Source organism: Amycolatopsis deserti, assembly GCF_014653945.1.
Classification (GTDB): Bacteria; Actinomycetota; Actinomycetes; order Mycobacteriales; family Pseudonocardiaceae; genus Amycolatopsis_E; species Amycolatopsis_E deserti.
In genome coordinates this window covers 281,444-336,767 of the sequence record NZ_BNAU01000005.1, presented here as the reverse complement: position 1 = coordinate 336,767, position 55,324 = coordinate 281,444, and the positions used below count along the sequence as shown (strand labels likewise).

The window sequence follows — 55,324 nt, the reverse complement described above, 5'->3', positions numbered from 1 at the left end:
CGCGGAGGCGACGTTCGGGTTCTGCAGCACCCACGCCACCGCCAGCTGCGCGAGCGTCAGCCCGGCTTGTGCGGCCAGCGGCTCCAGCCGGGCCACCCGCTCGAGCACGTCGTCCTGCAGGAACCGCCGCACGAACTGCGAGCCCCGCTCGTCGGTGGCGCGCGACCCGGCGGGCGGCGGCTGGCCCGGCTTGTACTTGCCGGTCAGCACCCCCTGCGCGATCGGCGACCAGACGATCTGGCTCAGCCCCTCGCGCTCGCTCGCGGGCACGACCTGCGCCTCGATGACGCGCCAGAGCATGTTGTATTGCGGCTGGTTCGACACGAACGGGATCCGCAGCTCGCGGGCCAGTGCCGCGCCGCGCGTGATCTCCTCGGCGGTCCACTCCGACACCCCGATGTAGAGCACCTTGCCCTGGCGGACCAGATCGGCGAAGGCCGACATGGTCTCCTCCAGCGGCACGGTCGGGTCGAACCGGTGCGCCTGGTAGAGGTCGATGTGGTCGGTCTGCAGCCGCTTCAGCGACGCGTGGCAGGACTCGATGATGTGCTTGCGGCCGAGGCCGCGATCGTTCGGGCCGCCGGGGCCGGTCGGGAAGAACACCTTGGTGCAGATCTCCAGGCTCTCCCGGCGCTGACCGGCCAGGCCCCGCCCGAGGACCGACTCCGCCACGGTGTTGGCGTAGACGTCGGCGGTGTCGAAGGTCGTGATGCCCGCGTCCAGTGCGGCCTTGATGCAGGCCTGGGCCTGGTCCTCCTCGATCTGGGAGCCGTGGGTGAGCCAGTTCCCGTAGGCGATCTCACTGACGGACAGGCCACTGCGGCCGAGACGGCGAAACTCCATGTCCGGCAGGGTACCGGAAATAGTTCGCGTGGCTAACGACCTGGAGCGGCTCCAGGAGACCTCGGTCGGTCATGGTTGACGCGCGGCTTCGGCAACCGGAGCTTGCGATTGGTAACGCGGTGCTCTCAGGAGATGACGATGAGCTGAATCTCAGCGCATGGTGGACGCCGCGCGGGCTCGTGCAGGCAATTGACGAGGCGGTGTCGCGGTACGACGCACGGACGAGGCTGCGACCCAATATCTTGGGAAGTTCACGAACTGAGGAAGCACTGTGCACACCAGTGTTCGCGGTGGCCGAACGGCCTCGCGTGGATCCGGTTCAGGGGCTGGCCGAATTCCGGCACACTGACCCAGGCGCGAGCGAGATGAGTATCAACGGCCGGAAAGCTCAGTTCGCCTGGCTAACGGCCTGGAGCGGCTCCCACCGGGGTCAGGAGACCTTCTCGCCCACCTTGACGCGCGGCTTGGGCATCCGGAGCTTGCGGATCTGGCTCGCCCGCACGAACGCGTACCACCCCAGCGACCGGCCGCTGATGTTCTCCTTCGGGAACTTCTCCCGCGCCAGCCGGGCGATGCGGCGGCCGTTGAAGTAGCCCTCGACGGCCATCACCAGGATCGCGGCCATGCACAGCAGCGTCACGTACTGCTGGATCGCCGGGTACGGCACCAGCAGCACGACGAACACGACGATCGCCAGCGGCATGAACGCGCCCAGGAAGTGGCGGCGCGAGTCGACGAGATCACGCACGTACGCCTTGACCGGGCCCTTGTCGCGCGGCAGCAGGTACCGGTCGTCACCTGCGGCCATCCGCTCCTGGCGCTCCTTGGCCAGGCGGCGGCGCTCTTCCTTGCTCACCGGGTTCGACTTGCGCAGCTCGCGGTTGCGCTTCATCGCCTCGCGCATGGTCCGCGGCGGCGGCGCGACCGGGCCGCGGCGCTTGCCCTCGGCCTCCTTGCGCTTGGGCGTCGGCCTGCCCTTGGCCGGGGTGTAGCCCCGGGTGTGAGATTCGACGCTTTCGGCCACCTCGGCGGCCTCGGTTTCGGGGCTGTCTGCGGTGGTCGTGCTGTTACGACGGAGAAACCTCACTCAACCAGCTTATTCCAGACACCGGCGCACGTGTTCAACCCCCTCGCGGATGTGTAACCATGGTTCAAAGCGCCAAGGCGGGAACCAGCCCGGAACAGATCGGGTGGCCCAGGTGTTCCACCAAGGAGGAGCACCCCCAACCCGGTGCACGGCAAGACCCCGAGGGAGAGCTATGACTGCCGCTGAGCAGACCAGCACGCAGGCTGAAGCCGAGGCCACCCACGGCGTGACCTTGAGCGACGCCGCGGCGAGCAAGGCCAAGGCACTGCTCGAGCAGGAAGGCCGCGACGACATGCACCTGCGCATCGCGGTCCAGCCCGGTGGTTGCGCGGGCCTGCGCTACCAGCTGTTCTTCGACGAGCGCACGCTCGACGGCGACCTGTTCCGCGAGTTCGACGGCCTGCGCGTCGCGGTCGACCGCATGAGCGCGCCGTACGTCGAGGGTGCGGTGATCGACTTCGTCGACTCGATCGAGAAGCAGGGCTTCACCATCGAGAACCCGAACGCCACGGGCTCCTGCGCCTGCGGCGACTCGTTCCACTGAGCCAGCACTGAAAAGGGCGCCGGTCGATGCTTCGACCGGCGCCCTTTTCGCGTCCGCGTAACTAATAGTCCTCCAGCCCGACTACCTGTGCGTGGCAGGCGTCGTCGACGGCCCAGTCCCGCGGCGCGGGCGGGCGGGGCGTCGAGGCGTGCGCGGCGCGCAGTTCGGCGGGGATGTCGGCGCAGTCGTCGATCAGCTCGGCGATGGTCTCCGGTTCCGTCACGGTGCTCACGCAGCCGACGCTAGGGCGACCAGCGCGCGCCGGACAGGTCTACCAGCTAGTAGTGTCGGTCAGCGGGTCAGATTTAGCTCCGACGGGGTATTTCCCATCGGTAACTTCAGTTCGAGCCAGCCAGAGGGAGCAGAGCACCGGTGGCCATCAACGCCCGCATAGCCGTTTCCGGCAGCATCGCAACCGACCATCTCATGCACTTCCCCGGCCGGTTCGCCGAGCAGCTCGTCGCCGACCAGCTGCACCGCGTCTCGCTGAGCTTCCTGGCCGACGACCTGGTCGTCCGCCGCGGCGGCATCGGCGCCAACATCGCCTTCGGCCTGGGGGTGCTCGGCGCGAGCCCGGTGCTGGTCGGCGCGGCCGGCGCGGACTTCGCCGACTACCGGTCCTGGCTCGAGCGGCACGGGGTGGACACGGCCGGGGTGCTGATCTCCGAGCTGGCCCACACCGCCCGGTTCGTGTGCACCACCGACGACGACCTCAACCAGATCGCCACCTTCTACGCCGGCGCCATGGCCGAGGCCCGCAACATCGAGCTCGGCCCGATCGCCGACCGCGTGGGCGGGTTCGGGCTGATGCTGATCGGCCCGGACGACCCGGACGGCATGCTCCGGCACGCCGACGAGTGCCGCCAGCGCGGGTTCGACTTCGCGGTCGACCCCTCCCAGCAGCTGGCCCGCATGACCGGCGAGCAGGCGCGGCGGTTCGTCGCCGGCGCGAAGTACCTGTTCACCAACGACTACGAGTGGGAGCTGCTGCTCCAGAAGACGGCCTGGTCCGAGGCCGACGTGCTCGACCACGTGGGCATCCGCATCACCACCCTCGGCGAGAAGGGCGTGGAGATCGTCGGCAAGGACGGCCTGGCGCTGGAGGTCGGCGCGGTGCCCGAGCTGACCAAGGCCGACCCCACCGGCGTCGGCGACGGCTTCCGGGCCGGGTTCCTGGCCGGCCTGAACGCGGACCTGAGCCTGGAGCGCTCCGCCCAGCTCGGCTCGATGATCGCCGTGCTGGTGCTGGAGACCGTCGGCACGCAGGAGTGGACCCTCGACCGCGAGTCGGCGCTGTCCCGGATCGGTGCGGCGTTCGGCCCGGACGCGGCGGCGGAGATCGCTCCCGCGCTGCCCGCCTGACGGGGTCAGGCTCCCGCGAACCGCTCGGCGGCGGGGGCGCAGACCTTCCAGCCGCCGTTCTCCCGCAGCAGGTAGAGCGTCGTCGGCGGCTGACCCGGCCGGGTCAGCCGGGCGGCGGCGACGTCACCGTCGATCCGGACCCCGGCGATCTCCCGTTCGCGCGGGGAGCCCGAGGTGTGCCCGTTGTAGGCCGGGTCGAAGTCGTCGTCGCCGGTGAGGCTCGCGGCCTCCGCCCCGCACAGCGCGTCGAGAATCCCCGCCTGGTCCTCGGTGTCGACGGCGGTCACGAACCGGTCCACGGCCTCGGCCACCCGGTCCTCCTCGGTGGTGCGCAGCAGGACGAACAACAGCGCGCCGATCGCGAGGACCAGTACGACGCCGGTGGACGCGACGACGATCTTCGTCCGGCGGGGTGCGCTCACGAGTCGAACCGCCCGGCCATCAGCTCGTCGAGCGCCGGGGCGAAGTCCGCGATCTCGACGTCGCCCTCGTAGACCAGGGCGACCTTCCCGGCTTCGAGGTCCGGGGACGTGCAGTGGTGCAGCAGGCCGCCGTCCTTCGCGACGAAGAACAGCCGGTCCGAGGCGATCCGGCCGTCGCTGCCGTCCCAGCCGGGGATGGGGCCGTCGAACCCCGCCCACTCGGCGAACGACATCATGCTCGCCGGCTGCACGGGCCCGAACGACTGCCAGTCGGTGGCGGTGAACCCGGCGTGGACCTCGCGCAGGAACCGGCGCAGCGGAGCGGGAAGCGCCGCCCAGTTCGGCGGTGTCGCGCCGAAGGTGTCCGGGTGCCAGCCGACCCACACGGTGTAGGGCGGGCGGGCCGGGCGCACGAGGTAGAGCAGCACCGGGTCACCCCGCAGGACGGCCAGCCGGACGTCGGCGAGGTTCTCCCGCAGGGCGCGGGCGAACCGCGGGACCAGCTCGAGGAAGTCGGGGTTCCACAGCGCCAGCGCGGCGGCCCGGCGAGCCGCGGGATCGTCGGAGGCGGCGATGGCCCGCCAGCCCGGCGGCACCCGGTCCGCCTCGGGTGTTCCCGGCTCGACGAGCTGAACCGGGTGCTCGTCGTCGAGTTGTGCGGCGATTTCGTCGAGGTCGAACTCGTCCACGTGATCAGCCTATCCACCGTTGGCCAGCAACCGGTCGATGATGTCCTGCAGCCGCGCCAGCGTGCTCCGTTCCAGCGCGGTCTGGCTCTGCGCCCACGCCGGATCCGCCTTCGCCACGGCGCCCATGCTCTTCGAACTCTTGGCGCTGTTCGCGAGCCGGGACATCCACTGCAGGTTGAGCGGCGAGTTCGCGATCGCCAGCATGTTCTCCGGGCTGAGCCGGGTGAACCCGCGCAGGTACACCATCTGCGCGATCGGGATGATGTGGTCGGGCGAGACGTTGGGCCCGCCACGCGGCCCCGGTGCCCGGCCGATCGCGCCGCCCGGGCTGTACCCCGACGGGTCCGGGTCGCCGATCCGCGGCCGCGGCGCCCCCTGCAACCGGACGTTCGGGAACGGCCACTGCGGCGTCGTCCGGCGGACGGCGTCGTACAGCTCGCGCAGGGGCGTGTTCTCCGGCACGTTCCACTGCCCGTCGGGCCCGGGCCGGGCGGGGCTGGGCGGGCGCCAGCCGCTGCCGGCGAGGTTGTCGCGCGCCTCGCGCACCCGCCGCAGCTGCTGGGCGTCCGGCGGCGCCGGGGTGTAGTCGCTGTTCGCGCGGTCCAGCAGGTCGTCCAGCGCCCGCTGCCGGGCCTGGGCCATCGCCTGGACGCGCTGCTCGCACGCCTGCAGGTTCTGGATCGCGGTGGCCTGGGCGGCGTTGAGCTGCGCGGCTTCGGCGTCGTAGGCCGCGAGTTCCCCCGCCTGCCTGGGCAGGGTGAACACGTGCGGCTTGGCGTTGTGGGCGGTGATCTGGCTCTGGACCGACGCCAGAGCCGCCTGCTCCGCCGCACAGCCCGCCGGAGCGGGCGCCGTCGTCTGCGCGAGCGCGACCGGGGTGCCGGTGATCGCCAGCACGGCGGCCAGGAGGACCAGCAGCAGCCGCGCGAACCTGCCCGGTCGCGTCATGGGACCCCCTCGCCGGCACGTGTCTCCGCGAGGAGTTGTAGCGCGTCACCCGTGTGGGTGGGGGCGGAATCGGGCCGCTTCACCGGAACGGCCCAGAAACCACCTCAGATCCGCACGGGGTACACCGGCTCCGGGATCTCCGGCTTGATGCGGTGCTCGATGAAGATGCCGTGCCAGATCATGAACACCAGCAGCGCCCAGATGCGCCGGCTGTGGTCCAGCGTGCCGGCCCGGTGCTCGTCCAGCAGGCGCTGCACGGCCTGCTTGTCCAGCAGCTCGTCGGTCTGCGAGTCGGCGATGATGCCGCGCGCCCAGTCGTACATCTCGTCGCGCAGCCACAGCCGGATCGGCACCGGGAAGCCCAGCTTGCGCCGGTTCAGCACGTGCGCCGGGACGATGCCCTCGAGCGCGCGGCGCAGCGCGTACTTGGTGGTCTCCTTGGTGATCTTCTGGTCCAGCGGGATGCCGGCCGCGACCTTGAACACCTCGGCGTCCAGGAACGGCACCCGCAGCTCCAGCGAGTTCGCCATGGTCATCTTGTCGGCCTTGACCAGGATGTCGCCGCGCAGCCAGGTGAACAGGTCCACGTGCTGCATCCGGGCGACCGGGTCCCAGTTCGCCGACGTGCGGTAGTGCTCGGCGGTGACGTCCTGGTGCCCGACGCCTTCCTGGAACGTCTTCAGCACCCCGCGCAGCTGGTCGTCGCGGAAGATGCGGGCGTTGCCGTAGTAGCGCTCCTCCAGCGGCAGCGCGCCGCGGCGCAGCAGGTCCTTGCCGCGCGTGCCCTCCGGGATCCGCTCGGACACCTTGCCGATCACCTTGCGCAGGCCACCGGGCACCTTCTCGAACGGCGCCAGCGACAGCGGCTCGTTGTAGATCGTGTAGCCGCCGAACAGCTCGTCGGAGCCTTCGCCGGACAGCACCGCCTTGACGTGCTTGCGCGCTTCCCGCGCGATGAACCACAGCGGCACCAGCGCCGGGTCGGCCACCGGGTCGTCCAGGTACCAGACGATGAGCGGCAGCGCCTCCATCATCTCGTCCGCTGACACCGTCCGGATGACGTGCTTCACCCCGATCGCCGCCGCCGACTCGGCCGCCACGTCGACCTCGGAGTAGCCCTCGCGCTCGAACCCGGTGGTGAACGCGATCAGGTTCGGGTTGTGCTCCTTGGCCAGCGCCGCGATCGCGGTCGAGTCGATGCCGCCGGACAGGAAGGTGCCGACGGTGATGTCCGGGTCGGCGATCATGTGCTTGCCGACCGAGTCGCGCATCACGTCGCGGATGCGCTCGTGCAGGATCTTCGCCTCGGCGGCGCCGCGCACCGGCTTGGCGGTGAACTCGGGGAAGAAGTAGCGCTCGATCTTCGGCGCGCCGCCGGGGGAGACGGTGAAGGACGTGCCCGACTCGATGCGGCGGATGCGCGTGTGCAGCGTCTCCGGCTCCGGCACGTACTGCAGGGTCAGGTAGTGCTGCAGGGCGGTCCGGTCGAGCTGCTTGGTGATCCCCAGCACGCCGGAGAGCTCCAGCAGCGACTTCTTCTCGCTGGAGAACGCCGTGCCGCCCGGCCCGTGCGTGTAGAACAGCGGCTTGATGCCGAACGGGTCGCGTGCGCCGAAGATCACCTTTTCCTCGGCGTCCCAGATCAGGAAGGCGAACATCCCCCGCAGCTTCGCCACCGCGGAGCGGCCCCAGTAGTGGTAGGCCGCGACGATCGCTTCGCCGTCGCCCTCTGTGGCGAACTTCGCACCGTGCTCCGCGGTCAGCTGTTCCCGCAGCTCACGGTAGTTGTAGATCTCGCCGTTGAAGTTGAGGGTGTAGCGGTTCGGCGACTCCGGCGGACCCCAGGTCAGGGGCTGGTGGGCGTGCTCGACGTCGATGAACGCGAGCCGGTTGAAGCCGTAGACGACCTCGGCGTCGGTCCAGGTGTCGCGCTCGTCGGGGCCGCGATGGCGCTGGCAGCGCATGGCTTCGCCGACCGCCTCACGCGCGTTGACCGCGTCGTTCTCAGTGGCACACAGCAGTCCAAGCAGGCCGCACACGGATATTCACACCTCGAGGTCGTGGCCGGATGTCGAGCGCCCAGTATGCCCGCAGCCCCCGCCACGAACGGTCACCCCTTGGGCTGCGGATCGCGGTAGCTCGGCTAGGCTCCCGCTGGTAAGCCAGAAATCGTCAAGGAGGCCTGGGTTGAAAGGGCGCTGCGCAGTGGGCAGGGATGAGCGCACTCCGGCATCACGTTCGGCGAAAGTCGGTAAGGTCGCCGCACTGGCCGGGCTCGTCGCGCTCCTGGCGACCGGGTGCTCCGGTGACGAGGTGCTGCGGTTCGGGTGGCCCGTCGGCGTGACCAAGGAGTCCGAGGACATGCGTGTCCTGTGGACCTGGTCCGTCATCGCCGCGCTCGCCGTCGGTGTCATCGTGTGGGGCCTGATCTTCTGGTCGGTCGCCTTCCACCGGAAGAAGAAGACCGACGGGCCGGGCGACCTGCCGCGGCAGTTCCAGTACAACGTGCCGCTCGAGCTGTTCTGCGTCGTGCTGCCGCTCGTGATGGTCTGCGTGCTGTTCTTCTTCACCGCGACCACCGAGAGCAAGGTGCTGGCCGAGGAGCCGGACCCGGACGTCACGGTCGACGTGATCGCGTTCCAGTGGAACTGGGAGTTCGACTACCCGAGCGCGCCGAAGGACGCCAACGGCCAGGTCATCAAGACCGTCGGCAGCTCGAGCGAGATCCCGATCCTGGTGCTGCCCGCCGGCAAGCGGATCCAGTACAACCTGCGGTCGGCCGACGTCATCCACTCCTTCTGGGTGCCGGAGTTCCACTTCAAGCGCGACGTGTTCCCGGACCCGGAGAAGAACAACCAGGACCCGTCGTTCCAGAACACGATCGACCGGACCGGGGCGTTCGTCGGCCGCTGCGCCGAGCTGTGCGGCACCTACCACTCGGGCATGAACTTCGAGGTCCGGGCGCTGCCGGCCGACCAGTTCGACCGGTACATCCAGCTGCGCACGCAGATCAACCCGGCCACCGGGCAGCCGAACACCACGGCCGAGGCGCTGGCCGCGCTGAACTGCGGCGAGCTGTGCGCGCCGCAGGCGACCACGACGAAGCCGTTCAACACCGACCGCACGCTGCGGACGCAGTCCGGCTGAGCCGGTTGGTTCACGTGGGTGTTGGAAGCATGAGCACAGTGAGGACAGCGTCATGAAGGTCGAAGCCCGGATTTTCGACTTGGTCACCGCTTTCGCGTTCTTCATCGCGATCGTGTACGGCGTGTGGACCGGCCTGGCCAGTGGCTACGGTGTCGAGCCGGTCGGCCTGGTCGCCCTGATCCTGACCGGCGGGCTGTCCCTCCTGGCGGGCAGCTACATGCGGTTCGTGGGCCGGCGGATCGAACCGCGCCCCGAGGACCGCGACGACGCCGAAATCAGCGACGGTGCCGGTGAGATGGGCTTCTTCAGCCCGGGCAGCTACTGGCCGATCGGGCTGGCGGCGTCGGCGGCGTTCGTGGGTCTCGGGCTGGCGTTCTTCCACATCTGGATGCTGGTCGTCGGGGGGATCCTGATCCTGCTCACGGTGGGCGGCCTGGTGTTCGAGTACCACACGGGGCCGAACCACGAGTGATCTTGGGGTTTTGAGGAGGGCCCGTCCGGTGGATTCGCCGGGCGGGCCCTTTCGTGTGTCCGGCGTGGGTGGCCCGGGCGAGCCCCTTTTCGTGTGTCCGGTGGGGTGGCCCGGGCGCTTGGCTGAGGAGCTAGGGTGCGACACCGCTCGCCGAGCGGCGGCCCTGTCACAACTGCACGAACTGTCCCCTTCGTGCGATCACGATTGGACCGGTCGTGCGGCCGCCACTGGTTCAGCGGCGCTACTGCCAGTCGCTCCCACGCGACTGGCGTTCTCGTGTGGCTGTGGTTGGCCCTCGTGCGCTCGCTGCTGGTCCAGCGGTGCGGTTGCCAGTCGCGCCTGCGCGAGTGGTCATCTCGTGCGGCCGCCGCTGGTCCAGTCGCGCGGCTGCGAGTCGCACTCGCGCGGCTGGCTCCCTCGCGCCCGTGCGAGTGGCCCTGTCGTGCGCCCGCCACTGCTCCAGCGGTGCGGTTGCCAGTGGCGCCTGCGCGAGTGGTCATCTCGTGCGGCCGCCGCTGGTCCAGTCGCGCGGCTGCGAGTCGCACTCGCGCGGCTGGCTCCCTCGCGCCCGTGCGAGTGGCCCTGTCGTGCGCCCGCCGTTGGTCCAGTCGCGCGGTTACCAGTGGCGCCCACGTGACTGGTCGTCTCGTGCGGCTTGGGACTCTCGTGTGCTCGCTGCTGGTCCAGTCGCGCGGTTGCCAGTGGCGCCCACGTGACTGGTCGTCTCGTGCGGCTGCGGTTGGTCCTCGCGCACGCCCGGCACTGGTCCAGCCATGCGGTTGCCACTCGCGCCCGCGCGAGCCGTCCTCTCGCACCCGCGCGAGCCGCCCCCTCGCACCCGCGCGACTGGCCCTCTCGCACGCCCACCACCAGCCCAGCCGCAAACCCCCGCAACCGAGAAACGTCAGCGGAAAGCCGCCCACCGGGCCAGCAGCTCGGCAGCCGCACCGGAATCCACGGCCTCCGCGGCCCTCCGCAGCCCCGCCGCCAGATCCTCCTCCAGCGACTCGGTGAACCCGGCATGCGCGGCCAGCGCACCAGCGGCATTCAGCAACACCGCATCCCGCACCGGCCCGGGCTTGCCCGCCACCAGCTCGCGCACGACCTCCGCGTTCACCGCCGGGTCACCGCCCCGCAGGTCCTCCGCCGTCGCGCGCGGGATGCCCAAGGACGCCGGATCGAGCGACGTCGCGCGCACCGAACCCGCCGACACCACCCACACCGAACTGGTCGTCGTCGTGGTGAGTTCGTCCAGGCCGTCGTCCCCGCGGACCACCAGCGTCGACGTGCCCCGGCGCGCGAACACCCGCGCCAGCACCTCCGTCTTGTCCGGGAACGCGCACCCGATCAACCCCGCCGTCGGCTGGGCCGGGTTCGTCAACGGCCCCAGCAGGTTGAACGCCGTGGGCACCCCCAGCTCCCGGCGCGGCGCCCCGGCATGCCGGAACCCGGGGTGGAACACCGGCGCGAAGCAGAACCCGATCCCCAGCTCCTCCACACACCGCCGCACCCCCTCCGGCGGCAGGTCGATCGCCACCCCGAGGGCCTCCAGCACGTCCGCGGTCCCGGCCTTGGACGACGCCGCCCGGTTGCCGTGCTTGACCACCGGCACCCCGGCCGCCGCCGTCACCAGCGAGGCCATCGTCGAGATGTTCACCGACCCGGACCGGTCCCCGCCGGTGCCGACGATGTCCACCGCGTCCCGCGAGATCCGCACCCGCCGGGCGTGCGCCAGCATCGCGTCGGCCAGCCCGGTGATCTCGGCCGGCGTCTCGCCCTTCGCGCGCAGCGCGACCAGGAAGCCGCCGACCTGGGCGGGGGTGGCCTCCCCGGACATCACCTGGTCCATCGCCCACGCGGTGTCCTCGGCGGACAGATCCGCGCCGGCGATCAGCTGGTTGAGCAGCGTGGGCCAAGTCTGCGTGCCCATGGTCACCTTTCCTCCAGGCCGGCGAACCGGCCTGAGTTCGTCGCGGCGCCTCAGCCCCGGACGACCGGGACCCGGCGGGCCCGCAGCACGTCCGCGACCGTCTCCGCCGCGGTCAGCGGGTCGAGCGGATGGACCAGGACGGCGTCGGCCTGGGACCAGGTCGCCAGCCAGCGGTCGTCCTTGCGCCGGACGGCGATCACGATCGGGGGGCAGTCGTCGATCTCGTTCTTCAACTGCCGGCACAGCCCGATGCCGCCGGTCGGCTGGGCCTCGCCGTCCAGGATCGCCAGATCGACCGCGCCCTCGTCCATCTCGGCCAGCACGTCGGCCACTCCGGAGGCCTCGACGTAGTCGACCCGGCCCAGGTCGGTGGCGGGCCTGCGGCCGACCGCCGTGATGATCGACTCCCGCACTTCTGGTCGGTGGCTGAACACCAGGATCCGCGTGGACTGTTCGGACAAGTCGACCCTCCGGCTTCGTCGCTGTACTGGTCGTGTCGATGCTAGCCGTCCCGCCCGGTTCCACCCAGGCCCATCGGCTGTAACGCGTCCCAGCCGAGCCAGTCGCCGTCCAGCCGCTGCGCCAGACCGGCCATCCGCGCCCGTTCCTGCGCGCAGTGCAGCGCGTCCAGCTTCTGCACGCGCAGCGCGTGCACCCGGACGGGGCCCTCGCCGCCGTCTTCCGGGCGCAGCTCCCACCCGTCCTGGGCGAGCACCGACGCCGCCTCGGTGACCCGATCCGGTGGCAGAACGAGGTGGTGGCGCAGGATCGCCGGTTCGTCCGCCCGCCAGAGGTGTGATCTCCGAAGCACCGACGAGTCGGCTTCGGCGACGTCGAAGGCCTCGGCCACGACGACGACACCCTCGGTGTCCACGGTGAGGTCCGGTCCGCCACGCTTTCGCAGCAGGTCACGCACCCGATCGAAGAATCCCACGCCCTGATCCTCACCCTCCGCGTTCGTCACTGTGACCGACACCCCCGGCGCGGCGTGCCGGACCCGACCAAGCAGGTCGCATCGCAGGGAGACATAATGCGACCCGTGACAACGGCAGCTCCCACCATCAGCCAGCGGGTGCACTCGCTGAACCGGCCGAACATGGTCAGTGTCGGCACGATCGTGTGGCTCTCCAGCGAGCTCATGTTCTTCGCCGGGCTGTTCGCGATGTTCTTCACGGTCAAGGCGCAGAACGCCACGGGGGTCTGGCCGCCGATCAACCCGGCGACCGACGAGCCCATCCACCTCGACATCCCGTACGCGCTGCCCTTCACCATCATCCTGGTGGCGTCGTCGTTCACCTGCCAGCTCGGCGTGTTCGCCGCCGAGCGCGGTGACGTCTACGGGCTGCGCCGCTGGTACGTCATCACCCTGATCATGGGCGCGATCTTCGTCGCCGGTCAGGCCGGTGAGTACGTCACCCTGGTCGAAGAGGGCGTGACCATCCCGTCCGGCGCCTTCGGCACGGTGTTCTTCCTGGCGACCGGCTTCCACGGTCTGCACGTGATCGGTGGTCTCGTCGCCTTCGTCTTCCTGCTCATCCGCACGAAGCTGAGCAAGTTCACCCCCGCGCAGGCGACCTCGGCGATCGTCGTGTCCTACTACTGGCACTTCGTCGACATCGTGTGGATCGGCCTGTTCGCGGTCATCTACATCATCCCGTGACCGCGCCAGCCACCCCATGGACCGGCCTGAACTGACAGCAAGGGTTGCCGAAGAATGACCACCAGCAAGAACACCTCCAGGCGCCGGTTCGGTGCCCGCACCAAGCTGCGCCGCCGCCTCGCCGGCGCGCTCGCGCTCGGTGTGGCGCTGGTCGGCGCGGGCCTGGGCTACGCCCTCCTGGTGCCGCAGCCGCAGACGGCGCAGGCGCAGGGCGACCCGGCGCAGCTGCGCCTGGGCCAGCAGGTCTACAACAACAGCTGCATCAGCTGCCACGGCTCGAACCTGCAGGGCGTGGAGGACCGCGGCCCGAGCCTGATCGGCGTCGGCGACGCGGCCGTGTACTTCCAGACCTCGTCCGGTCGCATGCCGGCGGTCCGCCAGGAAGCCCAGGCGGAGCGGAAGCCGGCGAAGCTGACCCCGGAGGAGATCGACGCGGTCGGCGCCTACATCCAGGCCAACGGCGGCGGCCCGGAGCGGCCCGCCCAGACCGGTGAGGCGCTGCGCGGCGACAACCCGGCGCGCGGTGGCGAGCTGTTCCGCCTCAACTGCGCGTCCTGCCACAACTTCACCGGCCAGGGCGGTGCCCTGTCGGCCGGCAAGTTCGCGCCGGAGCTCGGCCCGGCCAGCGAAGAGCAGATCTACACGGCGATGCTGAGCGGTCCGCAGAACATGCCGAAGTTCTCCGACCGGCAGCTCACCCCCGAGGAGAAGCGGGACATCGTCGCCTACGTCAAGTCCGTGTCCGACGGGAACAACAACCCCGGCGGCAACGGCATCGGCGGACTGGGGCCGGCCTCGGAGGCACTCGTCGCGTGGATCGTCGGCATCGGCGCCATCGTCGGCGTGACTTTGTGGATTGGATCGAGGGCATGACTAGCATGGAAGAGCACCCGGGCGCCGGGCGCGAGCCGGGGGTTCCCCAGCCTTCCGAGGCCGAACTGGCCGAGATGGACCGCGACCAGCTGGTGAAGCTGGGCACGAAGCTCGATGGCGTCGAGCTCGTCGACTACCCGGACCCGTGGCCCGTCAAGGGCACCCGCGCGGAGAAGCGCGCGGAGCGGGTCGTCGCGCTGTGGTTCACCATCGCGGCGCTGGCCGGTCTCGGCTTCCTGGTGACCATCTGCTGGCCGGAGTGGTGGGAGTACAAGGCTCCGGACACCGGCGAGTACGAGAAGTACGCGCTGTACACCCCCGTGCTGGGCTTCACGCTCGGCCTGTCGATCCTCGCGCTGGGCATCGGCGTCCTGCTCTACACCAAGCGGTTCATCCCGAACGAGCTCGCGGTGCAGGAGCGGCACGACGGCGACGGCAAGGGCTCGGCCGAGATCGACCGCAAGACCATCGTCGCGCAGCTGGCCGACGCGGGTAACCGCAGCACCATCGGCCGCCGTTCGCTGGTCAAGCGCACCGCGGGCCTCGGCGCCGGTGTGATGGGGCTTGGCCTGGTCGCCCTGCCGGTCGCGTCGTTCATCAAGAACCCGTGGGCTGACCCCGAGTCCAAGGACAACCTGGCCCACACGCCGTGGAAGCCGGAGCACCCGGGCGAGACCGTCTACCTGCGCCGCTACACCGGCAAGAGCGACGAGGTCGTCCTGCTGCGCCCGGAGGACCTGGACGCGGGCGCCATGGAGACGGTCTACCCGTTCCGGGAGAGCGAGCGCGGCGACCACGAGGCGCTGGCCGCGGTGTTCATGCGCGCGGACGCCCCGGTCATGCTGATCCGCCTGCGTCCGGAGGACGCCCAGCGGGTCGTCAAGCGGGCCGGCCAGGAGGACTTCAACTTCGGCGACTACTACGCCTACACGAAGATCTGCAGCCACGTCGGATGCCCGACCTCCCTGTACGAGCAGCGGACCAACCGGATCCTGTGCCCGTGCCACCAGTCGCAGTTCGACGCCCTGCACTACGCCAAGCCCATCTTCGGCCCGGCGACCCGCGCGCTTGCGCAGTTGCCCATCACGGTCAACGATGAGGGGTACTTCGTGGCGCGGGGAGACTTCATCGAGCCGGTCGGCCCCGCCTATTGGGAGCGCAAGTCATGAGTTCACTCACCACGCCGACCCGGGGGTCCAGCGCGCTGGAGCGGCACGCCGCCGAGGCCGCGAACAACATGGACCAGCGGTACCGCCTGGCCAAGGGCCTGCGGCACCAGATGAACAAGGTCTTCCCGACGCACTGGTCGTTCCTGCTCGGTGAGATCGCGCTCTACAGCTTCATCGTCGTGATCATCACGGGTGTCTACCTGACCCTGTTCTTCGATCCGTCGATGGCCGAGGTCGTCTACCACGGGCCGTTCAAGAACCTGCAGGGCGTCGAGATGTCCCGCGCGTTCCAGACGACCCTGGAGATCTCGTTCGAGGTCCGCGGCGGTCTGTTCGTCCGCCAGCTGCACCACTGGGCCGCGCTGGTGTTCGTCGCGGCGATGATGGTGCACATGTTCCGGATCTTCTTCACCGGAGCGTTCCGCAGGCCGCGCGAGGCCAACTGGGTCATCGGCGCGCTGCTGCTGATCCTGGGCATGTTCGAGGGCTTCTTCGGCTACTCGCTGCCGGACGACCTACTGTCGGGCACCGGTATCCGCGCCACCCTGTCGGGCATCGTGCTCTCGGTGCCGATCATGGGCACCTGGCTGCACTGGGCGCTGTTCGGCGGGGAGTTCCCCGGCGACGAGATCGTGCCGCGCATGTACACGCTGCACATCCTGCTGCTGCCGGGCATCATGCTCGCGCTCGTCGGCGTGCACCTGGCGCTGGTCTGGTACCAGAAGCACACCCAGTTCCCGGGCGTGCGGCGCAAGGAGACCAACGTCGTCGGCGTCCGGATCATGCCGGTGTTCGCCGCCAAGGCCGGTGCCTTCTTCGTCATCGTCACCGGTGTCCTGTCGATCATGGCGGGCATCTTCCAGATCAACCCGATCTGGAACCTGGGCCCGTACAACCCGGGGCAGGTGTCCGCGGGTTCGCAGCCGGACTGGTACCTCGCCTGGGCCGACGGTCTGCTGCGGATCTTCCCCGCGTGGGAGCTCTACCTGGGCAACTACACGGTCCCGGCGGTGTTCTTCGCCGGCGCGGTGTGGATGCCGGTCCTGTTCGCGCTGCTCATCGCCTACCCGTTCATCGAGCGGAAGCTGTCCGGCGACACCGCGCACCACAACCTGCTGCAGCGCCCGCGCGACGCACCGGTCCGCACCTCGATCGGCATGATGGCGCTGGCGTTCTTCATGGTGGTCGAGCTGTCCGGGTTCAACGACATCATCGCGGACAAGTTCAACATCTCGCTGAACGCGACCACGTGGGCCGGCCGTATCGGCATCCTGGTGCTACCGCCGCTGGCGTACTTCATCACCTACCGGATCTGCCTGGGCCTGCAGCGGTCCGACCGCGAGGTGCTGGAGCACGGCATCGAGACCGGCATCATCAAGCGCCTGCCGCACGGTGAGTTCATCGAGATCCACCAGCCGCTGGGCGGTGTGGACGACCACGGCCACGCCATCCCGCTGGAGTACCAGGGCGCGGCGGTGCCGAAGAAGATGAACAAGCTCGGCGCGGCCGGGCGTGCGGTGCCGGGCACCCTGCTGGCGCCGGACCCGGTGGAGGAGACGTCGGCGCTCGACCGGGCCCGCGGCGACGGGCACGGCAACGGCCACGTCCCGGGCGAGCTGCCCAGCAAGGGCGAGGTCCCGTCGGGCTGGAAGACCCCGGACCACTAGTCCACGGTCACGAGAAGGGCCCCCGGAGCGATCCGGGGGCCCTTTCTCGTTCGCCGTGTCAGTCGGTGTCAGTCGGCGTCTTCGACGCCGATCGCGAACGCGGACTCGGTGTCGGCGGTGGAGTAGGACCGGAACGCGATGTGCGTGTCGGTGTCGATCACGCCGGGCACCTTGCCGATCCTGGCCGGGATGAGGTCGGCGAGCTCCTCGTGGGCGTGCACGCGCACGATCGCGATCAGGTCGACGTCGCCGGCGCACGAGTACACCTCCGCCACGCCGTCGATGTCGGCGATCGCCTGCGCGGTCTCCGGGATGCTGTCCGCCACGGCATGGATCAGCACGATCGCGGTGATCACTCGCGTCCTCCTCGCATGAATTGGGTAGCGCGGCGATCGTAGCTCCCCGCCGCCCTACCCGGCCTGCTCCAGCGACACCGCGGTGGCGACCTGTTCCAGCCAGCCGCGCCACGGGCCGGCGCCGTGCGCGGGCTCCGACCACGGCACCGCGGTGCGCACCAGCCGGACGCCGGGGCGGGTGAGCCAGCGCAGCAGGATCGAGGTCTCCTCCGGCGGCGCCCCGTACAGGGGGCCCGGACCGGGCTCGACCGTCTCCGCGGCGGCGACGAGCTGCTCGACCACCGGCATCGGCGGTACACCGCGGCGGGCCACCCCGGCGGAGGCCAGCCTGCCGTGCCGGATCACCGCGAACTCCCAGCCGCGGTTGCCGTCCGGCGCCGCGGCGACCAGCTCGGGGATCGCCGCCAGCGAGGACAGCCGGTGCGCCCGGTCCACCGCGCGCACCAGCACGGCCAGCTCGTCCCGCCGCCGCGCGGCCTGCTCGAAGTGCTCGGCCCCGGCCAGCTCGTCCAGCTGGCGCCGCGCGGAGTCCAGTGGCCGGGTGCCGCGGCCGGAGACCAGCTCGACGATCGCGTGCACGCCGGGGGAGTACTCCTCGACGCTCTGGTGACCGGCGCACGGCGCCCCGCAGCGGCCCAGTTCGGCGAGCGCGCACGGCCGGCCGGACGGCGAATGCGCGGGGATCCGCTGGGTGCAGGTGCGCAGGCCGGCCGCGCTCGCCAGCGCGTCCGCCGCGATCTTGGCCGTGACCTGCGAGGAGAACGGCCCGAGTGCGCCGTCCTTGGGCAGCCGGACCACCGACAGGCGCGGGAACGCCTCGTCGGTCAGCACGATCCACCACGACTTGCGGGGGTTCTTCGACCGCCGGTTGTAGGACGGCCGGTGCGCGGCGATCAGCCGCAGCTCCCGGACCTGGGCCTCCAGGGCGTGGCTGCACTCGATGCCGTCGACCCGCTCGGCGAGGGCGACCATCTCGCGGATCCGGCCGCGGCTCTCCGAGCCGGTGAAGTACTGGCGCACCCGGCGCCGCAGGTTGCTCGCCGTGCCGACGTAGAGCACCTCGTCGCCGGGGCCGCGGAAGAGGTAGACGCCAGGGCGTTCCGGCAGGTGGGCGGCCAGGCCACGCTTGCGCCGCTGGGACGGCGTCACCTCAGGCAGGTAGTCGAGCAGCTCCTCCAAGGACTGCACGCCCACGTTGCCGACGCGCTCCAGCAGCGCGTGCAGCACGTGGACGGTGGCGCGGGCGTCCTCCAGCGCGCGGTGGTTGGGCGTGACCGGCGAGCCGAACAGGGCCGCCAGCGCGGACAGCCGGAAGCTGGGGCTGTCCTGGCGGGTCAGCACACGGCGCGCCAGCCGGACCGTGCACACCACGGCCGGTTTGGGCCACGGGTAGCCGTGGTGCAGGCAGGCCGCGCGCATGAACGACGTGTCGAACGGCGCGTTGTGCGCGACCAGCACGGCACCGCTGGCGAACTCCAGGAACGCGGGCAGCACGCGGTCGATCTTCGGCGCGTCGTGCAGCATCGCCGAGGTGATGCCGGTCAGCGCGACGATCTGCGGCGGGATCGGCATCCCCGGGTCGACGAGGGTGGCGAACTCGCCCAGCACCTCGCCGCCGCGGACCTTGACCGCGCCGATCTCGGTGATCCCGTCCGGGCCCGGCTTCGTCCCGGTGGTCTCCAGGTCGAACACGACGAACGTGGTGTCCCGCAACGGCGTGCCGAGTTCGTCGAAGGTCAGTTGCGCGCGGTCCGCCAGGTGCATGATCGGCACCCTAGGGAGGGGGACCGACAATCCCGGATCACGGCACGACCGGTGATCGTTACCGAAGCGGACTACCCTGGACGGATGTTTCCCTCAGTGCACGCCGAAGAGCCCGAAGACCCCGGTCTCCGGGCGCCCGCGGCGAGCCCGCGCCCGGAGCCGGACGCCAAGTCCGTGAACTGGCGCGATCTGCCCGAGCCGGTGCGCGGCCGGCTCGCCGAGCTGGCCGCCGAGGCACTGGGGAAGATCCCGCGCATCGACATCCCGCAGCAGCTGCGGCCGGTCGCGAAGTTCGCGCCGGCGAAGCGGGCCAAGCTGGGTGGTGCGGCGCTCCTCACAACGCTGGAGGACTCGACCGCGTTCCGCACCGCCGTCCTGGAGTGGGTGCGCGAGTACCGGCCGGACGCGCTCGACCCGAACGACCCCGATCCGGTGGCCGCCGCGGTGGCGGCCGTCCTGCTGGGCGAGGCCAGCGCGGCGACACGGGTGCGGCTGGTGGTCAAGAACGCGGCGGAGACGGCGCTGCGGGCCGAGCGCGACGCCGCGGTGGCGCGCAGCCAGCGGCTGGAGGCCGAACTGGCGCGGGTGCGCGAGGAGCTGACGCAGGCGCTGGAGGCCGTCGAGGGCGCCCGCCAGGAGCGTGAGGAGGAGCTGACCAAGCTCCGCAACCGGCTGCGGGAGCAGGGCACCCAGCTGCGGCAGGCCAAGGACGCCGCTGAAGAGGCGCGTGAGCTGCTCGCGCAGGCCGACGTGCGGCGGGAGCAGGAGGTCGCCGCGGTGACCGCTCAGCTGGAGCGTGAGCGCCAGCGGGCGGCCGCCGAGCGGGCCAGGGCCGAGCGGGCCGCGGCGGACGCGGAGATCGCGCGCCAGTCCGCGAAGGAGGCCCGGGAGGCCGACGAGGTGCGGTTGTCGCTGCTCGTGGACACGCTGCAGGGCGCCGTGTCCGGGTTGCGCCGGGAGTTGTCGCTGGACAGCAGCTCGCGGCGGCCGGCGGACACCGTGCTGGGCGCGTCGTCGGGGACCGGGGCCGGGCGGCAGGTGCGGGATCCCGCGGTGCTGGACCGTCTGCTCGCGCTGCCGAGCGTCCACCTGATCGTCGACGGCTACAACGTGACCAAGACCGGTTATCCGGAGCTGGCGCTGGCTGATCAGCGCAACCGGCTGGTCCAGCAGCTCGGGGCGCTGGCGGCGCGGACCGGCGCGGAGATCACGGTGGTGTTCGACGGCGCCGAGGTGATGTCGGTGCCGACCGTGAGCGCCCGCGGGGTGCGCGTGCTGTTCTCCGACCCCGGCGTGATCGCGGACGACGTGATCCGGTCGCTGGTGGCGGCCGAGCCCCAGGGGCGGCCGCTGGTGGTGGCCTCGACGGACCGAGCGGTGGCCGACTCGGTGCGGCGATCGGGGGCGCACCCGGTGGCTTCGGCGGTGTTGCTGGCGCGTCTGGGGCGGGTCTGAGGATTTTTTCCGGCGGTGTTTCCGCTGGTCAGCGGTTTGTTCGTGCACCGTTGGTCCATTCGTTCGATACGCGTGCCCGAAATTGTCGGTGGTCACTCGTACCGTGCACCTCAGTAGGAACGAGGAGGCACGCCATGAACGACAACACCGTGATCATCGAGTGCAACCGGTGCACGCTGCGGGGCCGCGCCTGCGGTGACTGCGTGCTGAGCGCCGTGGTCGACGCGCCGCCGGTGGTCGAACTCGATCTCGAGGAGCTGGCCGCGGTCGAGCTGCTGGCGGATGCCGGGCTGGTCCCCCCACCGCGAGCGATCACCCGGGGGCGCCGCCCGCACGTGCGGCTGCCCGAGCGCCGGGCTGGGTGACGTGGTCGCCTGAGCGCCGGGAGGAGTTGGGACGCGGTGAGCCCGCCGGGCGGTTGCCGGGAGGTGTTGGGACGCGGTGAGCCCGCCGGGCGGTTGCCGGGAGGTGTTGGGACGCGGTGAGCCCGCCGGGCGGTTGCGGCTGCGGTGCCGGGTTGACCGGCCGCTGCCGGGCGGAGGTGCCGCTCGGATCCGGCGGCTCTCTCACTGCCTCGAGGCTCGTCGGTGATGGGGCCGTCGCATCGGAACGCTCGCCGGGCGCGCGGTCCCGATCATTGGCGCGGGGCCGGCAGACCGAAGCAACACGCCCAAGGAGACAAACGGTCGCTTCGCGCGGCAAACGGTCAGTAGTTGTGACCTGGCAAACTGTTGCGCTGGTCACACCCACAGGGGAACTGCTGGTCCGAACGGGATCGGAGGTGGTTACGCAAAGTTTTTACCTGGTGCCTGGTGGACGCGACGGCGGTCGTTTCGTAACCTAGCCGAGATCTCGCGCCCGGCAGCCGTCGCGCCCGTGGCGGCGACGCGAGATTGTCGCCGGAGCAGCTTGTCGGGGAGCTGTGCCGGACCCACGCATGAACCCAGATGCGCTACCCCCTGCGTCTGGACATGCCGGGTAACCGCTGTAGACCGGTTCGGGTGCTTGTGTCCGCCCGCGCCGGTCCGTGTGGAGGGTCCCCCGACCTCCTCGCGGCGGCCGGCGGCGACATGAGTGCAAAGGAGACACGCGCGGCGTGCAGTCGCAACCCATCAAGCGCGTGGTCGCAGGAGCCCTCGCCGCCGCCGCGGTACTCGCGGTCGGCGGTTTCCCCACGGCCCCGGCCGGCGCGGTCCCCCTCCCCGCCCCCCAGCAGCCCGCCAACGCAGCGGACGCGCTGGCGCAGTACCGGCAGCTCGCCGCTCAGGCCGAGCAGCTGAACGAGGAAGCCATGCAGGCGCAGGCCGACCTCGACGCCAAACAGGCCGACCTGGACCGGGCCAACGCCGACCTCGCCGCGGCCAACGCGGCCGGGCAGCAGGCGCTGGCCGCGAAGGAGCAGTACCAGGGCGTGGTCGACCAGTTCGCCGACGCCTCGTTCGTCGGTGGCGTGCAGTTCAACAAGCTGTCCGCGTTGCTGAACGGCACCTCGGCGCAGGACTTCCTGGAGCGCTCCTCCGCCCTGGAGGTGCTCGCCGACGAGAAGAACAAGGCGCTCGCCGACTACAACGCGGCGGTCCAGGCGGCGGCCGGCGCCCAGGCGGCGGCAGCCGACGCCCAGGCACGTTCGCAGGCCGCCAAGGATGCGGCCGCGACGTTGCTGAACGACCTGCACGCGCGGCAGGCCGCCCTGCAGGCCCAGCTCGACCAGCTGGACCAGGTGCGTCAGCGGCTCACCGCGTCCGAGCGGGCCGCGCAGAAGGACACCGGCGGCAACGCGCCGAACGTGCCGGCCCCGACGGCGGCCGCCCAGACGGCGATCGACGTCGCGCTGAGCAAGCTCGGCAGCCCGTACGGCTGGGGCGACACCGGTCCCAGCTCGTTCGACTGTTCGGGCCTGACCCTGTACGCCTACGGCAAGGCCGGCATCACCCTGCCGCGCACGAGCCAGTCGCAGGCCACGGCCGGGGTCGCGGTCTCGCGGGCCCAGCTGCAGCCCGGCGACCTGGTGTTCTTCGGTTCGCCGATCCACCACGTGGGCATCTACCTGGGCGACGGCAAGATGGTGCACGCCCCCGAGACCGGGGACGTCGTCAAGATCTCGCCGCTGCAGAACAACTACGTCTCGGCCCGGCGCGTCGCGCTGAGCTGAGTTCACCGCACGACGAGGGGCGGCACCGGCCATCGCCGGTGCCGCCCCTCGGTCTTCCCGGGGGGCACCGACAGGGCCGCGAACCCGGTCGTCCGCCCTAGTAGTCTCCAGCCCGTGCTTCGGACCCTGCTGGTGACCAACGACTTCCCGCCGCGGCCCGGGGGGATCCAGAACTACCTGAACTCCTTCGCGCGCCTGCTGCCGCCGGACCAGCTCGTCGTCTACGCACCCTCCTGGGACAAGCCCTCCGGCTCGCACCCCGAGTTCGACGCCGCCGCGCCGTTCGAGGTGGTCCGGCACCCCACCTCGCTCATGCTGCCCACCCCGGACGTGCTGCGCCGCGCCAAGGACATCCTGCGCGCGCACGACTGCCAGGCCGTCTGGTTCGGCGCCGCCGCGCCGCTGGCGCTGCTCGCCCAGCCGCTGCGGGCCGCGGGCGCGGACTGGGTGGTCGCGAGCACCCACGGGCACGAGGTCGGCTGGTCGATGCTGCCGCTGGCCCGCCAGGCGCTGCGCCGCATCGGCGACACCACCGACGTGATCACCTACGTCAGCAAGTACACCCGCGGCCGGTTCGCGTCGGCGTTCGGCCCGTCCGCCGGGCTCGAACTGCTGCCGCCCGGCGTCGACCCGGACGTGTTCAAACCGGACGACGCCGCCCGCGCCGAGATCCGCGCCCGGCACGGCCTCGGCGACCGGCCGACCGTGGTGTGCGTGTCCCGGCTCGTGCCGCGCAAGGGCCAGGACATGCTCATCCACGCCCTGCCCGAACTGCGCCGCCGGGTCCCGGACGTCGCGCTCCTGCTGGTCGGCGGTGGTCCGTACCGCAAGTCGCTGGAACGGCTCGCGGACGAGCGGGGCGTCGCCGCCGACGTCGTCTTCACCGGCTCGGTGCCGTGGCCGGAGCTGCCCGCGCACTACGCCGCCGGGGACGTCTTCGCGATGCCCGCGCGCACCCGCGGCAAGGGGCTGGACGTGGAGGGCCTCGGCATCGTGTACCTGGAGGCCTCGGCGACGGGTCTGCCGGTCGTCGCGGGCAACTCGGGTGGCGCGCCGGAGACGGTCCTCGACGAGGTGACCGGCCACGTCGTCAACGGCCGCGACGTCCACCAGCTGGTCGAGACCCTCACCCCGCTGCTCACCGACCCGTCCCGTGCGCGCAAGATGGGCGCCGCCGGCCGGACCTGGGTCACCGAGCAGTGGCGGTGGGACCTGCTGGGCGCCCGGCTGCGGACGTTCCTCAGCGGCGATCCGGTCACCACGACCTGACCCGCACGCGGTGCGGGGGTTGCCCCGGCGTGGTGGTTCGGCCGCGCCACGCCGAGCGTCGCGCGGCCGGCTGCGCTGCGGGTCGCCCCCGGCGAGCCTCACGGGGCGGCACTCGTCGCGGCGGGGCCGCCACCCGGCGAGCGTCGGGCGGTCGGTTGAGTTGGTGCCGGTCGCCGCCACGACCCGCGCGCGTCGCGCTGCGGGTCGCCATCCGGTGAGCCTCACGTGGCCGGTCGACCCCCGCACAGGGTCACCACCCGGCGGCCATCACACGGCCCGCTCCAGTATCGCCGGGTGCCGGGGGTCGTCGGCGCGTACTACGACGTCCGCGATCTCCGCGGGCCGCACCTCCTCCTCGTACCGCTCGAAGGCCGGCAGCGCCCACTGCTCGTCCTCGGGCAGGCGGCGCCGCAATGCGCCCGCGGACAGTTGCAGGTGCACCGTCAGCTCGAGCGGCAGGCCACGTCCGAGCAGCATCTCGCCGTCCACCACCAGCACACCCGGCGATGGCAGCGGCACCCGCTCCCGGCGCGTCGCCCGGTCGCGCGCCGCGTCCCACAGCGCGGGCAGCACCAAGCCGCTTCCGTTGCGCCCCAACGGGTCCAGCACCTCGCGCCGCAACGCGCCCTCGTCCAACCAGGACCAGTAGCGCGAGTCCGGGTTCTCCTTGCCGTATTCGAACCGCAGCGACGCCGGGCGCAGAAAATCCACAGTGGACACCCGCAGCACCGCGCGGCCGCCCACCCGCAGCGGGTCGACCAGCGCGTCGGCGAGCGCCGCGGTGCCGGCCGGGCCGTTCACGGCGACGCGCACCCACGGCGTGTCCAGCGAGAGCACGCGCTCGGCCAGTTCCCCGGCGAGCCGGTCGAAGGTGATGGGCCGGTACCGCACGATCTCCCATCGTGCCGCATGAACGTCCCGGAACTGTCGGTGCCTCCTGCCATCATGAGCCCATGACCAAGGAAGTGGGCCGGACCGCCGACGCGGGCTGGCAGATCGGCGTCTCGCGGACGCTGTCGCACCCGGCCACCACCGTGTGGGAGTTCCTCACCAGCGAGGCGGGTGCGGCGGTCTGGCTCGGCGCCGCTGTGCCCGGGGGAAAGGGGGAGCGCTACGAAACCGCGGACGGCACGGTGGGCGAGGTCCGCAGCCTCCGCGAGCTCGACCGCATCCGCCTGACCTGGCGGCCGAAGGACTGGGACCACGACTCGACGGTGCAGGTGACGGTGTCCCCGTCGAGCGACGGGACCGTGGTCCGCTTCCACCAGGAGTGGCTGGCCGGCCCCGAGGAGCGCGCCCGGCAGCGGGAGCACTGGAAGGGGGTGGTGGACCGGGTCGCCGACGCGCTCACCAACCGGTGAGGCGGGCACCATTCGCGCCCGCGGTCCGTTGACGCCTTGCCGGAGCACGAACGTCACTGGGAGGACCACGAATGCGCGTGGTGGACGAACCGATCAGGCTCGACGACGACATCATCCAGGATCCGCACGCCCTCTACCGCGCGTTGCGCGAGGAGGGGCCGGTGCGGCCGGCGATCATGCCCCGTGGCCTGAGGGTCTGGCTGGTCTCGGGGTACGCCGAGGCCAAGGCGCTGCTCGCGGACCCGCGGCTGAGCAAGGACGCGGAGCGGGCGCAGGAGCTGTTCGAGGCCCGCCTGACCGCGACCGGCGGGACGGGCAGCGACGACCCGTCCGGCGCCCTGCTGCGTCACCACATGCTCAACACCGACCCGCCGGACCACACCCGGCTGCGCAAGCTGGTCAACAAGGCCTTCACCGCCCGCACGGTCGCCCGGCTGCGGCCGCGCATCGAGCAGATCACCGACGAGCTGCTGGACGCCATGGCCGCGCGAGGCCGCGCCGACCTGCTCGACGCGTTCGCCTACCCGCTGCCGATCACGGTGATCTGCGAGCTGCTCGGCATCCCCGAAGCGGAGCGCGGCGAGTTCCGCGAGTGGTCGAACACGCTGCTCAACTCCGGCCCGGAGGCGAACTTCCACGACGCGGCCCGGTCGATGGCCGGCTACCTCACCGCGCTGGTCGACGCCAAGCGCGCGGCCCCGACCCAGGACCTGCTGTCCGACCTGGTGCACGTGTCGGACGAGGGCGACCAGCTCTCGCCCGAGGAGCTGGTGGCGATGGCGTTCCTGCTGCTCGTCGCCGGACACGAGACCACGGTCAACCTGATCGGCAACAGCGTTCTGGCGCTGCTGCGGCACCCGGACCAGCTCGCCGCCCTGCGCGCGGACCCGTCGTTGCTGCCCGGCGCGATCGAGGAGTTCCTGCGCTTCGAGGGGCCGATCAACATCGCGACCCTGCGCTTCACGGCCGAGCCGGTGCCGGTGGGCGACGTCGAGATCCCGGCCGGCGAGTTCGTGATGATCTCGCTGGTGGGCGCCAACCGCGACGGCGAGCGGTTCCCCGACCCGGACCGTCTGGACCTGACCCGCCCGGCGGGCGGTCACCTGGCGTTCGGCCACGGCATCCACTACTGCGTCGGCGCGCCGCTGGCCCGGCTCGAGGCGGAGGTCGCGCTGGGCCGCCTGCTCGACCGCTTCCCCGCGATCGAGCTCGACGGCGAGCCGGGCGAGCTGCGCTGGCGGGAGAGCACGCTCGTGCACGGCCTGGACCGCCTCCCGGTCGTGCTCGGCTGAGCGGTCAGTGGTCGTGGCGGTGGCGGTGGACCACCACCGCCATGGCCAAGCCCATCAGGCCGTGGCCGATCCCCATCAGCGCGCCGCCGGAGATCGCGCCGGCCCAATACGGCACGAGCAGCACCGCGAACGGCACGTACATCCACACGGTCATCTCGGCGATCGAGCCCCAGCCGTGCCGGCGGACCCGCATCCACGCGGCCATCGGCAGGGCCATCTCGGTCGCCATGATCATCGCGCGCCAGTCGGTCCGGTCCAGCACCGCGGACCAGCCGGCCGCGTCGAAGCCCAGCCGGACGAGCGGTCCGAGGACGGCCATGCCCAGACCCATGGCGATCCACATCTCGACGTAGTGCCGCACGGCCCGGCGGGTGGCCGGTGAGCGCAGCGACAGCGTGGTCATCGTCATCGCCTCCAGAAACGGATAGCTATACTATCTGAAATGGGAAGTTACTCTACCCATGCGGGGTATGTCCAGAGGAGGATCGCCGGATGCGGATGGCGGAGCTGAGCCGGGAGTCGGGGGTCCCGGTCGCGACGATCAAGTACTACCAGCGCGAGGGTCTGCTCCCGCCCGGCGAGCTGACCAGCCCGAACCAGGCCCGCTACGGTGCGGCGCACGTGCGGCGGCTCAAGCTGGTGCGCGCCCTGCTGGAGATCGGCGGCCTGTCGATCGCCGCGGTGGGGGAGGTGCTGTCCGCGATCGACGACTCCGCCACGTCGACGCACGACATCCTCGGCCTGGCCCAGCACGGTCTGCCGATGGCGAAGATCGAGGTGACGGACGAGGATCGCGTGTGGGCGATGGGCCGCATCGAGGAGATGGCGCGGCGGCGGGGCTGGGACGTCCATCCCGGGTCGCCGGTGGTCGAGTCGTTGCTCGGCGTGCTGTGCGCGCTGCGCCAGGTGGGCCACGAGTGGGTGCTGGACGCGCTGGACCGCTACGCCGAAGCGGCGGACTCGGTCGCCGAAGCGGACGTGACGGCGGTGGCCCGGCTCGGCGCGACCGAGGCGGTCGTCGAGGGCGCGGTGGTGGGCACCGTCCTGGGTGACGCCTTGTTCGCGGCGCTGCGGCGGATGGCCCACGCCCAGGTCTCGCGGCGGCAGTTCACGGAGTAGGCGCCTCGGCGTCCGGGCCGGGCCCCGGCCAGGCGACCCCGGACGGGGGTGGCGTTCACCGCCGGTCACCTCACGCCGGCGGCGAACACGCGCCCGGCGTCGAGGGCCGGATACCTGCCGCCGTGAATAATTCACCCAATTCAGCGTGAGCGGCACCACTGTGGCTCCTGATGATCACCGCTCGTCACTTTCATGGCGACGATCGGTCCCTCCGGTGACCTGGGTCACGCACACTGATGGCCGGTCGCCACTACGCCGTCACTCATCAGTCATGACCCTTTGTGAACAAAACGTGAGAACTTCTTTGCATACCGGACATCTCGGACGGTTTTCGGTATCTCTGGTGCTACGGACCGTCACTGCGGCCGGTCTGTCTCGGTACATCCCCAAGTTCGGATCCTTCCGCACCGGAGGCGTGAATGATTGACAACTCTGCCCGGGAGCGTGAGCACGCTCCGCCCCGCTCGTGGCGGTCCGCGCTGGACAACCTCCGCCACGACGTACCTGCCTCGCTGGTCGTCTTCCTCGTCGCGATCCCGCTGTCACTGGGCATCGCGCTGGCCTCCGGTGCGCCGATCGTCGCCGGCCTGATCGCCGCGATCGTCGGCGGCGTCGTGGCCGGCGCGCTCGGCGGGGCGCCGCTGCAGGTCAGCGGTCCCGCGGCCGGGCTCACCGTGATCGTGGCGGAGACCATCAACGAGTTCGGCTGGGCCGCCACCTGCGCCATCACCGTGCTGGCCGGCGCACTGCAGATCCTGCTCGGGCTGAGCCGGATCGCGCGTGCCGCGCTGGCCCTGTCCCCGGCGATCGTGCACGGCATGCTCGCCGGCATCGGCGTCACCATCGTGCTGTCGCAGCTCCCGATCGTCTTCGGCGGCAGCGCGCAGAGCTCGCCGGTGGACAACCTCCTGCGGCTGCCGGCGCTGGTCCTCGACCCGCACGGAGCCGCCACTGCGATCGGGCTGGTCACCCTCGGCATCGTGCTCGGGTGGGGCAAGCTGCCCGCGGCGGTCCGCAAGGTCCCCGGCCCGCTGGCCGCGATCCTGATCGCCACCGTGCTGTCACTGGTCGCCGGCCTGGACCTGTCCCGTGTGGACGTTCCGGACAACGTGCTCGACCTCGGTTTCGTGCCGGAGTTCCCCGACGGCGGGTGGTTCGACTTCGGCGTCGCCGTCGTGACCATCGCGCTGGTCACGAGCGTCGCGACCCTGCTCTCCGCGGTGGCGGTGGACAAGATGCACACCGGCCCGCGGGCGAACCTCAATCGTGAGCTGGTCGGCCAGGGCGCGGCCAACATGGTGTCCGGCACGTTCGGCGGCCTGCCGGTGGCCGGCGTGATCGTGCGCAGCTCGACCAACGTGCAGAGCGGTGCCCGCACGCGGATGTCCGCGATCCTGCACGGCCTGTGGATCCTGCTGTTCGTCGCCGTGCTCGCCGGCGTGCTGCGCAACATCCCGCTGGCCGCGCTCGCCGCGCTGCTGGTCCACGTCGGCGCCAAACTCGTCAACCCGGCCCAGATCCGGGAGCTCCGGCGGCACGGCGACCTGCCGGTCTACCTGATCACCCTGGTCGGCGTCGTGACCATCGACCTGCTCGCCGGTGTGCTGATCGGTATCGCCGTGGCGGCGCTGATCATGCTCCGCCGCCTGCTGTGGTCCGGCATCCACGCCGAACGCGACGGCGACCGGTGGCGCGTCGTCGTCGAGGGGGCGTTGTCCGCGCTCTCGATTCCCCGCCTGACCTCCGTGCTGGGCGCCATCCCGCGCGGCGCGACGGTGACCCTCGAACTCGTCGTGGACTACCTCGACCACGCCGCGTTCGACACGCTGTCGGACTGGCAGCGCTCCCACGAGGAGGCCGGTGGTCAGGTGATCGTCGACGAGATCGGGCACCCCTGGTTCGAACGCGGCAAGGCCGGTGAGCCGACCGTGCACAAGGCCAAGGCCCAGCGGATCGCGCCGCGCTGGTTCGCGCCCTGGTCGGAGTGGCAGCGCGCGCAACAGGAGGAGCCGGTCGAGGTGCCGCGGCAGCGGCAGCCCCGGGAGAGCTCGATGCGGCGCGGGATGCTCGAGTTCGAGCGGCGCACGTCGCAGCTGGTCCGCCCGATCCTGGGCAAGCTGGCCGACAGCCAGAACCCGGAAACGCTGTTCATCACCTGCGGCGACGCGCGGATCGTGCCGAACCTGATCACCAGCAGCGGGCCGGGCGACCTGTTCACCGTGCGCAACATCGGCAACCTGGTGCCCGACCACGCCACGTGCGCGCAGGGGGCGGACGCGTCCATCGGCGCCGCCGTCGAGTACGCGGTCGGGGTGCTCAAGGTGCGCGAGATCGTGGTGTGCGGGCACTCGTCGTGCGGGGCGATGAAGGCCCTGCTGGGCGGGGCGCCGGACGGCGCGCCCGCGTTGACGTCCTGGCTCAAGCACGCCGAGCCGAGCGTGGAGCGGGCCAAGACGCACGCGCCGATCCGCGTCGGCGACTCCCTGCCCGCGTCCGAGGCCGACCAGCTGGCGCTGCACAACGTCCTGCAGCAGCTGGACCGGCTGCGGGAGTACCCGGTGATCGCGGCCGCGGAAGCCCGCGGCGAGGTCGACCTGGTGGGCATGTACTTCGAGGTCGGCGCGGCGAAGGTGCACCTGTACGACGCGACGGCCGGTGCGTTCGTCTCGGCCGACAGCGTGGTGACCGGAAGCGAGGAGCGCAACCGGATGGTCACCGGGTAGCCACCCACCGGACAGCCGGTCGGCCGGCGCCGGTATTAATCTCGGATCCCGTGAGCGTGCTGGTGGTGACCGGGACCGGAACCGGCGTCGGCAAGACCGCGGTGACCGCGGCCCTCGCCGCGCTCGCGCGTGCCGAGGGCCGCCGGGTGGCCGTGCTGAAACCCGCGCAGACCGGGGTCGGCCCGGGGGAGCCGGGCGACGTCGACGAGGTGACCCGCCTCGCCGGGGACGTCACGACCCGCGAACTGCGCCGGTATCCCGACCCGCTCGCCCCCGAGGTGGCGGCGCGGCGGAGCGGGATCGCGCCGGTCGGGCCCGCGGAGGCCGCGCGGGCGGCGGGCGAGCTGGCCGAGACGCACGACCTGGTGCTGGTCGAGGGCGCCGGGGGACTGCTGGTCCGCTTCGACGCCGAGGGCGCCACCCTGGCCGATGTCGCCTGGTCGTTGTCCGCCCCGCTGCTGGTGGTCGCCGAGGCCGGGCTCGGCACGCTGAACGCGACGGCCCTGACCGCGGAGGTCGCGACCGCGCGGGGGCTCAACGTGCTCGGCGTCGTCGTCGGGGCCTGGCCCGCGGAGCCGGATCTGGCCGCCCTGTGCAACGTCTCGGACCTGCCGGTGGCCGCCGGGGCGCCGCTGCTGGGCGCCCTCCCCGAGGGCGCGGGTGGACTGGACCGCGACGCCTTCCTGGAGGCCGCCCGGGCCGGGCTGTCGCCCTGGTTCGGCGGCGATTTCGACGCCGAGCGGTTCGAGAAGGGCCTGTCCACTTGAGACGTCGCGCCGCGATCCGGCGACGCGCCCGACACGGTGCGTACACGAGCGGGCAGACCGGCTAATCTCGTCCCGGCGGATCACGCGGGAACGGAAGGGGTGCGGTGGCCGACTCGTCGCCGGTGCAGGCCAGGCCGGGAGCCCCCGGCCCGGAGCTGTCCGCTGTGCTGTTCACCCGACGGCCGCCGCGGCCGCGGGTGGTCGTGAAGGCCGACCTGCTGCCCGCGGTCAGCCTGCTGTCGCTGATCGGCGTGCTCGGCATCCCGCTGGGGTGGGTCTGGTCGCTGCTCGCGCCACCCGAGCGGGTGCGCGTGTTCGACGGCGGCCAGCTGATCCCGCTGCAACTGGAGAGCTGGCACCGCTTCGACGACCTCGCGATCTACACGCTGCTCGGCCTGGGCGCCGGCGTGGTCACCGGGGTCGCCGTGTGGATGCTGCGGGAGCGGCGCGGGCCGGTGATCATGATCGCCGCGGTGCTCGGCGGCCTGCTCGCCGCCTGGCTCGGCGTCCAGATGGGTGTGGCCTTCGCCAACAGCGCCTACGCGGTCACCACCACGCCGAACGTCGGCGAGGTGATCGAGCGCGCTCCGCGTGTGGAGTCGATGTGGGTCCTGGTGGCCCAGCCACTGGGCACCGCGCTGGCCTACGGCCTGCTCGCGGGCTGGAACGGCCGCGACGACCTGGGCCGCAGGCTGGGCTGAGAAAACGCGAACGGCCGGGTTCCCCAGTACGGGAAACCCGGCCGTCTGCGTGTCTCAGGCCGCCTCGGCGCGACGGCGCGAGCGGATCAGGCTCCGCCGCTCGCCCTCGGTCGTGCCGCCGAAGATGCCGTTGTCGAGACCGGAGTCCAGTGCGTAGGCCAAGCATTCGGCGCGCACCGGACAGCTCGCGCACACCGCCTTGGCCCGTGCGACCTGCCGGGCGCCCGGGCCCATTTCGGACACGGGGAAGAACAGCTCAGGGTCCTCGTCCCGGCAGGCGGCACTCGTACGCCAGTCGATCACGTCGCGGCTCATGGCGTGCCGCCTCCTTTCCTGCGTTTCGTTTCAGCTGGGCGCTCCAGGCACCAGCAAGGGCGATGAGCACGCGAAAGGGCCCATCTGGTTCTTGCCGCGGTATCTGGGGTTGCCACGCCGGGCTCGGATCAATCACCTTGATCCGGCGGGCTGGTGGCAAGGGCTGTTGCCAGCGCCGAAGGTCCAACGGTACCAGGAAGATCCATGTTCCCGGCCACCTGCGAAAACGTTGTGGCCAGCGTCTCAGTTCAGGCTGGCGGGCAGGCCCAGCTGGATCAGTTCGGGCGGGGGCGCCGGCACCGCGCGCAGCTTCGTCAGGAATCCGGCCTCGCGGCGCAGCATGCGGCTGACCATCCGCAGCCGGCGCAGCGGCTGGGTCTCCTCGAGCAGCTGCTGCCGGTCGGCCAGCGGCAGCAGGCAGTCGGCGGCGAGCAGGTAGGACAGCGGGCCCGGCCCGACCTCCGGTTCCGGCGTCGCCCACGAGTCGCGGTGCCAGGCCGCGTCGCAGTAGACGGCGTGCGCGGACAGCGCCGCGTCCCGCAGGCCCTCCACCGCTCGCCCGGCCGTCGGCGGCACCGGCGCGTCGTCGACCCATTCGATGGTCCCGACCAGGTAGGGCGCGCGGCTGGTGTCGATGTCCAGGACGCGGAAGCGGCGCTCGCCGCGCGTGATGATGTCGAACCGGCCGTCGGGCAGCCGTTCGCTGTCCCCGAGCAGCGCCGCGCAGCCGATCGGGTGGACGTGGTCGAGGTCCTCCACCTCACGCACGGCGGAGGTCCGGATGGCGACGATCCCGAACCGGCGGTCCGGCACCGTGCCGGTGAGCAGGTCGACCGCGAGCTGCCGGTACCGCGGCTCGAACAGGTGCAGGGGTAGGGTCGCGCCCGGCAGGAGGACGGTTTGCAGCGGGAACAGGGGGATGGTCCGTGTCGCACTGTCCTGCCGCTCCGCATCCACGGCTACACGGTACGTCGATCCGGTGGTTCTCGCTCAACGTCGTTTGGGCGGCGGACGGAACACCGCGAAGGGGTCCGTCACCTGGATGCCCTTCCCCGGGAAGGAGAACAACGCGGCCGGCCGCCCCCCGCTGCGGCCCGGCGGCGCGGTGTGCCCGGTGGGGGAGAGCAGGCCGCGCCGGGACAGCACCCGCTGCAGGTTGGTGGCGTCGACCTTGTAACCCAGCGCCGCCGAATACAGCTCGCGCAGGGCCGAGATGGTGAACTCGCGCGGGGCGAGCGCGAAGCCGACGTTGGTGTAGGACAGCTTGGAGCGCAGCCGGTCGCGGGCGCGCAGCACGATGTCGCGGTGGTCGAAGGCGGTGCGCGGCAGGTCGTCCACCGGGTGCCAGCGGGTGTCCTCCGGGACCTCGGGGTCGACGTCGGAGGGGACCAGGCCGAGGAACGCCGTGGCGACCACGCGCGGGCCGGGCACCCGGTCCGGGGCGCTGAACACGGCGAGCTGCTCGACGTGGCTCAGCTGCCGGATGTCCACCTTCTCCGCGAGCTGGCGGCGGATCGAGGTCTCCACGTCCTCGTCCGGCCGCAGCCGCCCGCCGGGCAGTGACCAGCGCCCCACGTGCGGATCCAGCGCCCGGCGCCAGAGCAACACCTGCAGTGTGGCGTAACGCACCTGCAATACCGCCGCCAAAACCTCGTGTGCCAGGGGGGCGCTGCTGTTAATATGACTTCGCACGGTTTTCGATTGTAAGGCGAAAACCAGCGACTGGTCCAGGAGGGCCGATGACTGCAGCGACTGTGGACCTGACCCCGTACGGTGGCGTGGAGCCGGACGAGGCGTGGGCGGAAGAGGTGCGCAAGCTGGCGCGGGAGCGGGATGCCGTGCTGCTGGCGCACAACTACCAGGCTCCGGCGATCCAGGACATCGCCGACCACACCGGGGACTCCCTCGCGCTGTCCCGGATCGCCGCCGCGAGCGACGCGTCGACCATCGTGTTCTGCGGCGTGCACTTCATGGCCGAGACCGCGAAGATCCTCTCGCCGGAGAAGACGGTGCTGATCCCGGACGCGCGCGCCGGCTGCTCGCTCGCCGACTCCATCACCGGCGCCCAGCTGCGCGAGTGGAAGGCGCAGCACCCCGGCGCGGTCGTGGTGTCCTATGTGAACACCACCGCGGAGGTCAAGGCGGAGACGGACATCTGTTGCACGTCGTCCAACGCGGTCGACGTGGTGGCCTCGATCCCGGCCGACCGCGAGGTCCTGTTCTGCCCGGACCAGTTCCTTGGCGCGCACGTCAAGCGCAAGACCGGACGCGAGAACATGCACATCTGGGCGGGCGAGTGCCACGTGCACGCCGGGATCAACGGTCCCGAGCTGGCCGAGCGCGCCGCCGCGAACCCGGACGCGGACCTGTTCATCCACCCCGAGTGCGGCTGCGCCACCTCGGCGCTGTACCTGGCCGGCGAGGGCGCGGTGCCCGCGGACAAGGTGAAGATCCTGTCCACTGGGGACATGGTGCACGAAGCCCGTGCCACGAAGGCGAAGTCGGTGCTGGTGGCCACCGAGATCGGCATGCTGCACCAGCTGCGCAAGGCCGCGCCGGGCATCGACTTCCGCGCGGTGAACGACCGCGCGTCGTGCGCGTACATGAAGATGATCACCCCGGCCGCCCTGCTGCGCGCGTTGCGCGAGGGCGCCGACGAGGTGCACGTCGACCCCGAGACCGCCGCCCGGGCGCGCGCCTCGGTGCAGCGGATGATCGAGATCGGGCAGCCCGGCGGCGGCGAATGACCGGCCCGGTTATCGACGATCAGACGAAAACCACGTGCTGGGAGGCGCGGGCCGATCTGGTCGTGCTCGGCACCGGCGTGGCCGGGCTGACCGCGGCGATCCGCGCGCAGGAGCTCGGCCTGCGGGTGCTGGTGGTGACCAAGGCGGCGGTCGAGGACGGCAACACGCGCTGGGCCCAGGGCGGCGTCGCCGTGGTGCTGGAGGACCAGCACGACGAGGGTGACTCCGTCGCGCGGCACACCGAGGACACGCTGATCGCCGGCGCCGGGCTCTGCGACGCCGACGCGGTCGCGGCGATCCTCGCCGACGGCCCGCGCGCGGTGTCCTGGCTGCGGTCGGTGGGCGCGCGGTTCGACCCGGGCGCGTCCGGGCTGCTCGCCCGCGCCCGGGAGGGCGGGCACAGCGCGTTCCGCGTCATCCACGCCGGCGGCGACGCGACCGGGGCCGAGGTCGAGCGCACGCTCGTCGCCGAAGCCACCGGCCGCCGGCTGCCCGTGCTGGAGCGGCACATCGCGGTCGACGCGTTGCGGACGCCGCGCGGGGACGTCGCCGGGGTGACAGTGCTCGACCCGGAGGGCCGGCCGGGTGTGCTGCGGGCGCCCGCGGTGCTGCTCGCCACCGGCGGGATGGGCCAGCTCTACCAGGCCACGTCGAACCCGGAGATCGCCACCGGCGACGGGGTCGCGCTCGGCCTGCGGGCCGGGGCGGCGGCGGCCGATCTGGAGTTCGTGCAGTTCCACCCGACCGTGCTGTACACGCCGGGCGCGCGCGGGCGCTGCCCGCTGGTCACCGAGGCCGTGCGCGGCGAGGGCGCGGTGCTCGTTGACGGCGCGGGCGCGTCGGTCATGCGCGGTGTGCACCCGCTGGGCGACCTGGCGCCGCGCGACGTGGTGTCCGGCGCGATCACGCGACGGCTCCTCGCGGCGCCGGGCGGGATCGACGACCACGTGTTCCTCGACGCCACCGGCGTGCCCGGGTTCGCGAAGCGGTTCCCGACGGTCTTCGCGGCGTGCCGCGCGATCGGCGTCGACCCGGTGCGTGACCCGATCCCGGTGACCCCGGCGGCGCACTTCGCGTGCGGCGGGATCGTGGCCGGAACCGACGGCCGCACCGGTGTCGCCGGGCTGTACGCGGCCGGCGAGGTCGCGCGGACCGGGCTGCACGGCGCGAACCGGCTGGCGTCCAACAGCCTGCTGGAGGGGCTGGTCACCGGCGCCGCGGCGGCCGAGGCGGTGGCCGCCGACCTGGCCGCGGGCCTGCTGGGCGACCCGAAGCAGGCGTCGGCGCCCGCGTGGGGGCGGGTGCGGATCGCCGAGCGGGACGCGTTGCAGCGTGCGATGAGCCGGTACGCGGCGATCGGGCGGGACGCCGAGGGGCTGGCCGTGGCCGGTTCCGTCCTCGATTTGTCGACTTCGGACGGTCCACTGCGGACGCACGCCGACGTCGAGAACGCGTCGCTCACCCTGGTGGCGCAGGCGTTGCTGGCCGCGGCGGCGCGGCGCACCGAGTCGCGCGGCTGCCACGTCCGCGGCGACCACCCCGAGCGGGACGACGTCACGTGGCAGCGCAGCCAGCTGATCAGGTTGAACCCCTCGGGTCAGCCGGTGCTGGCCGACCCCGTCCGCACGGAGGAAGTGGCATGACCCTGGACCTGGAGGACGCCCGCCGCGTCGTGGAGACCGCGCTGGCGGAGGACCTGCGGTACGGGCCGGACGCGACCACGGCCGCGACGGTGCCGGAGAGCGCGACCGCGACCGCGGAGATCACCCCGCGCGTGGACGGCACGCTCGCCGGGGTGCCGGTCGCGCTCGCGGTGTTCGACGCCGTGCTCGGCAGCGGTTACGAGGTGCTCGACCGGCTTGAGGACGGCAGCCGGCTGGTCGCGGGCAAGCCCGCGCTGGTCGTGCGCGGGCCGGTGCGCGGGCTGCTCACCGCCGAACGGACGGCGCTGAACCTGCTGTGCCACCTGTCCGGTGTCGCGACCGCGACGGCCGCGTGGGTGTCCGCTGTGGACGGTACCGGGTGCGCGATCCGGGACTCCCGCAAGACGTTGCCCGGCCTGCGGCTGCTGGAGAAGTACGCGGTGCGGTGCGGCGGTGGCGTGAACCACCGGATGGGCCTCGGCGACGCGGTGCTGATCAAGGACAACCACGTGGTGGCCGCCGGGTCGGTCACCGCCGCGCTGGCGGCGGCCCGGGAGCACGCGCCGGAGCTGGCGTGCGAGGTCGAGGTCGACACGCTGGAGCAGCTCGACGAGGCCCTCGCGGCGGGTGCCGACGAGGTGCTGCTGGACAACTTCACGCCCGAGCAGTGCGCGGAGGCCGTGCGCCGCAAGGACGAGCTGTCGCCGAAGACCCGGCTGGAGGCCTCCGGCGGGCTGCGGCTGGCGAACGCGCGGGCCTACGCCGAAACCGGTGTGGACTACCTGGCGGTCGGGGCGCTGACGCACTCCTCGCCGGCGCTCGACCTCGGGATGGACCTCCGCTGACCGTTTCCCGGCTTAGGATCGGGGGATGGCTGCCAACTTCCTGCTCGCCTTGCTCAGCAAGGGGGCGGGGGTGCTGGCGTCCACGCCGCGCGAGCTGCCGGAGGAGATCGACGATCCGGAGCCGGTGTCCGCGCTGAAGCGGATGGGCGCCGTCGCGGCGAGCAGCACCGACGGGCCGCGCTCCTCGCTGATGGTGCGCGCGACCCGGTACGCGGTGCTGCTGCCGCTGGTCTACCGGATCGGGGTCCTGCCGATCGCGTGGGTGTGGCTGGTGGCCGCGCACGGGTTCGTGTTCTCCGCGACGGTGGTGGCGTGGGCCGGTGTGCTGGGGAACCTGGCCGGTCTGGTGTGGGTGCTGCGCGTGCCGGACCGCAGCGGGCGCGCCACGGCGTGGCTGCTGGCGGCCGATCTGGTGTTAGCGGTCGGGGCTGGCGTGGCGGTCAGCGCGACGGCCCCGGCGGAGCTGTACTGGGCGGCGGCGTGGGTGCCGTTCCTGAACCTCACCGGGACGGTCGGCCTGTGGACGATGTGCCGGGGCGTGCCGGCCGGGCTCGCGCTGGTGGCGCTCGGGGTGCCGTTCCAGGTGGGGTTGCTCGCGCTCGGCGGGCAGCTGTCGATGTGGGTGCCGCCGCTGGTCAGCGGCACCGGGACGATGCTGGTCGCGGTGGTGACGGCGGCCGGGACGCTGGTGCTGCTGGGCGTGGCGACGCGGCTGGCGCTGGCGATCGGGATGCGGCTCGGGGTGGCCGGGGAGCGGTCGCGGACCGAACGGGCGCTGCACGACACGGTGCTGCAGGCGCTCGAAGCGATGGCGATGCACCGGGGCGGGGATCCGGCCGTCGAGCTGGACCGGATGCGCGCGCAGGCCCGGGCGCAGGCGGCCGAGCTGCGGCGGGGGCTGGGTACGCCGGCCGGTGGCGATCAAGGCGGCGGTCAGGGGTTGGCGGCGGAGCTGACCGGGCTGGCGACGGAGATGGCGCGCGAGGGGCTGCGGGCGCAGCTGGCGCTGTCCGACCTGGCCGACGACACCCTGACGGAGGCGCGACGAGCCGCGGTCCGCGACGCGGCTCGCGAGGCGCTGCGCAACACGCTTAAGCACGCGGGCACCCGGGAGGTCGTGATGCGCCTCGCCGAGCACGACGGTGGAATAGCCGTGGTGATCCGGGACCACGGCGTCGGCTACGACGAGGACGCCCGCCCAGCGGGCTTCGGCGTGAGCGAGTCGATGACGGCCCGCCTGACCGAAGCCGGCGGCTGGTGCCGGATCGACTCGAAACCGGGCCACGGTACGCGGGTGACGTTGTGGGTGCCGCGCTAGGTCGTTGCGGTGCCGGGTGCCGGTCCCTCCGGAGGGAACAGCGTCTGATCCTCGAACGGCAGGTGCGCGTTCGTCGCCTTCACGAGGTCCGCCAGGTCGGGCAGTTCGCGCACCTCGCGGCCGGCCGCGCGCAGTGTTTCCGCTCCCACGCAGTCCACGAACAGGTTCGGCTCCCGCCAGGCGAACACCACCCGCGGGATCCCGGCGTTCAGGATGTGCTGCGTGCACGACACCGCCCGCGACGCCCGTGAGCTGCACGGCTCCAGCGACGAGTAGATCGTCGCCCCGGTGAGGTCCGCACCGCCCAGTTTGGCGATCGCGACTTCCTCCGCGTGGTCGTGCGGGTCGGTCTCGCCCGAGTAGCCGGTGGCGAGCACCTCGTCGTCAGCGTTCACCACGATCGCGCCAACCCGGAACGTCGTCGACGGCGGGCAGTTCTCCGCCAGCGCGATCGCCTCCCGGAGCCGGCTGTGGTCGCGCGCCGCCTGGCCCAGGTGGTAGCGCATGAACACGACATCGCCGATGCGGCACGTCTCGGTCAGCTGCAGCCGTCCGGGCGGGAACCGGCCGGGGCCGACGAACCGCGGCGCCGTCGCCTCGCCGACGAACACCGGCGCGACCGCAAGGTGCAGCTCGTCCACCACGCCCGCGGTGAGGAACAGCGTGTGGATCGCCCCGCCGCCCTCGACCATCAGCCGCCCGACGCCGCGCCCGGCGAGGTCCGCCAGCACGTGCCGCAGGTCCAGCGGGTCCCCACCGTCGACCACCGTCGCCACCGCGCCCAGCCGCTCGCGCACCTTCGGCACCGCCGCGGCGGAGGTGTACACCAGCTTCTCGACCTCACCGGTGGTGAAGAAGTTCGCCGACGGGTCGAGGTCGCCGCTCTCGGTGATCGTGACCTTCGCCGGGTTCCCGCGCCCGGACCGCACCAGCAGCCGCGGGTTGTCGGTGCGGATCGTGCCCGCCCCGACCAGGATCGCGTCCACCCCGGCGCGCACGTCGTCCACGCGCGCGAAGTCCTCCTCGTTGGACAGCAGGAGCCGCTGGTCGCTGGTGTCGTCGAGGTAGCCGTCCAGGGACACCGCCGCGGAGGCGAGGACGTACGGGCGCGTGCTCACTCCCCGGAGTCTGCCACCGTCCCGGATGGCGGGCCGCTTTGACGGGCTCGGCTAGTTTCGTGCACGGTGGAACAAACTGGCCGTCTGGGGGTGCGCAGTGTCGAACGCCGCCGCGGTGCTCGGCGCGATCCGGCGCGAGGGCCCGCTGTCGCGTGCCGCGATCGCCGAGCTGACGTCGCTGAGCATGCCGACGGTCAGCCGCCAGGTCGCCGCGCTCGCCGAGGCGCGACTGGTGCGGGACGCGCCGGACCTGGCCCGCGCCGGCGCCGTCGGGCGGCCCCGCGTGCCGGTCGACATCGACGACAGCGTCCTGGCCGCGTGCGGCGTGCACATCGGCGTCCGCACCACCACGTTCGGCATCGTCGACCTGCGGGGGCGGCTCGTCGGCAGCGAGAAGATCCCGACCCCGCGCGGCAGCGCCGAGGACGGCCTGGCGTTCCTCGCCGCGAAGGTGCGCGCGTTCCTGCGCCGCTGGCGAGAGCGGCGGATCATCGGGCTCGGGCTCGCCACCGGCGGCCAGGTCGACATCGCCCGCGGCCTGATCACCCACGACCGGCTCGGCTGGCACCGCGCCCCCGCCCAGGCCGTGCTGGCGCGCGGGACGGGACTGCCGGTGCACGTCGACGGTCACGTGCCCGCGATGGCGCACGCCGAGCTGCTGTTCGGCGAGGGCAAGCAGTACCCCAGCCTGCTGTACTTCTACGCCCGGCAGGTCGTCGGCACCGCGCTCGTCGTCGACGGCGTCCTGCACCGCGGCCCCGGTCAGGCCGGCACGGTCGCGCACCTGCCGGTGGGCGGTGACGTGCGCTGCGGGTGCGGCCGGACCGGCTGCCTCGAGGCGACGATCAACGACCAGACCGACCGGGGCGCGCTGGCCGAACGCGCCGCGACCATGGGCCGGGCGGTCGCCATGCTGCGCGACATCGTCAACCCGGACCAGGTCGTCCTCGGCGGCCAGAACATCACCGACGCGCCGGAGCACCTGGCGACCCTGCTGCACGCCTTCGCGGCGACGACCGCGCTGCCCGGGACCGATCTGGTGACGGTCACCCGGTTCGGCCCGGACGTCCAGGCGGTCGCCGCGTGCACGGGCGTGCTGGCGGACGTCTTCGCCGACCCGACGCCGCTGATGGCCTAGAACCGCGCGATCAGTGCGGCAGGGCGAGCGGCAGCGTGCGCCGCACGGCGGCGGCGTGCCTGCCGTACAGCGGCACCACCGGCACGTCCAGATCACGGGCCCGGGGCGGCCGCCGCGTGCCGGCGGAGCGGGCCAGGCGCAGCGTGACCTCGTCCACGAGCCGCCCGAAGTGGTTGCGCCGCAACGTGTACGAGGTCACCGTCAGCGCCGCGCCGCGGGCCGTCGACGTCAGCAGCACGGGCACGTCCTCGCGGGTCAGCGGCGCGAACCCGGCCTGGGCGGTGCCGCCCGCCGACCACGACCGCCAGCCGTCCGTCACCGGCGCCGGCGAGTCCGTCCCGACGGTGGCGCGCAGCTCGGTCGCCAGCTCGCCGGCCTCCAGCAGCGTGCTGCCGTACCCGGCCTTGGCGAGCGCGCCCATCAGCGCCAGCGCCGCGCGGGTCGTCGCCCGCAGCTCGCCGGCCTCCCCGCCGCCCCGGGCCAGCGCGGCCAGCGGCGCCTCGCTCGGCCGGTACCGCACGGCGACCAGGAACGTCCGCTCGCCGAAGCTGGTCCGCACCACCAGCTGGGCTCCGGCCAGCGGGATCTCCGGGTTGTCGCACGCCGCGCGCAGCAGGTCCAGCACCTTCGGGACGTCGGGCTCGACGCCGTCGCGCAGCCGGATCACCGTCGTCCAGCCGTCGCCGACCCCGGCCACGCCGAAGCGGTTCCCGGCGCGGTCGACGTGCTGCCGCAACCGGAAGTCGTGGGCGAGGACACGCAGCGGATCGGCGGCCTGGCGGCGTTCGTCGTGCTGCAGCAACCGGTACGACACCCACGTCAGGGCCCAGCCGGCCAGGTGGCGTCCCGCGAACCGGACGGACGTCGCGGCGATCACCAGCAGCGCCAGCACGGTCACCACGACCTTCGCCGGCAGCACGTCTTGGACCGCGAGCAGCGTCGCGACCAGGGCGGACTCCCAGATCGCGATCTGGGCGAAGCCGATGGGCAGCAGGAACGGCGCCACGGTGAACCGGCGGGTCCGGGGTGCGTCGGGTGCGGTCCCGCCACCGGCGGAGACCCCCGCGTCGGCAGCGGTCAACTCGCTTCTCCTTGTTCCTGGTACAGAATAAACGGGGAACCGGTATTCGCTGCCGGGAAAAATGCCCACAGGGAGTGAGGTCCCATGGCCGCGAACGAGGGCGGGCCCATCCGGGTCGGCGTGATCGAGGACCACCCGCTGTACCGGTACGCGGTGGCGAACGTGCTGTCCGAGGCGCGGGACATCGAGCTGGGGCCCGTCGCCGAGTCCGTCGCCGCCTTCGCGAGCAGTCAGGAACCGGCCGGGTGCGTCGTCGTGCTGGACCTCAAGCTGCGCGGGGTGACCGATTCGCAGGCCGTGCAGGAGGTCGTGCGGATGGGGCACAAGGTGCTGGTGGTGTCCGCGCACGCGGGCCAGGACGAGGTGCTGGGCGCCATCTCCGCCGGCGCCCGCGGCTACCTGTCGAAGGACGCCGACGGCGACGACATCCTGCACGCGATCCGCGAGATCGCCGCCGGGAACTCCTACGTCTCGCCGACGCTGGCGTCCTACCTGCTCGACTCGACGCGCCCGCGGGCCGGGGTGGGCAGCGTGCTGTCCGACCGGGAGCGGCAGGTGTTGTCGCTGGTCGCGGCGGGCGAGCGGGACGCCGACATCGCCGAGGCCATGTCGATCAGCGTCCGGACCGTGCGCTCGTACCTGGACCGGATCCGCGACAAGACCGGACGTCGCCGGCGCCCGGAACTCACGCGCCTGGCGATCGAAGAGGGGATGGCCTAGAGCCGCCGGTTGGCGAGCGCCCCCGTGGCGTTGCGGGCCTTCTCCGCGACCTCGGGGTCGATGTCCACGACCACCGACTCCGGCCCGGCGCCCAGCTGCGCGTGCACGCGCCCGAACCCGTCCGCCACCGTCGAGTACCCGATGCCCGTCGGCGCCTTCGGGTTCACCTCGACCCCGGACGCCGCCGGGTCGGCCTGGCCGCAGCCCAGCACCCAGCAGCCGGAGTCGAGCGCCCGCGCCCGCACCAGCACCTCCCACTGGTCCCGCTTGCCCTCGCCCGCGCCCCACGACGTCGGCAGCACGACGGCGGACGCGCCCCGGTCGGCCAGCGCGCGGAACAGCTCCGGGAACCGCACGTCGTAGCAGGTCGCGAAGCCCAGCGTGACCCCGTCGACCTCGACGGTCACCGGCGAGGTGCCCGGCGCGACCGTGTCGGATTCGCGGAAGCCGAACGCGTCGTAGAGGTGGATCTTGTCGTAGCCGAGGTGGTGCCCGAGCCCGGTGATGAGCAGCGTGTTGCGCACCCGGCCGTCCGCCGACGGGGTGAACATCCCGGCCACCACCAGCACGCCGTGCTCGTCGGCGATCGCGGACACCGACTTCGCCCACGGCCCGTCCAGCGGTTCCGCCACCGGCCCGAGCGGCACGCCGAACCGCGCCATCGCCGCCTCCGGGAACACCACGACCCGCGCCCCGTCGCCCGCCGCGCGCGCCACGCCCTCGCGGATCGGGGCGAGGTTCTCCGCGGGGTCGGCACTCGATGTGAGCTGGCACAAGCCGATCCGGAGCACCGGCTACCTCCCTGGTCGTCGTCAACGTTCCAACTCGTACCCTAGACCCATGTTGAACCGCATCGACCTGCGTGGACGCGTGCCGTCCGCCACCGAACTCCGAGCCACGCTCCCGCGTGCCGAGATCGACGTGGACGCGGCGCTGCATCAGGTCCGCCCGGTGGTCGAGGCGGTCCGCGAGCGCGGGGTCGAGGCGGTCCTGGAGTACACCGAGCGGTTCGACCGCGTGCGCCCGTCCAGCGTCCGCGTGCCGCGCGCCGAGATCGAGGCCGCGCTGACCACCCTGGACCCGGCCGTGCGCGCCGCGCTGGAGGAGGCGATCGCCCGCGCCCGCAAGGTGCACGCCGACCAGCGCCGCGCCGACGTGACCACGACGGTCGTCGACGGCGGCACGGTCACCGAGCGCTGGGTGCCGGTCGAGCGCGTCGGCCTCTACGCCCCCGGCGGGCTGGCGGTGTACCCGTCGAGCGTGGTGATGAACGTCGTCCCGGCGCAGGTCGCGGGCGTCGGCTCGCTGGTGCTGTGCTCGCCGCCGCAGGCCGAGTTCGGTGGCAGGCCGCACCCGACGACCCTGGCCGCCGCGGCGCTGCTGGGCGTCGACGAGGTGTGGGCGGTCGGCGGGGCGCAGGCCGTGGCGCTGCTGGCCTACGGCGGCATCGACACCGACGGCGCCGAGCTGGTCCCGGTCGACCTGGTCACCGGCCCCGGCAACATCTACCTGACCGCGGCCAAGCGCCTGCTGCGCGGCCTGATCGGCATCGACTCCGAGGCGGGCCCGACGGAGATCGCGATCCTCGCCGACGAGACCGCCGACCCGGTGCACGTGGCCGCCGACCTGGTCAGCCAGGCCGAGCACGACCCGCTCGCGGCGAGCGTGCTGGTCACCACCTCGGTGGAGCTGGCCGACGCCGTCGACGAGGAGCTGGCCCGCCGGGTCGCCGCCACCAAGCACACCGAGCGCATCGGCGAGGCGTTGCGCGGCAGGCAGTCCGGCACCGTGCTGGTGTCCACTGTGGAGGACGGGCTGCGGGTGGTGGACGCCTACGCGGCCGAGCACCTGGAGATCCAGACGGCGGACGCGCGCGCCGTCGCGGCCCGGGTGCGCAACGCGGGCGCGGTGTTCGTCGGCCCGTACGCGCCCGTTTCGCTCGGCGACTACTGCGCGGGCTCGAACCACGTGCTGCCCACCGGCGGCTACGCGCGGCACTCGTCGGGGCTGTCCGTGCAGAGCTTCCTGCGCGGCATCCACGTCATCGACTACAGCGAACAGGCGCTGCGCGAGGTGGCCGGCAAGGTCGTCGCGCTCGCCAACGCCGAAGACCTGCCCGCACACGGGGAAGCCGTCACCGCGCGCTTCCCGGGAGGAGCCGAGTGAGTTCCGACGACGTCCGTCTCGAGGACCTGCCGCTGCGCGAGGACCTGCGGGGCCGCAGCCCCTACGGCGCGCCGCAGCTCGACGTCCCGGTCCGGCTCAACACGAACGAAAACCCGTACCCGCCGCCGCAGGCCCTGGTCGACGACGTCACCGAAGCCGTCCGGGAGGTGGCCGCGGGTCTGCACCGCTACCCGGACCGTGACGCGATCGCGCTGCGCCAGGACCTCGCCGCGTACCTGACGGGCGCGACGGGCGTGCCGCTGACCGAGCGGAACCTGTGGGCCGCCAACGGGTCCAACGAGGTGCTGCAGCAGATCCTGCAGGCCTTCGGCGGTCCCGGCCGCAGCGCGCTGGGGTTCGAGCCGTCGTACTCGATGCACCCGATCATCGCGGCCGGCACGCGCACCGACTGGGTGCCCACGCCGCGGCGCGACGACTTCACGCTCGACACCGAGGCCGCGGCCCGGATCGTCGGCGAGCGCCAGCCGGACGTGGTGTTCGTGACCAGCCCGAACAACCCGACCGGCGGCTCGATCCCGTTCGACGAGCTGGAGCTGGTGCTGCGCGCCGCGCCGGGCATCGTCGTGGTGGACGAGGCGTACGCGGAGTTCTCGTCGCAGCGCAGTGCGGTCGAGCTGATCGAGGCCTACCCGGCGCAGCTGATCGTGTCGCGCACGATGAGCAAGGCGTTCGCCTTCGCCGGCGGCCGTCTGGGTTACCTCGCGGCCGCCCCGGCGGTGATCGACGCGCTGCAGCTGGTGCGGCTGCCCTACCACCTGTCGCTGCTGACGCAGGCGGCCGCGCGCGCGGCGCTGCGGCACGCGGACGAGACGCTGGCCACCGTCGCCAAGCTGGCGGCCGAGCGTGAGCGGGTCGCCGAGGCCCTGCTCGGCCTGGGCTTCACGCCGGTGCCCAGCGACGCCAACTTCATCCTGTTCGGCCGCTTCGCCGACGCGAAGGCGAGCTGGCAGGCCTACGTGGACAACGGGGTGCTGATCCGCGACGTCGGCATCGCGGGTCACCTGCGGGTGACCATCGGCACCCCGGAGGAGAACGACGCCTTCCTGGCGGCGAGCAAGGAGGTCCCGCGGTGAGCCGCGTCGGCAAGGTTTCCCGGACCACCAAGGAGTCCTCGATCACCGTGGTGGTCGACCTGGACGGCACCGGCCAGGTGGAGGTGTCCACCGGGGTCCCGTTCTACGACCACATGCTCAACTCGTTCGGCGTGCACGGCTCGCTCGACCTGAAGATCGACGCGACCGGCGACATCGAGATCGACGCGCACCACACGGTCGAGGACACCGCGATCGTGCTGGGCCAGGCGATCCGCCAGGCGCTGGGCGACAAGTCGGGCATCCGCCGCTTCGGCGACGCGTGGATCCCGATGGACGAGACGCTGGCCCACGCCGCGATCGACGTGTCCGGCCGCCCGTACTGCGTGCACGTCGGCGAGCCGGAGCAGTTCAACACGTTCACCATCGGCGGGAACTACCCGTTCGTGCTGACCCGGCACGTGTTCGACTCGCTGTCGTTCCACGCGCAGATCGCGCTGCACGTGCGGGTCATCCACGGCCGCGACCCGCACCACATCGCCGAGGCCCAGTACAAGGCCGTCGCCCGCGCGCTGCGGGCGGCGACCGAGCCCGACCCGCGCGCGGGCGGCATCCCCTCGACGAAGGGCGTTCTGTGAGCAAGGAACTGGTCGCCGTCCTCCTGCTGGCGCTGGGCGGCTTCCTGGTCGGCGGCGTCTACAGCACGTGGAAGACGGCCAAGGTGCTCGCGATGCTGTTGCTGGTCGCGGCACTCCTGGCCGTCGGCGGCGCGATCGCCTGGCTGGTCAGCTAGCTCCGCGCACCTTCCAGTTCGCGACGCTCGCCGAGGTGCTTGGCGAGGCTTTCGCCCTCGACGTCGACGTTCGGCAGCGCGCGCTGCAGCCACTTCGGCAGCCACCACGCGTGCTTGCCGAGCAGTGACATCACCGCGGGCACGATCGTCATGCGCACCACGAACGCGTCCACCAGGACACCGAAGGCGAGCGCGAACCCGATCGACTGGATCAGCGACAGCTCCGCCGCGATGAACCCGGCGAACACGCTGATCATGATCAGGGCCGCCGCGACCACGACCCGGGCGCCGTGCTTGAACCCGCTCACCACGGCGTCGCGGGCGTCGGCGCCGTGCACGTAGTCCTCGCGCATCCGGGTCACCAGGAACACCTGGTAGTCCATCGCGAGGCCGAACAGCACGCCGATCAGCAGGATCGGCAGCATGCTCATGATCGGGCCGGTCGAGGACACGCCGAGCAGGTCGGTCAGCCAGCCCCACTGGAACACCGCGACCACCGCGCCGAAGGTCGCCACCACCGAGCCGAGGAAGCCCAGCGTCGCCTTCAGCGGCACGATGATCGACCGGAACACCAGCATCAGCAGCAGGAACGCCAGGCCGACGATCAGGCCGAGGTAGGGCAGCATCGCGCCGGCCAGCTTCTCCGACACGTCGATCTGCAGCGCGGTCTGGCCGGTCACCGACAGCTTCGCGCCGGTGGCGCCGGAGAGCCGGTCGGACTGGTCGCGGATGCTCGCGACGAGCCGTTCGGTCTCCTCACTGCTCGGACCGCTCTTCGGGATCACGGTGACCAACGCGGTGTCGCCCGCGGCGTTGAACTGCGCCTGCGTCACCGCGGCGACGTCCGGCAGGCGGGAGATCGAGTCGGTGGCCTCGGTGGCGGCCAGGCGCGGGTCCGGCGCGTCCGCGGAGTCGATGACGACGATCAGCGGGCCGTTGGTGCCCTCGCCGAAGCCCTTGCTGATCAGGTCGTAGGCCTTGCGCTGGGTCGACTCGGGCGCGGCCGTCGCGTCGGTGGGCAGGCCGAGCTGCATGCTCAGCGCGGGGATCGCGACGACGAGCAGGCCGACCACGGCCGTCACCAGCACCGGAACGCGGTGCCGGCCGACGTACCGGGCCCAGCGCTCGCCCATCGCGGGCTTGCCGTCGTGCTTCGGCCGGGCGCGTTTGCCGGCCACCTTGCGGCCGGCGAACCCGAGCAGCGCGGGCAGCAGGGTGAGTGCGATGAGGACCGCGACGGCGACGGTCGCGGCGGCGGCGATGCCCATCTGGCCGAGGATCGGGATGCCCACGACGGTGAGCCCGACCAGGGCGATGATCACCGTCAGGCCGGCGAACACCACCGCCGAGCCGGCGGTGCCGACCGACCGGCCGGCGGCCAGTTCCGGATCGTGCCCCTCGGCCAGCTCGTGCCGGTAGCGGGAGACGATGAACAGCGCGTAGTCGATGCCGACGGCCAGCCCGAGCATCAGCGCGAGGATCGGGGTGTTGGAGTTCAGGTCGACGAAACCGGACACGGTCATCACGCCCGCCATGCCGACGCCGACGCCGATGAGGGCGGTCAGCAGCGGCAGCCCGGCGGCGACGATGGAGCCGAAGGTGATCGCCAGGACGATGGCCGCGACGATCACCCCGATGCCCTCGGTGGCCTCCGTGGCCGGCACGCCCTGGATCGCGTCGCCGCCGAATTCGACGGTGAAACCGGCGCTCTTGGCCGCGTTGGCGGCCGATTTGAGCGCTTCGCGGTCGCTGTCGGTGACCTCCGGAGCGGGGACCTTGTAGCTCACCTGGGCTACCGCGATCCGCTCGGTGACCGTCTTGGCCTGGTACGGGTCGGCGACCGCCGCCACGCCCGGCGCGCTCTTCAGCTTGCCGACGAGGTCCTCGACGGTCGCGCGGGCCGCCGGGTCGGCCAGGGTCTGCCCGTCCGGTGCCTCGATCGCGACGCGTGCGGTGGCGTTGCCCGCCGCCGCCTGCGGGAACTTGTCCTTCAGGTGGTCGATGGCCTGCTGCGCCTCGGTGCCGGGGATGGTCACCGAGTTCGACATCTGGCCGGACAGCGTCAGCGCGCCGCCGCCGAGGACGAGCAGGATCGCCGTCCAGACGCTCGCGACGAGCCAGCGCCGGCGGAACGAAAACCGGGCTAGGCGGTAGAGCAGGGTGGCCACGTACTCGGCTCCAATTCAGTCGAGTGACATCCGATCCGGTGACTTTCGAAGCTAGCCGATCGGCAAGTGGCGCGCCAAGTCGATCGGCTAGTGTGTGACTAGCCGCACGGCTAGCGGCTGAAACGTTTGCCGGGTGATTTGGAGTCGCGTACTCTTCGGCTGCTGACGAGGAGGTTCACCAGTCGATGGCAGCCGTGGCCGGACACGAAGACACCCGAACGCGCCTGCTGGCCACGGCATTGCGGCTGTTCACCGCGCACGGGGTCGAGGGAACATCGCTGCAGATGATCGCCGACGAACTGGGCGTCACCAAGGCGGCGGTGTACTACCACTTCAAGACCAAGGACGAGATCACCGAGGCGGTGGTCGAGCCGGGGTTGCGCGAGCTGGAGTCGGTCGTCGGGGAAGCGGCGCGGGAGCGCAGGCCGGGCGCGCGGATCGACCACATGCTGGCCGGGTTCGTCGACCTCGTGGTGCGGCACCGGGCGCTGGTGGCGCTGTTTTCGAGCGACCCCGGGGTGGCGCGGGCGCTGGAGAAGCACTTCTTCGGCAAGGAGAGCTGCATGGTCGGGATGATGGCGATCCTGACCGGGCCCGACCCCGATCCGGCGCGGGTCGTCGCCACGCACGCGGCCGTCGCCGGGATCGCGCTGGCCGGCGGTTCGCCCGACCTGGCGCACTACGACGACGACACCCTGCGCGAATCGCTGCTCGAGGTGGGGCGCAAGCTGCTCGGCCGCCCACGCAGGCGCGGTTGATTCAGGAGAGCGGCAGCGTCAGGCAGGTCGCGGTCTCGGTGAAGCCGCGCCGCTCGAAGTAGCCGGGAATGCGCCGGGCGACGACGTTCACCTCGACGGCCCCGGCGCGCCGAGCCCGCCCCACGACCGCGTCGACGAGCATCCCGCCGACGCCCCGCCCGCGGTGTTCCGGCGCGACCAGGAGCTCCAGCAGCTGGCTGACCGGCCCGTTGGCGTGCAGCGACAGGACCCGGGCGGCCAGCACGTAGCCGACGACCTCGCCGTTGTCGTCCGCCACGAGGAAGTCCGTGTCGTCGTAGGTCATCGCCGCGATGAGCTGCTCGTAGTGGTGGTCGAAGGCGGCCCGCTGCGGCGGACGGCCGTCGGCGGTCCGGCTGAGCAGGGCGAACACGGCGACGGCGTCGGTGACATCGGCTGGCCTGATCCGCACCCGTTCATTGTCCTCAGTTCAGTGGCGGTGCAGGTACCGCGGAGGCACCAGTCGGGTGAGCCAGACGCCGTTCGCGCTCACCTGGAAGCGGTGGCCGTCGCTGGTCATCGCGGCGGCGTGACCGGAACGCAGCCGCCGGGGCCGAGGGACAGCCCGGTTTCGCCGGGCCGGTGCCGGAGGTGCCGGGACAGCCGCTGGGACACCCGGATGATCGTTCTTCCGTCCATGTTGCTTCGCGTTGCGCACGATCGGGTGAGGCAGCGCAAGGTTTTTGTCGGAGGCCGCTGGTAGTCAGGGAGCACGAACCGAAGGAGGGTCTCGATGACGAACGCCGATGTGCTGGACCTGTGGACCGAGCCGCAGGAGCGGGAGTGCCTGAGCTGCTACGTGAGTCGCCTGCTGGCCGACTTCGGCTGCGACGGAACGCTGCGCTGGACGCACCGCTGGCGCGCGACCCGCGCCCCAGGGGTGGCTTCGCTGGACCAGAGATTGCGAAGACACGGGGTGGGTTGCGATTGCGGAGTGCCGGCCGCCGTCGGAGCCGCGACACGCTCCGGTGCGCCCCCACCATGCGCGGGCGTACGCCGCGGCTCGACAAGGCCCTGCTCGGTGTGGGGCAGACCGCCGCCCGACGCTCCTGGGTGATGTCGGCTCGCCGGCCTGAGGCGCCGCCTTCGGCAGGCTCCCGCAGCCGACACAACCCATCAGCTGTCGGTCGTGCAGTCGCGTTCGGCAGGCCGCGGCGCCCGATGCTCACCGGCCGACAGCACCGCGCCGTCCAGACGCTCGGCCCGCCGAAGGGCCGGTACCCGCCCGTCATCCCCGTATCGCGGTCAACCGGAGGAGGCGATGCCCCGGCACTCCCGAAACCAAGCGCCCATCGCGCCGTCTACGCGCCACCCTCCGCGGCGGGCTTGAGCCCCCGCGCGCCGGGGCCGTACTGCGCCATCCGGTCGTCGGTGTTGTAGAGACCGCACACGCGCAGCGACAGGCACCCGCACCCGACGCAACCCGTCAGCCGGTCCCGCAACCGCTGGAGCGCGTCGATGCGGGCGTCGAGTTCGTCCTGCCATCCGCGGGACAACCGGGCCCAGTCGGCCTTCGTTGGTGCGTGGTCGCGGGGCAGGGTCGAGAGCGCGTCGTGGATCTCCTCGAGGCTGAGTCCCACCCGCTGCGCCGCCCGGATGAACGCGATCCGGCGCAGCACCGACCGCGGATAGCGGCGCTGGTTCCCCGCCGAGCGCTCGGACGAGATCAGGCCCCGGTCCTCGTAGAACCGCAGCGCCGTGTGCGGCACGCCGCTGCGCTCCGCGACCTGGCCGATGGTCAGGTGGTCGGCAAGCTTGGTCACGGCGCCAGCCTAGCCTTGACTTCAACTTAAGTCGAGGTTGCACGGTCGGAGCATGGGAAACGCCACGAGGGGGCTGGGCTACGCCGACCTGCCGGAGCTGATCGACGCCATGCGCGGCGACGAGAAGCACTCCGGGGCGGCGGAGTCCACAGTAGATGTGCTGTGGGTGCTGTACGACCGGGTGCTGCGCGTCTCGCCCGAGGCGCCGGACGATCCGGCCCGCGACCGGTTCCTGCTGTCGAAGGGCCACGGGCCGATGGCCTACTACGCGGTCCTGGCCGCGAAGGGGTTCCTCGACCCGGCCGAGCTGGCCGGCTGGGCGGGCCGCGAGTCGCGGCTGGGCTACCACCCGGACCGGGTGCTCGTGCCCGGCGTGGAGATCTCCAGCGGGTCGCTGGGGCACGGGCTGGCGCTGGGTGTGGGCACCGCGTTCGGGCTGCGCGCGCTAGGACTGACGGAACCGAAGGTGGTGGTGCTGACCGGGGACGCCGAACTCGACGAGGGCTCCAACCACGAGGCGATCGCGCTCGCCGGGCGCGCGTCGCTGGCGCAGCTGACCGCGGTGGTGATCGACAACCAGTCGGCGACACACGGCTGGCCGGGTGGCATCGCGGAGCGCTTCGCCATCGAGGGCTGGGCCACGCGCACCGTGAACGGCCGCGACCACGAAGCGCTGTACGCGGCCTTCACCGCACCGCACCCGGACCGGCCGCTGTGCGTGGTCGCCGTCGTCGAGCCGAAGGGGAGCTGAGCCATGCCCGGAATGCGTGACGCGTTTCTGTCCACAATGGAGCGCGTGCTCGACGAGGATCCGCGCGTGGCGGTCGTGCTGGCCGACATCTCCGCGGCGTCGCTGGACGCCGCCCGGCGCAGGCATCCGGACCGGGTGATCAACGTCGGCATCCGCGAGCAGGCGCTGATCGGCGTCGCGGGCGGGCTGGCGCTGGCCGGGATGCGGCCGGTGGTGCACACGTTCCCGTCGTTCCTCGTGGAGCGGCCCTACGAGCAGGTCAAGCTCGACCTGACGCACCAGGGCGCGGGCGCGGTGCTCGTCTCGTGGGGCGGCTCGTACGACATGTCCACCGCCGGCCGCACGCACCAGTCGCCGGGCGACGTCGCGCTCCTCGACACGATTCCGGGCTGGACGGTGCACGTGCCCGGCCACCCGGACGAGGCCGTCGCCCTGCTGCGCGACGCGCTCCCCGGCGACGACACGGTGTACCTGCGCCTGAGCGGCCAGTCGAACGCGCGCCCGCACCCGGGACCGGGCCTGCAGGTGATGCGGGAGGGCAGGCGCGGGGTCGTGCTGGCCGTCGGCCCGATGCTGGACCGCGTGCTGGCCGCCGCCGAGGGCCTCGACGTGACGGTCCTCTACGCGAAGACCGTCCGCCCCTTCGACGCCGCGACCCTGCGCACCGCGGTCGCCGAGACCGGGGTGGCGGACGTGGTGCTGGTCGAGCCGTACCTGGCCGGCACGTCGGCCCACCAGGTCAGCGAGGCCCTCGTCGAGGTGCCCCACCGCCTGCGGGCACTGGGCACCCGGCGGGACGCGGAAGTCCGGCGCTACGGCGACGTGACAGACCACGACCTGGCACACGCCCTCGACGAGGCGAGCATCGCCGCCGCGCTGAAGGCCTTCCTGCGCGCCGCCTGAGCGCCGGGAGTCGTCGCTGCCCACGCGATGGGGTGGGGTGAGGTGCGAGCATCGCCGCGAAGGGGTTCAGGACCGTGGACCCGAGGATCTCACCCACCCGGGCAACGGGATGTTCTCTCCACCGGGACGTCGGACCAGGGCTGAAATCTTGCAGCCTGTCGCCGCAGTCCACGCGTGCCCGCGCGCGGACCTACGCGCCCTCCGCCGTGTGCTCCGGCAGCAGGCGGCACAGCGCCTCGGCGCTCACCTGCAGGTCCTCGGCCGCTGCGGCGGCTTGTTCCAGCTTGGCGCGGATCGTCTGGAAGGCCAGCAGCCCCAGCTCGTGCTCCCGCTCCCGCAGCACCGGGCACCCCCGCAGGTCGTCGAGCACGCGGGTCACCGCCGTGGCGAGCGTGGTCAGCCCTTCGAGCAGGTCGCGCACCTCGTCCGGGCCCAGACGGCCGCTCTGCACCTCGTCCAGCGTCTTGGCCAGCTCCCGGGCCCGCTCACCGGAACCGTGGGCTTCGCTCTGCGACGACATCGTCACTCCCTACCGCGGCGCCCTCCCGCTGCCTTCCCCCTCCTCCCGCAATCAAACGCCCCGGAGCCGCCCGGCGGAACCACCCGCGCGAAGCCTCTAGACTGGCCAGGTGGCTCGCGTCGTGATTCTGGACTACGGATCGGGGAACCTGCGCTCCGCCGAGCGCGCCGTGCGGCGCGTCGGCGCCGAGGTCGAGGTGACCGCGGACCCGCATGCGGCGCTGGAGGCCGACGGGCTCGTCGTCCCGGGCGTGGGCGCCTTCGCGGCCTGCATGGCCGGCCTGCTGTCCGTGGGCGGGGAGAAGATCATCGGCAGCCGCCTCGCCGGCGGGCGTCCCGTCCTGGGCATCTGCGTCGGCATGCAGATCCTGTTCGAGCGGGGCGTCGAGCACGGCGTGGAGACCGAGGGCACCGGCGAGTGGCCCGGCACGGTCGAGCGCCTGCACGCCGACGTCGTCCCGCACATGGGCTGGAACACCGTCCGCGCCCCGGCGGACACGCAGCTGTTCGCCGGGCTGGACGCCGACACCCGCTTCTACTTCGTGCACTCCTACGCCGCCCGCCGCTGGGAGCTGGACTCCGGCCTGCCCGGCCAGCAGCCGAAGGTGACCTGGTCGCACCACGGCGAGGACTTCGTCGCGGCCGCGGAGAACGGCGCGCTGTGGGCGACCCAGTTCCACCCGGAGAAGTCCGGCGACGCGGGCGCCCACCTGCTGGAGAACTGGCTGCGTACCCTCTGACCAGCTCAGCCCGCTTGCTCCTTATAGTGGCCGCGTGACGTTCACCCTCCTTCCCGCCGTCGACGTGGCCGACGGCCAGGCCGTGCGTCTCGTCCAGGGCGAGGCCGGCACGGAGACCTCCTACGGCAGCCCGCTCGACGCGGCGCTCGCCTGGCAGCGGGACGGCGCGGAGTGGATCCACCTCGTCGACCTCGACGCCGCGTTCGGCAAGGGCGACAACAAGGAACTGATCTCCCGCGTGGTCGGCGAGCTGGACGTCCAGGTCGAGCTGTCCGGCGGCATCCGCGACGACGCGTCGCTGGAGGCCGCCCTCGCCACCGGCGCCCGCCGCGTCAACCTCGGCACCGCCGTGCTGGAAGACCCGGAGTGGACCGCGAAGGTCATCGCCACCTACGGCGACCGCGTCGCGATCGGCCTCGACGTGCGCATCACCGACCAGGGCCACCGACTCAAGGGCCGCGGCTGGACCAGCGACGGCGGCGACCTGTGGGAGGTCCTGGAACGCCTGGACCGCGACGGCGCCTCGCGCTACGTGGTCACCGACGTCAGCAAGGACGGCACCCTCAAGGGCCCGAACCTGGACCTGCTCGCCGAGGTGGCCGCCCGCACCGACGCCCCGGTGATCGCCTCCGGCGGGGTGTCCAGTTTGGACGACCTGCGGGCGCTGGCCGGTCTCGCGGCCGACGGCGTCGAGGGCGCCATCATCGGCAAGGCCCTCTACGCGGGCGCGTTCACCCTGCCGCAGGCGCTGGACGCGGTCAGTCCGCGAGCTTGATCGCCAGCCCGATCGTCTTCTGACGGCCGCGCAGCCTGCTGAAGAACATCGTCACCTGGCCGACGATCCCGTACTTGCGGGCGATCGCCGAGCGCGCCCGTTCGGTCGCCTCGTCGTCCAGGAGCCGGGCCTGCCCGGTCACCACCGGCCCGTGCGTCTCGCGGCCGCGGACGTCGCAGCCCTGGAGCGTGACCTCGGGGTTGTTGCGGATCCGCTTGATC

Annotated in this window: 59 protein-coding genes (2 of these 59 cut by a window edge); 34 read left to right on the top strand and 25 right to left on the bottom strand. The window is 72.2% G+C overall.

The window, feature by feature from the left end; all coding sequences use genetic code 11:
* Together IE290_RS22700 and IE290_RS22695 are read right to left on the bottom strand one after the other, a co-directional pair.
* Positions 1–843, bottom strand: partial view of an aldo/keto reductase family protein gene (locus IE290_RS22700; protein WP_191246693.1) — the 5' portion only. Its footprint begins 147 nt before the window's first position; the window shows 843 of its 990 coding nt (coding positions 1–843); it begins with the start codon at positions 841–843; the stop codon falls past the left edge of the window.
* Between the two features lie 430 nt (positions 844–1,273).
* Positions 1,274–1,930, bottom strand: a complete 657-nt coding sequence (locus tag IE290_RS22695; RefSeq protein ID WP_191246692.1) for a DUF3043 domain-containing protein — start codon at positions 1,928–1,930, stop codon at positions 1,274–1,276.
* Between the two features lie 172 nt (positions 1,931–2,102).
* Between IE290_RS22695 and IE290_RS22690 the strand changes: the two genes are divergently transcribed.
* Entirely contained in the window at positions 2,103–2,474 is a 372-nt protein-coding gene (locus tag IE290_RS22690; protein ID WP_191246691.1) for a HesB/IscA family protein, read from the top strand.
* A 61-nt stretch (positions 2,475–2,535) separates the two neighbouring features.
* On the opposite strand, the gene IE290_RS22685 is transcribed toward IE290_RS22690, so the two are convergent.
* Entirely contained in the window at positions 2,536–2,706 is a 171-nt protein-coding gene (locus IE290_RS22685; RefSeq protein ID WP_191246690.1) for a hypothetical protein, read from the bottom strand.
* A gap of 140 nt (positions 2,707–2,846) precedes the next feature.
* Between IE290_RS22685 and IE290_RS22680 the strand changes: the two genes are divergently transcribed.
* Positions 2,847–3,836, top strand: coding sequence for a carbohydrate kinase family protein (locus tag IE290_RS22680; protein WP_191246689.1), 990 nt, complete (start codon positions 2,847–2,849; stop codon positions 3,834–3,836).
* 5 nt (positions 3,837–3,841) lie between these two features.
* Here IE290_RS22680 and IE290_RS22675 read toward each other — a convergent pair whose 3' ends face one another.
* The 4 genes from IE290_RS22675 to asnB form a co-directional block, all read right to left on the bottom strand.
* Positions 3,842–4,258, bottom strand: coding sequence for an Rv0361 family membrane protein (locus tag IE290_RS22675; protein ID WP_191246688.1), 417 nt, complete (start codon positions 4,256–4,258; stop codon positions 3,842–3,844).
* Positions 4,255–4,947, bottom strand: a complete 693-nt coding sequence (locus IE290_RS22670) for a hypothetical protein (RefSeq protein ID WP_191246687.1) — start codon at positions 4,945–4,947, stop codon at positions 4,255–4,257. Before IE290_RS22670 ends, IE290_RS22675 begins: the two co-directional genes overlap by 4 nt.
* Positions 4,948–4,956: 9 nt before the next feature.
* Complete coding sequence (locus IE290_RS22665; RefSeq protein ID WP_191246686.1) at positions 4,957–5,895, bottom strand: hypothetical protein; 939 nt, start codon at positions 5,893–5,895, stop codon at positions 4,957–4,959.
* A gap of 104 nt (positions 5,896–5,999) precedes the next feature.
* A complete protein-coding gene (gene asnB / locus IE290_RS22660) occupies positions 6,000–7,934 on the bottom strand; it encodes an asparagine synthase (glutamine-hydrolyzing) (protein ID WP_191246685.1) in 1,935 nt (644 codons plus the stop codon).
* A gap of 166 nt (positions 7,935–8,100) precedes the next feature.
* On the opposite strand from asnB, the gene ctaC reads away from it, so the two are divergent.
* Positions 8,101–9,042 carry an aa3-type cytochrome oxidase subunit II gene (gene ctaC / locus IE290_RS22655; protein ID WP_191246684.1) on the top strand — a complete coding sequence of 314 codons (942 nt, stop codon included), beginning with the start codon at positions 8,101–8,103 and terminating at the stop codon, positions 9,040–9,042.
* Positions 9,043–9,094: 52 nt separating this feature from the next.
* Positions 9,095–9,514, top strand: a complete 420-nt coding sequence (locus tag IE290_RS22650; protein ID WP_017984060.1) for a cytochrome c oxidase subunit 4 — start codon at positions 9,095–9,097, stop codon at positions 9,512–9,514.
* 904 nt (positions 9,515–10,418) lie between these two features.
* On the opposite strand, the gene trpD is transcribed toward IE290_RS22650, so the two are convergent.
* Genes trpD through IE290_RS22635 form a run of 3 tightly spaced genes read right to left on the bottom strand, consistent with a single transcriptional unit; the run spans position 10,419 to position 12,378 of the window.
* A complete protein-coding gene (gene trpD / locus IE290_RS22645; protein WP_191246683.1) occupies positions 10,419–11,444 on the bottom strand; it encodes an anthranilate phosphoribosyltransferase in 1,026 nt (341 codons plus the stop codon).
* A 50-nt stretch (positions 11,445–11,494) separates the two neighbouring features.
* Complete coding sequence (locus tag IE290_RS22640) at positions 11,495–11,905, bottom strand: response regulator (RefSeq protein ID WP_191246682.1); 411 nt, start codon at positions 11,903–11,905, stop codon at positions 11,495–11,497.
* A 41-nt stretch (positions 11,906–11,946) separates the two neighbouring features.
* Positions 11,947–12,378, bottom strand: coding sequence for a hypothetical protein (locus IE290_RS22635; protein ID WP_191246681.1), 432 nt, complete (start codon positions 12,376–12,378; stop codon positions 11,947–11,949).
* Positions 12,379–12,474: 96 nt separating this feature from the next.
* Here IE290_RS22635 and ctaE point away from each other — a divergent pair, with 96 nt between their 5' ends.
* Genes ctaE through qcrB form a run of 4 tightly spaced genes read left to right on the top strand, consistent with a single transcriptional unit; the run spans position 12,475 to position 16,813 of the window.
* Entirely contained in the window at positions 12,475–13,104 is a 630-nt protein-coding gene (ctaE, locus tag IE290_RS22630) for an aa3-type cytochrome oxidase subunit III (protein WP_191246680.1), read from the top strand.
* A gap of 54 nt (positions 13,105–13,158) precedes the next feature.
* Complete coding sequence (qcrC, locus tag IE290_RS22625) at positions 13,159–13,977, top strand: cytochrome bc1 complex diheme cytochrome c subunit (protein ID WP_191246679.1); 819 nt, start codon at positions 13,159–13,161, stop codon at positions 13,975–13,977.
* A gap of 5 nt (positions 13,978–13,982) precedes the next feature.
* Positions 13,983–15,146, top strand: coding sequence for a cytochrome bc1 complex Rieske iron-sulfur subunit (gene qcrA / locus IE290_RS22620; RefSeq protein WP_191246915.1), 1,164 nt, complete (start codon positions 13,983–13,985; stop codon positions 15,144–15,146).
* Complete coding sequence (qcrB, locus tag IE290_RS22615; RefSeq protein ID WP_191246678.1) at positions 15,143–16,813, top strand: cytochrome bc1 complex cytochrome b subunit; 1,671 nt, start codon at positions 15,143–15,145, stop codon at positions 16,811–16,813. Before qcrA ends, qcrB begins: the two co-directional genes overlap by 4 nt.
* Before the next feature lie 68 nt (positions 16,814–16,881).
* Here qcrB and IE290_RS22610 read toward each other — a convergent pair whose 3' ends face one another.
* Both IE290_RS22610 and IE290_RS22605 read right to left on the bottom strand, forming a co-directional pair.
* Positions 16,882–17,169, bottom strand: a complete 288-nt coding sequence (locus IE290_RS22610; protein ID WP_191246677.1) for an Lrp/AsnC family transcriptional regulator — start codon at positions 17,167–17,169, stop codon at positions 16,882–16,884.
* 54 nt (positions 17,170–17,223) lie between these two features.
* Positions 17,224–18,933, bottom strand: a complete 1,710-nt coding sequence (locus tag IE290_RS22605; RefSeq protein WP_191246676.1) for a DEDD exonuclease domain-containing protein — start codon at positions 18,931–18,933, stop codon at positions 17,224–17,226.
* An 84-nt stretch (positions 18,934–19,017) separates the two neighbouring features.
* Between IE290_RS22605 and IE290_RS22600 the strand changes: the two genes are divergently transcribed.
* The 4 genes from IE290_RS22600 (at position 19,018) to IE290_RS22585 (ending at position 23,809) form a co-directional block, all read left to right on the top strand.
* On the top strand, positions 19,018–20,388 hold the full coding sequence (locus tag IE290_RS22600) for an NYN domain-containing protein (protein WP_191246675.1): 1,371 nt from the start codon (positions 19,018–19,020) through the stop codon (positions 20,386–20,388).
* A 134-nt stretch (positions 20,389–20,522) separates the two neighbouring features.
* Entirely contained in the window at positions 20,523–20,753 is a 231-nt protein-coding gene (locus tag IE290_RS22595) for a hypothetical protein (RefSeq protein WP_191246674.1), read from the top strand.
* Between the two features lie 731 nt (positions 20,754–21,484).
* The gene (locus IE290_RS22590) at positions 21,485–22,540 is read left to right on the top strand and encodes a C40 family peptidase (protein WP_191246673.1); all 1,056 of its coding nucleotides are present in this window, start codon (positions 21,485–21,487) and stop codon (positions 22,538–22,540) included.
* A 114-nt stretch (positions 22,541–22,654) separates the two neighbouring features.
* Positions 22,655–23,809 carry a glycosyltransferase family 4 protein gene (locus tag IE290_RS22585; protein ID WP_191246672.1) on the top strand — a complete coding sequence of 385 codons (1,155 nt, stop codon included), beginning with the start codon at positions 22,655–22,657 and terminating at the stop codon, positions 23,807–23,809.
* Positions 23,810–24,076: 267 nt separating this feature from the next.
* Here the strand turns inward: IE290_RS22585 and IE290_RS22580 are convergent, their stop codons facing one another.
* Positions 24,077–24,700, bottom strand: a complete 624-nt coding sequence (locus IE290_RS22580; protein WP_191246671.1) for a nucleoside/nucleotide kinase family protein — start codon at positions 24,698–24,700, stop codon at positions 24,077–24,079.
* A gap of 62 nt (positions 24,701–24,762) precedes the next feature.
* Here IE290_RS22580 and IE290_RS22575 point away from each other — a divergent pair, with 62 nt between their 5' ends.
* On the top strand, positions 24,763–25,170 hold the full coding sequence (locus tag IE290_RS22575; RefSeq protein ID WP_191246670.1) for an SRPBCC family protein: 408 nt from the start codon (positions 24,763–24,765) through the stop codon (positions 25,168–25,170).
* Between the two features lie 71 nt (positions 25,171–25,241).
* Positions 25,242–26,462: a cytochrome P450 family protein gene (locus tag IE290_RS22570; protein ID WP_191246669.1), complete on the top strand. Its 1,221-nt coding sequence runs from the start codon at positions 25,242–25,244 to the stop codon at positions 26,460–26,462.
* Positions 26,463–26,466: 4 nt separating this feature from the next.
* Here the strand turns inward: IE290_RS22570 and IE290_RS22565 are convergent, their stop codons facing one another.
* Positions 26,467–26,865 carry a hypothetical protein gene (locus tag IE290_RS22565; protein WP_191246668.1) on the bottom strand — a complete coding sequence of 133 codons (399 nt, stop codon included), beginning with the start codon at positions 26,863–26,865 and terminating at the stop codon, positions 26,467–26,469.
* A gap of 89 nt (positions 26,866–26,954) precedes the next feature.
* Between IE290_RS22565 and IE290_RS22560 the strand changes: the two genes are divergently transcribed.
* The 4 genes from IE290_RS22560 (at position 26,955) to IE290_RS22545 (ending at position 31,772) form a co-directional block, all read left to right on the top strand.
* Positions 26,955–27,581, top strand: a complete 627-nt coding sequence (locus tag IE290_RS22560) for a MerR family transcriptional regulator (RefSeq protein WP_191246667.1) — start codon at positions 26,955–26,957, stop codon at positions 27,579–27,581.
* 419 nt (positions 27,582–28,000) lie between these two features.
* Positions 28,001–30,304: a SulP family inorganic anion transporter gene (locus tag IE290_RS22555; RefSeq protein WP_191246666.1), complete on the top strand. Its 2,304-nt coding sequence runs from the start codon at positions 28,001–28,003 to the stop codon at positions 30,302–30,304.
* A gap of 50 nt (positions 30,305–30,354) precedes the next feature.
* Complete coding sequence (gene bioD, locus IE290_RS22550; protein WP_191246665.1) at positions 30,355–31,071, top strand: dethiobiotin synthase; 717 nt, start codon at positions 30,355–30,357, stop codon at positions 31,069–31,071.
* A 104-nt stretch (positions 31,072–31,175) separates the two neighbouring features.
* Complete coding sequence (locus IE290_RS22545; RefSeq protein ID WP_191246664.1) at positions 31,176–31,772, top strand: DUF2567 domain-containing protein; 597 nt, start codon at positions 31,176–31,178, stop codon at positions 31,770–31,772.
* Between the two features lie 54 nt (positions 31,773–31,826).
* On the opposite strand, the gene IE290_RS22540 is transcribed toward IE290_RS22545, so the two are convergent.
* From IE290_RS22540 to IE290_RS22530, 3 genes are all read right to left on the bottom strand, one after another.
* Positions 31,827–32,087 carry a WhiB family transcriptional regulator gene (locus tag IE290_RS22540; RefSeq protein ID WP_308431368.1) on the bottom strand — a complete coding sequence of 87 codons (261 nt, stop codon included), beginning with the start codon at positions 32,085–32,087 and terminating at the stop codon, positions 31,827–31,829.
* A 243-nt stretch (positions 32,088–32,330) separates the two neighbouring features.
* On the bottom strand, positions 32,331–33,044 hold the full coding sequence (locus tag IE290_RS22535; protein ID WP_191246663.1) for an LON peptidase substrate-binding domain-containing protein: 714 nt from the start codon (positions 33,042–33,044) through the stop codon (positions 32,331–32,333).
* 33 nt (positions 33,045–33,077) lie between these two features.
* Entirely contained in the window at positions 33,078–33,716 is a 639-nt protein-coding gene (locus IE290_RS22530) for an NUDIX hydrolase (protein ID WP_229874654.1), read from the bottom strand.
* A 110-nt stretch (positions 33,717–33,826) separates the two neighbouring features.
* Between IE290_RS22530 and nadA the strand changes: the two genes are divergently transcribed.
* From nadA to IE290_RS38305, 4 genes are read left to right on the top strand one after another with little or no spacing between them, the layout of a single operon-like run.
* On the top strand, positions 33,827–34,834 hold the full coding sequence (gene nadA, locus IE290_RS22525) for a quinolinate synthase NadA (RefSeq protein WP_191246661.1): 1,008 nt from the start codon (positions 33,827–33,829) through the stop codon (positions 34,832–34,834).
* A complete protein-coding gene (locus IE290_RS22520) occupies positions 34,831–36,477 on the top strand; it encodes an L-aspartate oxidase (RefSeq protein ID WP_191246660.1) in 1,647 nt (548 codons plus the stop codon). The genes nadA and IE290_RS22520 overlap by 4 nt, the downstream gene beginning before the upstream one ends.
* A complete protein-coding gene (gene nadC / locus IE290_RS22515) occupies positions 36,474–37,322 on the top strand; it encodes a carboxylating nicotinate-nucleotide diphosphorylase (RefSeq protein WP_191246659.1) in 849 nt (282 codons plus the stop codon). Before IE290_RS22520 ends, nadC begins: the two co-directional genes overlap by 4 nt.
* Positions 37,323–37,347: 25 nt before the next feature.
* Positions 37,348–38,640, top strand: coding sequence for a sensor histidine kinase (locus tag IE290_RS38305; RefSeq protein WP_191246658.1), 1,293 nt, complete (start codon positions 37,348–37,350; stop codon positions 38,638–38,640).
* On the opposite strand, the gene IE290_RS22505 is transcribed toward IE290_RS38305, so the two are convergent.
* Positions 38,637–39,758 carry a dihydrofolate reductase family protein gene (locus IE290_RS22505; protein WP_191246657.1) on the bottom strand — a complete coding sequence of 374 codons (1,122 nt, stop codon included), beginning with the start codon at positions 39,756–39,758 and terminating at the stop codon, positions 38,637–38,639. The genes IE290_RS38305 and IE290_RS22505 overlap by 4 nt on opposite strands.
* Positions 39,759–39,855: 97 nt before the next feature.
* On the opposite strand from IE290_RS22505, the gene IE290_RS22500 reads away from it, so the two are divergent.
* Positions 39,856–40,896, top strand: a complete 1,041-nt coding sequence (locus IE290_RS22500) for an ROK family transcriptional regulator (RefSeq protein WP_191246656.1) — start codon at positions 39,856–39,858, stop codon at positions 40,894–40,896.
* Positions 40,897–40,906: 10 nt separating this feature from the next.
* On the opposite strand, the gene IE290_RS22495 is transcribed toward IE290_RS22500, so the two are convergent.
* Positions 40,907–41,977, bottom strand: coding sequence for a type VII secretion protein EccE (locus tag IE290_RS22495; RefSeq protein WP_191246655.1), 1,071 nt, complete (start codon positions 41,975–41,977; stop codon positions 40,907–40,909).
* 84 nt (positions 41,978–42,061) lie between these two features.
* Between IE290_RS22495 and IE290_RS22490 the strand changes: the two genes are divergently transcribed.
* Positions 42,062–42,697 carry a LuxR C-terminal-related transcriptional regulator gene (locus IE290_RS22490; protein WP_191246654.1) on the top strand — a complete coding sequence of 212 codons (636 nt, stop codon included), beginning with the start codon at positions 42,062–42,064 and terminating at the stop codon, positions 42,695–42,697.
* On the opposite strand, the gene IE290_RS22485 is transcribed toward IE290_RS22490, so the two are convergent.
* On the bottom strand, positions 42,694–43,488 hold the full coding sequence (locus IE290_RS22485; RefSeq protein WP_191246653.1) for a carbon-nitrogen hydrolase family protein: 795 nt from the start codon (positions 43,486–43,488) through the stop codon (positions 42,694–42,696). The two genes, IE290_RS22490 and IE290_RS22485, sit on opposite strands and share 4 nt — an antisense overlap.
* Before the next feature lie 49 nt (positions 43,489–43,537).
* On the opposite strand from IE290_RS22485, the gene hisD reads away from it, so the two are divergent.
* The 4 genes from hisD to IE290_RS22465 are packed head-to-tail and all read left to right on the top strand — an operon-like array spanning position 43,538 to position 46,708.
* Positions 43,538–44,863, top strand: a complete 1,326-nt coding sequence (hisD, locus tag IE290_RS22480; protein WP_191246652.1) for a histidinol dehydrogenase — start codon at positions 43,538–43,540, stop codon at positions 44,861–44,863.
* A complete protein-coding gene (locus IE290_RS22475; protein WP_191246651.1) occupies positions 44,860–45,957 on the top strand; it encodes a histidinol-phosphate transaminase in 1,098 nt (365 codons plus the stop codon). Before hisD ends, IE290_RS22475 begins: the two co-directional genes overlap by 4 nt.
* Positions 45,954–46,553 carry an imidazoleglycerol-phosphate dehydratase HisB gene (gene hisB / locus IE290_RS22470; protein ID WP_094004366.1) on the top strand — a complete coding sequence of 200 codons (600 nt, stop codon included), beginning with the start codon at positions 45,954–45,956 and terminating at the stop codon, positions 46,551–46,553. Before IE290_RS22475 ends, hisB begins: the two co-directional genes overlap by 4 nt.
* Positions 46,550–46,708, top strand: a complete 159-nt coding sequence (locus IE290_RS22465) for a CG2302 family histidine operon protein (protein WP_017984024.1) — start codon at positions 46,550–46,552, stop codon at positions 46,706–46,708. Before hisB ends, IE290_RS22465 begins: the two co-directional genes overlap by 4 nt.
* Here IE290_RS22465 and IE290_RS22460 read toward each other — a convergent pair.
* Positions 46,705–48,876 (bottom strand): MMPL family transporter, encoded by a 2,172-nt coding sequence (locus IE290_RS22460; RefSeq protein WP_191246650.1) that lies wholly within the window; start codon positions 48,874–48,876, stop codon positions 46,705–46,707. The genes IE290_RS22465 and IE290_RS22460 overlap by 4 nt on opposite strands.
* A 185-nt stretch (positions 48,877–49,061) precedes the next feature.
* Between IE290_RS22460 and IE290_RS22455 the strand changes: the two genes are divergently transcribed.
* A complete protein-coding gene (locus tag IE290_RS22455; RefSeq protein WP_191246649.1) occupies positions 49,062–49,634 on the top strand; it encodes a TetR/AcrR family transcriptional regulator in 573 nt (190 codons plus the stop codon).
* A gap of 1 nt (position 49,635) precedes the next feature.
* Here IE290_RS22455 and IE290_RS22450 read toward each other — a convergent pair whose 3' ends face one another.
* Complete coding sequence (locus tag IE290_RS22450) at positions 49,636–50,064, bottom strand: GNAT family N-acetyltransferase (RefSeq protein ID WP_191246648.1); 429 nt, start codon at positions 50,062–50,064, stop codon at positions 49,636–49,638.
* Positions 50,065–50,385: 321 nt separating this feature from the next.
* Between IE290_RS22450 and IE290_RS38580 the strand changes: the two genes are divergently transcribed.
* Positions 50,386–50,709 carry a DUF2695 domain-containing protein gene (locus tag IE290_RS38580; protein WP_191246647.1) on the top strand — a complete coding sequence of 108 codons (324 nt, stop codon included), beginning with the start codon at positions 50,386–50,388 and terminating at the stop codon, positions 50,707–50,709.
* A 244-nt stretch (positions 50,710–50,953) separates the two neighbouring features.
* Here IE290_RS38580 and soxR read toward each other — a convergent pair whose 3' ends face one another.
* Entirely contained in the window at positions 50,954–51,415 is a 462-nt protein-coding gene (gene soxR, locus IE290_RS22440) for a redox-sensitive transcriptional activator SoxR (protein WP_116115551.1), read from the bottom strand.
* A gap of 52 nt (positions 51,416–51,467) precedes the next feature.
* On the opposite strand from soxR, the gene IE290_RS22435 reads away from it, so the two are divergent.
* Together IE290_RS22435 and IE290_RS22430 are read left to right on the top strand one after the other, a co-directional pair.
* Complete coding sequence (locus IE290_RS22435) at positions 51,468–52,166, top strand: thiamine pyrophosphate-binding protein (RefSeq protein ID WP_191246646.1); 699 nt, start codon at positions 51,468–51,470, stop codon at positions 52,164–52,166.
* A gap of 3 nt (positions 52,167–52,169) precedes the next feature.
* The gene (locus IE290_RS22430) at positions 52,170–53,069 is read left to right on the top strand and encodes a transketolase family protein (protein ID WP_191246645.1); all 900 of its coding nucleotides are present in this window, start codon (positions 52,170–52,172) and stop codon (positions 53,067–53,069) included.
* Positions 53,070–53,259: 190 nt separating this feature from the next.
* Here the strand turns inward: IE290_RS22430 and IE290_RS22425 are convergent, their stop codons facing one another.
* Positions 53,260–53,589 (bottom strand): hypothetical protein, encoded by a 330-nt coding sequence (locus tag IE290_RS22425; protein ID WP_229874653.1) that lies wholly within the window; start codon positions 53,587–53,589, stop codon positions 53,260–53,262.
* Between the two features lie 109 nt (positions 53,590–53,698).
* Here IE290_RS22425 and hisH point away from each other — a divergent pair, with 109 nt between their 5' ends.
* Both hisH and priA read left to right on the top strand, forming a co-directional pair.
* Entirely contained in the window at positions 53,699–54,328 is a 630-nt protein-coding gene (gene hisH / locus IE290_RS22420; protein ID WP_191246643.1) for an imidazole glycerol phosphate synthase subunit HisH, read from the top strand.
* A gap of 34 nt (positions 54,329–54,362) precedes the next feature.
* A complete protein-coding gene (priA, locus tag IE290_RS22415) occupies positions 54,363–55,103 on the top strand; it encodes a bifunctional 1-(5-phosphoribosyl)-5-((5-phosphoribosylamino)methylideneamino)imidazole-4-carboxamide isomerase/phosphoribosylanthranilate isomerase PriA (protein WP_191246642.1) in 741 nt (246 codons plus the stop codon).
* Here the strand turns inward: priA and IE290_RS22410 are convergent.
* A protein-coding gene (locus tag IE290_RS22410; protein ID WP_191246641.1) for a PPOX class F420-dependent oxidoreductase crosses the window boundary here: on the bottom strand, positions 55,087–55,324 show its 3' portion. 143 nt of this gene lie beyond the right edge of the window; only the last 238 of its 381 coding nucleotides appear in the window; its start codon lies off the right edge, out of view; the stop codon is at positions 55,087–55,089. The two genes, priA and IE290_RS22410, sit on opposite strands and share 17 nt — an antisense overlap.

Coding starts and splice junctions, on each gene's coding strand:
- nadC (WP_191246659.1), top strand. CDS start 36,474: ATGACCCTGGACCTGGAGGACGCCCGCCGCGTCGTGGAGACCGCGCTG.
- IE290_RS22575 (WP_191246670.1), top strand. CDS start 24,763: ATGACCAAGGAAGTGGGCCGGACCGCCGACGCGGGCTGGCAGATCGGC.
- IE290_RS22435 (WP_191246646.1), top strand. CDS start 51,468: ATGGGAAACGCCACGAGGGGGCTGGGCTACGCCGACCTGCCGGAGCTG.
- IE290_RS22595 (WP_191246674.1), top strand. CDS start 20,523: ATGAACGACAACACCGTGATCATCGAGTGCAACCGGTGCACGCTGCGG.
- trpD (WP_191246683.1), bottom strand. CDS start 11,444: ATGGGCACGCAGACTTGGCCCACGCTGCTCAACCAGCTGATCGCCGGC.
- IE290_RS38580 (WP_191246647.1), top strand. CDS start 50,386: ATGACGAACGCCGATGTGCTGGACCTGTGGACCGAGCCGCAGGAGCGG.
- IE290_RS22605 (WP_191246676.1), bottom strand. CDS start 18,933: ATGCACCTGGCGGACCGCGCGCAACTGACCTTCGACGAACTCGGCACG.
- IE290_RS38305 (WP_191246658.1), top strand. CDS start 37,348: ATGGCTGCCAACTTCCTGCTCGCCTTGCTCAGCAAGGGGGCGGGGGTG.
- IE290_RS22425 (WP_229874653.1), bottom strand. CDS start 53,589: ATGTCGTCGCAGAGCGAAGCCCACGGTTCCGGTGAGCGGGCCCGGGAG.
- hisD (WP_191246652.1), top strand. CDS start 43,538: ATGTTGAACCGCATCGACCTGCGTGGACGCGTGCCGTCCGCCACCGAA.
- IE290_RS22600 (WP_191246675.1), top strand. CDS start 19,018: ATGTTTCCCTCAGTGCACGCCGAAGAGCCCGAAGACCCCGGTCTCCGG.
- IE290_RS22560 (WP_191246667.1), top strand. CDS start 26,955: ATGCGGATGGCGGAGCTGAGCCGGGAGTCGGGGGTCCCGGTCGCGACG.
- IE290_RS22570 (WP_191246669.1), top strand. CDS start 25,242: ATGCGCGTGGTGGACGAACCGATCAGGCTCGACGACGACATCATCCAG.
- IE290_RS22490 (WP_191246654.1), top strand. CDS start 42,062: ATGGCCGCGAACGAGGGCGGGCCCATCCGGGTCGGCGTGATCGAGGAC.
- qcrC (WP_191246679.1), top strand. CDS start 13,159: ATGACCACCAGCAAGAACACCTCCAGGCGCCGGTTCGGTGCCCGCACC.
- IE290_RS22665 (WP_191246686.1), bottom strand. CDS start 5,895: ATGACGCGACCGGGCAGGTTCGCGCGGCTGCTGCTGGTCCTCCTGGCC.
- IE290_RS22690 (WP_191246691.1), top strand. CDS start 2,103: ATGACTGCCGCTGAGCAGACCAGCACGCAGGCTGAAGCCGAGGCCACC.
- qcrA (WP_191246915.1), top strand. CDS start 13,983: ATGGAAGAGCACCCGGGCGCCGGGCGCGAGCCGGGGGTTCCCCAGCCT.
- IE290_RS22455 (WP_191246649.1), top strand. CDS start 49,062: ATGGCAGCCGTGGCCGGACACGAAGACACCCGAACGCGCCTGCTGGCC.
- ctaE (WP_191246680.1), top strand. CDS start 12,475: ATGCGACCCGTGACAACGGCAGCTCCCACCATCAGCCAGCGGGTGCAC.
- IE290_RS22565 (WP_191246668.1), bottom strand. CDS start 26,865: ATGACCACGCTGTCGCTGCGCTCACCGGCCACCCGCCGGGCCGTGCGG.
- IE290_RS22555 (WP_191246666.1), top strand. CDS start 28,001: ATGATTGACAACTCTGCCCGGGAGCGTGAGCACGCTCCGCCCCGCTCG.
- IE290_RS22430 (WP_191246645.1), top strand. CDS start 52,170: ATGCCCGGAATGCGTGACGCGTTTCTGTCCACAATGGAGCGCGTGCTC.
- IE290_RS22540 (WP_308431368.1), bottom strand. CDS start 32,087: ATGAGCCGCGACGTGATCGACTGGCGTACGAGTGCCGCCTGCCGGGAC.
- qcrB (WP_191246678.1), top strand. CDS start 15,143: ATGAGTTCACTCACCACGCCGACCCGGGGGTCCAGCGCGCTGGAGCGG.
- nadA (WP_191246661.1), top strand. CDS start 33,827: ATGACTGCAGCGACTGTGGACCTGACCCCGTACGGTGGCGTGGAGCCG.
- IE290_RS22520 (WP_191246660.1), top strand. CDS start 34,831: ATGACCGGCCCGGTTATCGACGATCAGACGAAAACCACGTGCTGGGAG.
- IE290_RS22650 (WP_017984060.1), top strand. CDS start 9,095: ATGAAGGTCGAAGCCCGGATTTTCGACTTGGTCACCGCTTTCGCGTTC.